Genomic DNA, 55,535 nt, shown 5'->3' on the forward strand with positions numbered 1-55,535 from the left:
ATCTGACCGCGCCTGCCGGGTCCGCGTTGACCCGCAGCCAAAGCACACCGCTGCGCCTAGTCGTGCAGGAACAGGGCGGAGACGGCCGCACCTCGGTCGAGACGGTGTTCCATGGAAGGAGCCAATAATATGATGCGTCGAGAACTGACCGGCCGCCACGTCCTGATCATCACCGTCGCCGCCTTCCTGGTCGTCATCGGCGTCAACCTGGTGCTGGCGGTCCGGGCGGTGGGCAGTTTTCCCGGCCTGGAAGTGCCCAATTCCTATGTCGCCTCGCAGGTCTTCGATGCCGACCGCGCGGCGCAGGACGCCCTGGGCTGGACCGTCACCCCCGGCTATGACGGGCGCGAACTGACCCTGGCGGTCCGCGACCGGGACGGGCTGCCGGCGCGGGTGCGAACGCTGTCGGCAACGGTCGGCCGCCCGACCCACACGCGCGCCGATATCGTGCCGGAATTCGTCTATACCGGCGGGCTGTTCCGCGCGCCGGTCACGCTGGAACCGGGGGCCTGGAACATCCACGTGCTCGCCACCGCCGCGGACGGAACCCAGTTCCGGCAGCGGCTGGACCATTTCGCGCGCGCAGCGGTGAAATAGATGAACCAGATCAGCGCCGCGAGGATCAGTGCCTGTCCGGCCTGCGACGCCGCGCCGCTGGCGCAGCGCCTTGCCGACCGCGCGCAGCCCGACGCGTCGGATGCCGCGCTGATCCTGTCCCTGCCCACGGCCCATTGCGCGGCCTGTATCGCGGATGTCGAACGCACCCTGTCCGCCCTGCCGGGCGTGCGCCACGCGCGGGTGAACCTGACCCTGCGCCGCGTGACCGTCGATGCGCCGGGCCTGACGGCGGACGATCTGATCCCCGTGCTGGACGGTATCGGATACGAGGCGCACGAGCTTGACCCCGAGGCGCTGGCGACCAGCACCGCCGACCGGCAGGGCCGCGATCTGCTGATGCGGATCGGCGTCGCCGGGTTCGCGATGATGAACATCATGATCCTGTCGGTGGCGGTCTGGTCGGGGGCCGAGGATGCCACCCGCGACCTGTTCCACTGGATCAGCGCGGCCATCGCCGTGCCGACCATCGTCTTCGCGGGCCAGCCGTTCTTTTCCAGCGCCATCGCCGCGCTGCGCGCAGGCAGGCTGGGGATGGATGTGCCGATTTCGCTGGCGCTGGTTCTGGCCACCGGCATCTCTCTTTATGAAACCGTGGAATCCGGGCACCACGCCTATTTCGATGCGGCGGTGATGCTGTCCTTCTTCCTGCTGGTGGGGCGCTATCTGGATCATCGCACCCGGTCGATCGCACGGTCGGCCGCGGCCGAACTGACCGCGCTGGAGGTGCCGCGCGCCACGCTGCTGCGCGACGGCGCGGAACAGGTGGTTCCGGTCGCCAGCCTGCGTGCGGGCGACCTGATCCGGGTCCGGCCCGGCGGCCGCGTCCCCGCCGATGGCGAGATCGTCGCCGGGCACAGCGAAATCGACCGCGCCCTTCTGACCGGCGAAACGCTGCCCGTCGCGGCAGGTCCCGGCCTTGGCCTGTCGGCGGGCGAGGTCAATCTGACCGGGCCGCTGGACATGCGGGTGACGGCGGCCGGTCGCGACAGTTCGCTTGCGCGCCTGACCGCGCTGGTCGAGGCGGCCGAATCGGCGCGCGGACGCTATACCTCACTGGCCGAACGCGCCTCGCGCGCCTATGCGCCGGTGGTGCATGTCATGGCCGCGCTCAGCTTTGCGGGCTGGTTCTGGGCGACGCGGGATCTGCGGCTGGCGGTCAATATCGCGGCGGCGGTGCTGATCATCACCTGCCCCTGCGCCCTGGGGCTGGCGGTGCCGGCGGTCGTGACCGCGGCCTCGGGCCGGCTGTTCCGGCGCGGCCTGCTGATCAAGGACGGCACCGCGCTGGAACGTCTGGCCCAGATCGATACGGTGGTGTTCGACAAGACCGGCACGCTGACGATGGGCCAGCCACGCCTGCTGTCGCCCGAGGCGTTGCCGCCCCGGCTGCGCCCGGTCGCGCTGGCGCTGGCGCAGGGTTCGGCGCATCCGCTGTCGCAGGCGCTGGCCGGTGCGCTGTCGGACGAGGTTCCCGCCACGCTGACCGACCACCGCGAAGATCCGGGTCACGGCGTGTCGGCCCTGTGGCAGGGCAGGCCGGTGCGGCTTGGGCGGGCGGACTGGATCGGGGTCAGCGATGACGAACGCGCCCGTCCGGGCAGCGCCACATGGCTGGCGGTGGCGGGCGAGGCGCCGGTGCGGCTGAATTTCACCGACAGGCTGCGGCCCGGCGCCGAAGACTGCGTCGCGCAGCTGCGCCGCCTTGGGCATCGCGTGATCCTGCTGTCGGGCGACCGGCAGGCGGCGGTGGCGGATCTGGCCGCGCATCTGGGCATTGCCGAATTTCGCGCCGAAACCGATCCGGTGGGCAAGGCCGATTTCATCGGCTCGCTTGCCGATGACGGCGCGCAGGTGCTGATGGTCGGCGACGGGCTGAACGACACGGCGGCGCTGGCGCGCGCCCATGCCTCGATCTCGCCCGCATCCGCGCTGGATGCGGCGCGGGTGGCCAGCGACATGGTGCTGACCGGCCAGAACCTTCTGCCGGTGGCCGATGCGGTGGTGACGGCACGGCGCGCGACGGCCCGCATCCGCGAGAATTTCGGCATCTCGTTCCTTTACAACATCGTCGCGGTGCCGGTGGCCATCGCCGGGTTCGCCACCCCGCTGATCGCGGCGCTGGCAATGTCGTCCAGCTCGATCACCGTGACGCTGAACGCGCTGCGGCTGCGGCGCTGAAAGGAGGATGGCTTGGAAATCCTGACGATCCTGATTCCGGTCTCTCTGGGTCTGGGGGCGCTTGGGCTTGGTGCGTTCGTGTGGGCGCTGCGGTCGCGGCAATACGAGGATCCCAGGGGCGATGCCGAACGCATCCTCAGCGATCAGTGGGACGACCGTCCCCGGCCGGACTGATCGTCACGGGATGGCCGGACGCGTTGCGCCGTTGGCTGGGAACAACGTCCAGTGCTGAAACGAAGAAGGGCGAGGGGTTTCCCCTCGCCCTTTGCAGTTTGTCCGCCCGTGCGGTGTGGGCCGTGTCCGATGTCAGGGACCGACGACGCGGCATTCCTGCGCGCGTGCCTTCAGCCGTTCGCAGGCAAGCAGCGCGTCAGACTTGCTGAGATTGACGAAATTCGCCTCGAACCCGCGCACCGTGTCGGCGACGCGCCGATTCGCGCTGTCCAGCAGGCTGCCATCCTGAAGGGCGGTCGTCAGCAGCAGCTTTTCCGCCTCGACCTGAGAGCGATAGCGGCCCAGATTGACGCCCCAGTAGCGACCGCTGTCGGCCGGGCGGGACACGATTTCCAGCGCCTCGGGCTCCGAGATGTCGCCTTCGCCCATCGCGGCCAGGATCACCGTGTCGGTGCGGCGCTTGGGCGCCGGCGATGCCAGCAGCGAGAGGGCGTTGCCGTCGGCGGCGGTCGCCTCGGCCACGGCTTTCGCCACGGCATCGGCCTGATCGTCGCCGGCCTGCGCGACGATGGCCGCCGTGCTGGCGCCGCCTGCGCGCGACCGTGGCGCCGGGGCAGGCCGCGCCGATGCCGCCAGAACCGGGGCCGCAAGGCTGGCCGTCTGCGGCGTCCGGGCGACCGAGGATGCGACCGCGGTGGCCACCGCATCCTCGACCGCGGTGCCACGGGCGGCGGGACGCAGGCGCGGGCGGCTGCTGGAGGCCAAGGTCAGCCGGCTGCGGGTGATCTCGGCCTTCTGCGCCGTGCGCATCGCCTCGGCCAGCGGATCGCGCATGGCGGCGGTCGAGCCCGCGGGACGGCTGGAACGCGCGGGCGGCGCGGACGCCTTCAGGACCAGTTGCTGGGGTTGCGGCTGCGTGGCGGCCGGTTTCGGGGCGACCTGCGCGCGGCGCACGACCTTCTGCGCCAGCAATTGCGGCGGCGCCGGCCGAACCTCGCGGACGCGGTTGGGAACGCGCGTAAAGCCCGAATCAAGCAGCTTGGCCATCACCTGATTGCGCTGCGCGGTCGAGGTGCCGCCGAAGACCGTGGCGATCAGGCGCTTGTTGCCGCGCTGTGCCGAAGCCGTCAGGTTGAACCCGGCTGCGCGGGTATAGCCGGTCTTGATGCCGTCCGCGCCGGAATAGGCGTCCAGAAACCTTTTGTTGGTCGATGAGACCTTGGCGATTCCCGCATCGGCCGAGCGGCGTGAGAACAGGTTGTAATACTGGGGAAAATCGTAGAACAGATGCCGGCCCAGAATGGTCATGTCATATGCCGAGGAATAATGACCTTCCTGCGTCAGGCCGTTGGCGTTGCGGAACTGCGTGTTCCGCATCCCCAGGGCGCGCGCCATCTGCGTCATCTGTTGGGCGAACGCGGCCTCGGACCCGGCCAGCCCCTCGCCGATGGCGGTGGCGGCGTCGTTGGCCGACTTGATCGCGGCCGCGCGGATCAGATAGCGCAGCTCGATCTTCTGCCCGGCCCGCAGCCCCAGCTTCGACGGCGGTTCGGCCGCCGCGTTCGAGGATACGGGGAACAGCGAATCCAGCCGAACCTGCCCACGCTCGATGGCGGTAAAGGCAAGATAAAGCGTCATCATCTTCGTCAGCGACGCGGGATGAAGCCTGGTGTCGGCGTTCTGCGTATAGATCGGTTTGCCCGAACGGGCGTCGATCACGTAGGCGGCGAAGGGTGCCGCCAAGACGTTTGCCGGTGCCAGCGCAGCCAGCAGCATAAAGGCCCAAAGACGGGCTGTCAGGGAAAATCGGGTCACTGTCGCGGTCTCTCTGCCTCATGCGGGCATGTCATTTGTTGCATGCCCGTCCTTAATGACTGGATGATAGCACGAGGATAATATCCTTGAAACCGGGCATTTGACTTATTTTGCCTGTCTTGCAGCCGCGCAGCGCCCGGCCCTGCGGGGCTTTCATCCACGCCACGATTGACTATATACCGGGTTCAGGAGGCCGCAGACGAACGCGGCCCGCCACTTCTTGGAAGGCCGTGCCGGCCGAATCAGGACGCGATGACGCACTGGATGACCGACAGCGACAAACCCGACGACCAGTCCGAACTGGCGGTGAAGCCGCGGACCAAACCGCAGCGGCCGCCGATGTACAAGGTCTTGATGCTGAACGACGATTTCACGCCGATGGAATTCGTTGTGCATGTGCTTGAACGGCTGTTCAACATGACCCACGCGCAGGCGATCGAGATCATGCTGACCGTGCATCGCAAGGGCGTGGCGGTGGTCGGCGTCTTCTCGCACGAGGTGGCCGAGACCAAGGTCGCGCAGGTCATGGAACTGGCCCGACGCCAGCAGCACCCGCTGCAATGCACCATGGAAAAAGAGTAGATCGTGTCGGCCCGGCTTGAACTGGCCTTTCCGGACGGCCCGCCGGAGGGTTCGGTGCTGGCCATCGGCGCGCGGGCGGGCGACGACCTGTCGCCGCTGACCCCCGCCGCAACAACGATCCAGCAGGGCCATGCCACCGATCACGCGGCGCTGTCCGCGCGCGGATGGACCGTCGCGCCGCAGGTCGAGCGGGACGGTTTCGACGCGGCGGTGGTGATGCTGCCGCGCGCGAAATCGCTGGCCCGTGCCCGGATCGCCCACGCCGCCGCGCGGCTGGCGCCGGACGCGCCGCTTTGGATCGACGGTCAGAAACACGACGGCGTCGATTCGATCCTGAAAGAGATGCGGCGTCTGGCCCCGGTGGACGAGGTTCACAGCAAGGCGCATGGCAAGATCTTTCGCGTCAGGGTGCCTGCGGGCGAATGGCTGCCGGATGACTGGGCCGCGCGTCCGGCGCAGGTGGCTCCGGGCTTCGTGACCCGGCCGGGGGTGTTTTCCGCCGACGGGATCGATCCGGGTTCGGCGCTGCTGGTCCGGCATCTGCCCGACCGGCTGCCGACGCGGCTGGTCGATCTGGGCGCGGGCTGGGGCTGGCTGGCGGCGCAGGCCCTGCGGCGTCCGGGCGTCGAGGTGATCCATTTGGTCGAGGCCGAACATGCCGCGCTGGAATCGGCGCGCGACAATATCGACGATGCCCGTGCCCGGTTCCACTGGGCCGACGGGCGCGATTTCACCCTGCCCGAGCCGGTGAACGGCGTCATCATGAACCCGCCCTTCCACGACGGACGCCGGGCCGATCCGGGTCTTGGGGCGGCTTTCATCGCCTCGGCCGCGCGATTGCTGACCGGGGCGGGGCATCTGTGGATGGTCGCGAATCGCCATCTGCCCTATGAGACCGAACTGTCCCGGCATTTCGCGACGGTCGCGGAAATCGGCGGCGATAACCGCTTCAAGATCATTCAGGCCAGCGGCGCAGGGCGCGCGGCCGGCCGCAAGGGAGCCCGGAAATGAGCCTGTCGATCCAGGGCAAGACCGCCATCGTGACCGGCGCCGCGCGCGGCATCGGGTTCGCCATCGCCCACCATCTGGCGGAGCGCGGCGCCAATGTCGTCTTCACGGACGGGGACGAGGCCGCGCTGGACAATGTCATGTCGGATTACGGCAGCGACAACGATCATGTCCTGCAATTCGCCGGCGATATCTCCGAAAAGCTGATGATGGCCAATTTGCTGTCGGCCACGCTGGATGCGTTCGACCGGGTCGATATTCTGGTCAACGCACATCGTTTCGTGAAGGGGTCCGATCCGCTGGACACCGATCCGGGCGTGCTGGAACAGATGCTGCGCCAGAACATGATCGCGGGTCTGCGCCTCAGCCAGATGGTCGCCAAGCGGATGATCCGGCAGGCCGAGGACCAGACCGATCTGGTGCAGGCCGGCGCCATCGTGAACGTCTCGACGCTGGCGGCGGCGCGGCCGGTGCCGGCGATGCTGGGCTATTCCATCGCCTGCGCGGCGCAGGAACAGGCGACGCGGGGGCTGGCGCTGGCGCTGGCACCGCATCTGATCCGCGTGAACGGTGTCCGCTTCAGCAGCGTCATGTCTTACGAGCTGAAATGCGCGCTGAAGGAAGATCCGCAGATGCGCGAGCAGATCGTGGCCGGCACGCCGTTGGGGCGCATCGCCTCGGCCGACGAGATCGCCGAGACGGTGCATTATCTGGCCAGCGAAGGCGCGCGCTTTGTCACCGGCCAGATCGTGACCGTCGATGGCGGCCGCAGCCTGGCCGATCCGGTGACGGCCCGCGATCTTTGAACGCTCAGGCCGCGGGTTCGGGAAACGCCTTGCGGCACTCCGCGACATAGGCCGCCGCGCGATCCGCCAGCGCCGCCCGGCGCGCGGCGAGATTGTCGCGCTTGCGCTGTTCGGCGGCCGGGTCGATGGGAACGCGATAGCGTTCGGTGTCGATGTAATCGCGCCAGCACGGCCGGTATCCGACGCCGACAACCTTGCCGTCCCTGTCGCGCCTCACGTCGCGGCACTGGGTCAGCCGGTCCCGCACGACCTGCCGTTCCTCCCACGCATAGCCGCGGGCCAGATTCCCCTCGACCTCGGCCAGCAGGCGGCTGACGGTCCGGAATTCGGACGTGTTCTGGCTGATGCAGCGTTCCTGCGGCGTCCCGCAGGCGGCAAGAACCAGGGGCAGGGCAAGCAGGGCAAGGGTGGTGTTGCGGGGCATGGGCTGACTCATTACAGCGGGATCAGGGAATGCTAACGGCCGGGCCGGGTGCTTGGCAATTCACGATTGAGGGTCAGATGGACGATCAACGCCAGCGCGCTGCGCTGTGGTTCCGCGAATTGCGCGACCGCATCGTTTCGGCCTTCGAGGGGCTTGAGGATCGCGGTCCCGGCGACGGGCCGGTCGGCCGGTTTGTCGTGACGCCGACGCAGCGCGGCGAGGATGGCGGCGGCGGGCTGATGTCGGTGATGCGCGGCGGGCGGGTCTTTGAAAAGGTCGGCGTGAACTGGTCCGAGGTTCACGGAACGCTGGCGCCCAAGGCGCAGGCGGCGATGGCCGCGCGCGGCGTGCCGGGCATGGACAGCGATCCGCGTTTCTGGGCATCCGGGATCAGCCTTGTGGCGCATATGCAGAACCCGCACGCGCCGGCGGTGCACATGAACACGCGCATGTTCTGGACGCCGGGGACGTGGTGGTTCGGCGGCGGGGCGGACCTGAATCCCTGCATCGAGTATCCCGCCGACATCGACCATTTCCACGCAACACTGCGCGACGCCTGCGCACGTCATGACGCGGATTATTACGACCGCTTCAAGGCATGGGCGGACGAATATTTCTTTGTCCCGCATCGCGGCCGCGCAAGGGGCGTGGGCGGCATCTTCTATGACGATCTGAACAGCGGCGACTGGAACGCGGATTTCGCCTTTACCCGCGAAGTCGGGCAGGCGTTCCTGCCCGCCTTCCTGCCGCTGGCCGAGGCGCGCATGGCGCAGGGCTGGACCGAGGAGGACCGCGATGTTCAGCTGGTGCATCGCGGGCTGTATGCGGAATACAACCTTGTCTATGACCGCGGCACGAAATTCGGGCTGGAAACCGGACATAACGCCGATGCGGTGCTGATGAGCCTGCCGCCGGTGGCGAAATGGCCCTGACCGGGAACGGGCGTTTGCGTTCGATGATGTAACGGGTGGGACGGTTTCAGACCGCCGACACCTGACCGCACGGCCGGGCGCGAAAACCGGCCGTCAGATTGCGCCTCTGACAGCCGGGTCTTTCGGTCACGCCGGTGCCGGATCGCCGCCCGGTGCGGGCTTGCCGGCCTTGGGGATCGCCGAGACGGCGGGTACGCCGCTGCCGGGCGTGTCGTCGTCGCCGCCCAGGGGCTCGCCCCGGATGATCTTGCCGATCTCTTCGCCGGTCAGCGTCTCGTATTCCAGCAGACCCTGTGCCAGCCGCTCGAATTCCTCGTTCTTCTCCAGCAGGATGCGCCTGGCCTCGTTATAGGCTTCCTCGATCAGGTCGCGGACCTCCTGTTCGATCAGCTCCTTGGTCGCGGCCGAGACCGAGAAGCCGCCGGTATTGCCCGAATACCCTTCATGCGCCTCGGCATAGTCGATATTGCCGACCTTGTCGGACATGCCCCACCGCATCACCATCGCGCGCGCCAGCTGGCTGGCCTGCTGGATGTCGCCGGCGGGACCGTTGCTTACCCCTTCCTCGCCGTATTTGATGATCTCGGCGGCCTTGCCGGCCATGGTCATGGCCAGCTTCTGCTTGACCTCGTCCTTGTGGAAGTTGAGGCGGTCCATCTCGGGCAGGCTGACCACCATCCCCAACGCGGCACCGCGCGGGATGATCGTCGCCTTGTAGACCGGGTCGCATTTCGGCAGCGACAGGCCCACGATGGCGTGACCGGCTTCGTGATAGGCGGTCTTTTCCTTCTGCTCGGGCGTCAGCACCATGCTGCGCCGTTCGACGCCCAGCATGACCTTGTCCTTGGCGTTCTCGAAATCCTCCATGCTGACGAATCGGCGGCCGATGCGGGCAGCCATCAGCGCGGCCTCGTTCACCAGGTTCATCAGGTCGGCGCCGGAAAAACCGGGCGTGCCGCGCGCGATGATGCGCAGATCGACATCGGGGCCGACCGGCACCTTGCGGGCATGGACGTTCAGGATCTTTTCGCGGCCCTTGATGTCGGGGTTCGGCACGTGGATTTGACGGTCGAAGCGGCCGGGGCGCAGCAGCGCCGGGTCCAGCACGTCCTTGCGGTTGGTGGCCGCGATGATGATGATGCCTTCGTTCGATTCAAATCCGTCCATCTCGACCAGAAGCTGGTTCAGCGTCTGTTCGCGTTCGTCGTTGCCGCCGCCGATGCCGACGCCGCGCGACCGGCCGACCGCGTCGATCTCGTCGATGAAGACGATGCAGGGCGCGCTTTTCTTGGCCTGTTCGAACATGTCGCGCACACGGCTGGCGCCGACGCCCACGAACATCTCGACAAAGTCGGACCCCGAGATGGTGAAGAACGGCACGCCCGCCTCGCCCGCGATGGCGCGCGCCAGCAGCGTCTTGCCGGTGCCCGGAGGGCCGACCAGCAGCGCGCCTTTCGGGATCTTGCCGCCCAGACGGCTGAATTTCTGCGGGTTGCGCAGGAATTCGACGATTTCTTCCAGTTCTTCCTTGGCCTCGTCGATGCCGGCCACGTCGTCAAAGGTCACGCGACCGTGCTTTTCGGTCAGCAGCTTGGCGCGCGATTTGCCAAAGCCCATCGCGCCGCCTTTGCCGCCGCCTTGCATGCGGTTCATGAAGAAGATCCAGACGCCGATCAGCAGGATGAAAGGCAGCCACACGCCCAGAAGCGACATGAAGCCCGATTGCTGCTGCTTGACGACCTTCACCTCGACATTCTTGTCGATCAGACGGGCGGCGATCTCTTCGCCCTGCGGGCGGACGGTCACGTATTGCTGACCGTCGGTGCCGGTGATCTGCAAATCTTCGCCGTCGATGGTGACGGCCGAGACCTGGTCGTTGTCCACCCGTTCGATGAAATCGGAATAGCTGATCTGCCGGCTGTTCATCGTCGCCGTTCCGTCGCTGAACAGATTGAACAGCGCCAGAATCATCAGGAACAGAACGACCCAGAAGGCCAGGTTGCGTGCGTTGCCCAAAACGGGTCCTCCGGCGGAAATCAGTTTGGATTGAAAATAGGCATTATCGGCGCAGGTTCAATGCGCCATCACCAGCTTGCGGAAATCCGCCGCGTCGCGCAGCGGCTCGACCCGGTGGCCCGACCCGCCGCGCAGCAGGGGCGCGGCGATCAGCCGCCCCGATTCGCGGATGGCCGGACTTGCCGCCGCATCGTCGCGCGACAGGCCGGCCCCGCGCCAGTTCACCTGCGCCAGCGCCTGCATCCCCAGGGCCGAGACCTGCTGGCCGGGCCGCAACCCGTCTACCCGCCAGCGATTGTCCCATTCGGGGCCGTCGCTGATCTGGGCGCGCATCGCGGCGGCGGGTTCACGGCCGATATGCAGCCGGTCGCCAATGGGTTCGATCAGCGCGCCGTCCAGCGTGACGCGGCTGCCCGCGCCGATCGCCTCAAGCGCGTGCAGCACCGTCGCCCGGCGGGGCGGATAGTCCGCGCCGGTGATCCAGCGACAGGACGCGACCAGCAGGCGGCGCCGGATCTCGGCCGGGGCATCGCGGAAATCGCGCCGGGGCAGGGTGATCGTGCCGTGCCGGATGACCGCGCGTTCGGCCGTGTCGGCAGCATAATGCGACAGGGCGCGCCGCGCCTCGCCGATATGTCTGGCCGAGCGGGCCAGCGCCGCCGTCTCAAGCCCCATCGCGGCGATGGCCTTGCGGATGCGGATTCGGTCAAAATCCACGTTTTCGTTGCCCGGATCGTCGATCCACGCGATGTCGCGCCCGCGCAGCCAGTCGCGCAGATCTTCGCGCCGCGCGCCCAGCATCGGCCGCAGCCAGCGCACGCCGAACGCATCGCGACATTCGGCCATCGCCGCCAGCCCGTCGATCCCCGAGCCGCGCGCCAGCCGCATCATCAGCGTCTCGGCCTGATCGTCGGCGGTGTGGCCCAAGGCGATGGCCGGCAGCCGGTTCGCCTGCGCCCATTCGGACAGCAGCCGAAACCGCGCCTCGCGCGCGGCGGCCATCAGGTTGCCGCTGCCGGTGTCGCGGTGCCAGTTCAGCGTGGTGTGGGGCAGATCAAGCGTTCGGGCGGCGCGGCCCACCTGTCGCGCCTCCTCCGCGCTTTCGGCGCGCAGATTGTGGTCCACCGTCGCCACCATCACCCGTCGTCCGTGCGACCAGTCGGCCACGATGTGCATCAGGGCCATCGAATCGCCGCCGCCCGACACCGCGATCCCCAGGGCCGGCAGATCGCCTGCCAGCCGGTCCAGCGCGGCCCGAACCGGACCTGCGACATGCGCGACCGGGTCGGTCACGACAGCAGGCTCATTGATATTCGGCCATGTCGGCTGCCGCCTCGGGGTCCAGATCGCCGAAATCGACCGGGCCGCCGTTCAGTGCCGGGTCGGGGTCCGCAAGGCCCAGATCGGCCCTGCCGCAATCCAGCACCGTCATCCGCCGTTCGGCCTCGGCAGCGGCGTCGTGGCCGGGAAAGCGGGCCGGGATCTCGGCCAGATACAGGCAGGCGGCGGTCGGATCGCCGTCGGCCGCGATCACGCGGGCGATGCCCAACAGGCTTGCCGGCGCGTGCGGTCCGTCCGGCGCGGCGGCAAAGCCTTCAAGCCATGCGGCCGCCGCCGCGCGCGGATCGCCGGCGCTGTCCAGCGCCGCACCGCGCAGATACAGCGCCTCGGCGGTCAGCGGTCCGCCGGCATGTCTTTCGGCGACCTGCCCGAACAGAGTTGCCGCGCGCTGAAACTCGCCCGCGTTCAGCGCCGCGTTGGCCAGATCGAAATCGGCCTGTTCGGCGGCGGTGGTGGCCGCGCCGTGGTCATCGGTGGCCACATTGGGCGCAGGCTGCGCCGGCGCCACCTGCGGCGATGCGGCCCCACCCGTGGCCAGCCCGCCCAACTCGGGCGTCGTCAGCGCGCCCAGATCGCAGGTCTCGTCCATCTCGCACAGGCGAAACTCGATATCGCCGATCCGGCGGGTGCCATCCTCGACGATGCGGTTGATGCGGTTCTGCAACTGTTCGATCTGGCCGGTCAGCCGCGCCAGCTGGCTTTCCATGCCGTTCATGCGGTCGATGGCGGTGTCGCCGCCCGCCGCCTCGAACCCGGCGGCGCCAGAGGCGATCAACTCGCCCCGCAGCGATTGCAGGTCGGTCCGCAGGGTCGACAACTGCGCGCGCAGATCGGCCAGTGTCGGCTCTTGCGCCGCGACCGGCAGCGCCAGTGCGGCAGACATCAGCAAGGCGGCGACTGTCCGGATCACGACCCCGCCCCGGTTTCGCTGACCACCGTGACGACGCGGCGGTTCTTGGCATAGCACGCCTCGTCCGAACAGGTCTCGACCGGGCGTTCCTTGCCAAAGCTCAGCGTGCGGACGCGATCGGCGGACACGCCCTGCGCGATCAGATATTCCTGCACCGCCCCCGCGCGCCGGGCGCCCAGGGCAAGGTTGTATTCGCGGGTCCCCGTCTCCTCTGCATGGCCTTGCAGCACGGCCGAGAAATTGCCGTGCCGGTTCAGCCATTCCGCCTGACGGCCAAGCGTCGCGCGGGCCTCGGGCGTCAGCGAGGTCTGGCCGGCCGGGAACAGCACCGTGTCGCCGACCTGCGTGCTGAAATACTGCGCCGAGGCTTCGGCCCCCAGTGTGCCGCCCGCCAGATCGCCCTGATACAGGGCGCCGGCGCCGGAACTGGCATAGGGATCGACGACCTGCGGGGCCTGCGGCGCGGGCTGGGCGCAGGCCCCCAGGGCAAGCAGGCAGACAGCAGAGACGGGCTTCATCCAGGCTTTCATCGGGGGCATCCTTCGGGCGCTTTTCGTCAATCGGCTTTCTTACGGCATCAGCGGACCCCAAGACGGGTCCGAAGCGGCAAAGTCAAGGTCAAGCGGCCGCATGTTGCGGCCGGTGATGTCCACGGAATGCAGGCGGGGCTGACCGTTTCCGCCCGGCGCCACGCGGGTGAACATCACGACGCGGCCATTGGGCGCCCAGGTCGGACCCTCGTCAAGGAAAGATTCCGTCAGGTCCTTTTCGTCCGAACCGTCGGTGCGCATGACCCCGATATGGAACTTGTCCCCGACCTGATGGGTATAGGCGATCATGTCCCCCTTGGGCGACCAGGCCGGCGATCCATAGCGACCCTGCCCGAAACTGATCCGCGTCGGCTCGCCGCCGTCAAGCCCCACGATATACAGCTGCGGCGTGCCCGACCGGTCGGATTCGAACACGATCCGCCGGCCATCGGGGCTGAAGCTGGGCGAGGTTTCGATCGAGGGCGAGGCGGTCAGGGCGCGTTGCGCGCCGGTGGCCGCATCCATCAGGTAAATGTCGGTATTGCCGCCCTTCTCAAGCGAATAGACGATCCAGCGCCCGTCCGGGGAATAGCGCGGCGCGAAGGCCATGCTGTCGCCCCCCTGCGTCAGCGGCCGAGAGGTCACGCTGGCCACATCCATCACCCTGATCTGCGGAAAGCCGCTGTCATAGCTGACATACAGCAGCGATTTGCCGTCGGGCGAGAATTGCGGCGCCAGCACCAGTGACGAGCTGTCGGTCATCCACAACGGATTGGCGCCATCGTAATCCATCACCCCGATCCGCTTGATCCGGGCGTTCTTGGGGCCGGTTTCCTGCACGAAGGCCACGCGGCTGTCGAAATACGGCCCCTCGCCGGTCAGCCGGGAATAGATCTGGTCGGCGATCTTGTGGGCGGCCCGGCGCCAGTCGCCGGCGCGCGCGTCGAACTGCATCCCGTCGCCCTGCGGCTGACCCGCAAAGACGTCGAACATGCGGAACTTGACGCTGATATTCTCGCCCTCCTGCATCACCTCGGCGGTGACCAGGGCCTGGGCGTTGATGGCGCGCCAGTCCTCATAGGCGATGGCGTCGGTGAAGGCATCGGGCCGGGCGATCTGCGCATCGGCCGGAATCTCGCGGAACAGCCCGGTGCCGGTCAGATCGGCGGCGACGACATCGCGCACCTTACGCGCCACCTCGTCATCGCCGAAGAATGGCGGGATCGCGATCGGCATCGGCTCGACCACGCCATCGGTGATCTCGATGCGCAGCGGCCCGTCCTGCGCCAGCGCGGGCGGGGCGGCAAAGGGGGCGGCGGTCAGCCCAAGCGTCAGGGCAATCGTCAGGGTGCGGAACATGTCAACCTCTCTAACCTTATCTGCGGCGGCGCGAAAGACGGGGATCAAGCCTGTGCGCCATCAGTCGAACCCGATGCCGTCGGGGCGGAAATCCACGATCACCTCGCGCCAGCGTCCGTATTTTCCGGGCGGCAGGTCGTAACCCGCGCGCCCGCAGATGATGATCGCGCGGCGCGCGACATCGAATGCATTGCGCGCGGCGGCTTGCGATCCGCCGCGCTGATCGACCAGGCGCAGGCTGGCCGGATCGGGCCGGCCATCCGGCATCATGCGGAACTCGACCGAAATATCCATCCGCGCCGCCTCCAGCGACAGCGAGCCCAGGTTCCAGCATTGCTGGATCGCGGATTTGAACCCCTCGCGTTCGGAAAGCGAAAGGGGCTGGCCAAGCGGCGCAGCCCCCATCGTGTCGGTCTCGGTCTGCGACCGCTGATCGGGGTCGGGCAGGGGGGTCGGCGTGATCGGCACCGGGTTCAGTTGCAGCGGCGTGGGTTCGGGTGCCGCCTCGGGTGCCGCGCCATCGCCGCCCTGCGAAGGTGCCCCCGACAGCGCCCCCGACAGCGCCGCGGCCAGCGGGTCCTGCGCCGCCGACGCGCCGTCGCCGCCTTCGATCTGCTGGCGGTTGCCGCCGGCCGTGTCGCCGGTCGAGGCCGTGTCCTGCCCCTGCGCGCCGGCATCTCCGTCCTGCGCCTCGCGCAGCGCGTCCTGCAAGGCCTGCTGATCGGCGGCGTCACGCTCGGCCGCCTCACGTTCTGCCGCTTCGCGTTCGGCTTCTGCCCGGCGTTCTTCTTCCTCGCGGGCGGCGCGTTCGGCCTGCTGGCGCTGTTCTTCCTCTTGCGCGGCCCGCTCTTCTGCGGCGCGACGCTCTTCCTCGGCCCGTGCTTCTGCCTCCGCCGCGCGGCGCTCTTCCTCGGCCCGCGCTTCCGCTTCGGCCGCGCGGCGTTCTTCCTCAGCCCGCGCTTCCGCTTCGGCGGCACGACGTTCTTCTTCGGCGCGCGCGGCGGCCTCGGCTTCCCGGCGCTGCTCCTCTTGCCGCGCCGCCTCCCGCGCCTGACGTTCTGCCTCTGCCTCTGCCTCTGCCTCTGCCTCTGCCTCGGCGCGGCGGGCGGCTTCGGCTTCGCGGTCGGCCCGTGCTGCCTCTGCGGCCTCTTGCCGGGCGCGCTCGGCTTGGGCCTGACGCTCGGCCTCGCGCTCGGCGGCCCGACGCGCGGCCTCGGCCGCCTGCCGTTCAGCCTCTTGCCGCGCGGCGTCCTCGACTGCCTGCCGCTGTTGCTCTGCCTCCTGCTCGGCGGCTTCGGCGGCGGCGCGGGCGGCGGCTGCGGCTGCCTGACGTGCGGCCTCCTCTTGTGCGGCGATGCGCGCCTCATACGCCTCGACCAGACCGTCGGGGCGGTCCAGCGGGCGCGGCGAGACGTCCAGCGCCAGCGCCGAACGTGGCGCAACCGGTTCGGCGGCGTCGTCCTGCACCGGCGCGGCGGGGCGCGAGGGCGGCAGGACGGCAGAGGGGGCGACCGTGGCGGCGGGCGTCTGCGGCGCGGCTTCGGGGGCCTGCGGTGCGGGCGCCGAATCGGGCAGGTCGCTTGCCACATCGACCGGTTGGCCGGCCTCGAAATCGCTCAGATCGGGGCGGGCCTCGGGCGCGGTGTCGGGCTGGGCCAGCGGCTGCGCCGCGTCCTCGGCATCGGGTGCGCTTGTGTCGGCGGGGGCCGCGCCCGCGCTGTCTTCGGTGGCGGGGGCGGGCATGGCCGGCACGGCGGTCGCCTCGTCCGCGACCGGTCCGGCCCCGCGCGAGGCGGCGGCATAGGCCTCGAACTCGGCCCCGCTCATCGTGGCGACTTCCGTCGTGCGCACGGGCATCGAGGGTTGCGGACGAAGCAGCACGCCGCCCAGAAGCGCCCACAGGATCAGCGCGACATGCGCGATCCCCGAGATCCAGTAACCGGTGCGCCCCTCGCGTTCCTCCATGGATCAGCCATCCATGCGGGGGCCGCCGGTGTCGGTGACCAGCACGATATCGGTGTATCCGGCGGCGTTCAGCGCACCCATGACCTGCACGACCCGCGCATAGGGGATGGTGCCGTCGGCGCGCAGGAAGATCTTGTCGCTTTGGCGTTCCTGCAACACGGCGCGCAGCCGTCCGACCACCTCGCCGTCGTCCACGGGTTCGTTCATCAGCGTGATCGCGCCTTCGGCCGGGATCGACAGCACCAGCGGTTCTTCGGGTTCGGACGGCACCGCGGTCGCGGCGGTTCTGGGCAGGTTCAGCGGCACACCGGCGGTCATCAGCGGCGCGGCGACCATGAAGATGATCAGCAGCACCAGCATGACATCAACGAAGGGCGTGACGTTGATTTCCGACATCGGCGCGTTGCGCCGCCTGCCGCGCCCCTTGCGCCTGACCCTCTGGACGACATCGGCCATCGGCTCAGCCCTCGCTGTCCAGCTGCCGCGACAGCAGGGTCGAGAATTCGTCGGCAAAGGCTTCCCAGTTACCGACCACGCGTTCCGCATCGCCCGACAGCTTGTTGTAGAAGATCACCGCCGGGATCGCGGCCAGCAGGCCAAGCGCGGTTGCCAGCAGCGCCTCGGCGATGCCCGGGGCGACGACGGCCAGGCTGGTGTTTTGCGACATCGCGATCCCCTCGAACGCGTTCTTGATGCCCCAGACGGTGCCGAAAAGCCCGATGAAGGGCGCGGTCGAGCCGACCGTGGCCAGAAAGGACAGGCCGCGAAACAGCCGCGTTTCCTCGCGCTGGATGGCCACGTTCATGGCGCGGTCGATGCGCGGCACGCCGCCGGGGATCAGCGCGCCGTCGCCGCGATGGCTGCGCCGCCATTCGGTCATGCCGGCGGCGAAGATGCGTTCGGACGCGCCGGTGGGGCGGTCGCCCAGACGGTCGTACAGATCGTCCAGCGGCTCGCCCGACCAGAAGGCGCGGTCGAACCGGGCGGCCTCGCGGCGGGCGGCGGCGAAGGTCAGGAATTTCTGGATGATGATGGCCCAGGACCAGAACGACGCGACGATCAGCAGGATCATCACGATCTTGACCGTCAACGAGGCGCGCACGAACAACGCCACAAGCGAGAAGTCGAGGGCCTGCGCGGCCTGAATGGGTTCCATCGTCACTGCCTCATCGTCCCGAGCGCCGTTTTCCGGGCTTCTAGCCTGTCTCTAGCAGGGGTTTTACCCCCCTTCGCAACACAATGCTGTCAGATAATCGCGCGAATTTCATTCATTCGATGCGCAATCTGTGCGCCGCGATCGCCTCGTAATCGGGGCGCAGGATGCGTGCCAGCCGCGCCAGATCGCCATCCAGTTCCGGCAACGGCCCTTCGGGGCCCGCAAACCCGGTCGAGGCGTTGACGGCGTCATACCAGACCGCGCCCCAGATCCCGTCCTCGGGCCTTGGGCCCTGCGGCCAGGACAGCATGCGCGGGGTCCACGCGATGCCGATGGCCTTGCACAATGCGCGCAGCGCGCGGGCCGGGTCGCGCCGGATATCGGCGCTGTCGATCACGACCGGCGCCGGGCCGCGCGCCGCCATCGCACGATACATCTGCCACTGACGCGCAAAGCCCAGCTCTTCGGGGTCGGGCAGCCCGCGCTTGGCCGCGAACGAGGCCGCGACGCGTTCGGGTTCGCGGATCAGGAAGACATTGGTGACCCGTTCGGTCCAGTCCAGATCCATGCAGGGCAGCATGTGCTGGACCATGTGTTTCTGATACTGGATCGGCCGGTCCACCGGATCGGTGGTCAGCGACGGCACCACCTGGCGCCAGTCGGCGGGCTGGCTTTCGATCACCGCGTCGCGCATCGGGTGGGGCAGGCCGGTCTGCCGCAGGTAATGGGCATAGAACGGCTCGTCCACGCAGGCGCAGTCGCCGCGCGCGGCAAAGCTGCGCATCATCGCGGTGGACAGGTTGCGCGGCCCCGACCACATGGCGATGCGGCGCGTCCCGCTCACGGGCGATCCCGCCGCAGCGCCGAGGCCACGGGCGCGGGCAACCGCACCGGACGTCCGCGACCGTCCAGGCAGGCGACCGTGACGCGAGCGGTGAACAGCGTCTCATCGCCCCGCAGCACCGCCTGATCCATCACCACCCGCGCGGCCGTCAGGGTCTGCAACCGAGTGACGATTTGCAGCAGATCGTCGAAACGGGCCGGACGCAGGTAATCGGCCTCGATCCGGCGGACGGCGAAGACATGGCCGGATTGGGCCTTCAGACGCATCTGATCGACGCCCATGTCCCGCAGCCATTCGGTGCGGCCGCGTTCGATGAATTTCAGATAGTTGGCGTAATAGACGATGCCCGCAAGATCGGTGTCTTCGTAATAGACGCGCAGTTCGATCGCATGGCTCATGGGCCGCATCCTAGGACGGTGGCGGGGCTGCCGCAATCGCCGGCCGGCTGCCGGGCCTCGCGCGCGCGGTCATTCGCGATCACTGCCGCGTCATGCGCGCCGCCAGCCGCAGCGCGTGGCTGGGATCGGTGGCCGCGACCGGCAGGACCGGGTCATAGGCGGCGCGAATCAGCGCCGCCAGATCGGCCGACGGCGTCACCTTGCGCGCGAAGGACAGGGCGCTGCCGGTCACAAGCGTCTCGGCCAGTTGCGCGGGATGCGCGTCGGCCAGGGCGCCGCCCATGCGCACGAAGACCAGACAGGCGCGGATGCCGCCATCCTCGTCGAAACGGAACAGCCGATACTGATCGGCCGAGCTTCCCCGCAGCCGCGCGGGCAGATCGGGCAGCCCCGTCAGCCGGTCCAGATCGGGGATGCCGGCCATCTCGTCCCAGTCGCGCATGAAGAACAGCAGCAGGTTGCTGCCCATCTCGGGGTCGGTGTCGGCGACCGGATGCCCGGCATGGGCAAAGCCCGCACGGATTGCGGCGCGGAAGATGGGCAGCGTCTCATCCGCCAGCCCGAAGATCACCGGCGCGGCCGGCCGGTTCCAGCGCGCGCACAGGAAAGAGCCGTCTGGACGGGTGAACAGGGCGGCGATCTGATCGGCGGTCATGCGGGCCTGCGTCCCTGAACTGAACTGCGACACCGACCGCACGAATACGCCCCGCCGGACCCTCCGGCCTTCGGCACCAAGCCGCGAAAGCGGCGACGACATGCCCCGCCGCCCTGTCGCCCGAGGATGCGGTCTAGTTGACGATGGTGGCCTCGGTTGCCTCGCGGATGTCGTCCTCGGTCACGCCATCGGCGGTCTCGACGATTTTCAGCCCGCCCTCGACCACGTCCAGAACGCCCAGATTGGTGATGATCCGGTTCACCACGCGCTTGCCGGTCAGCGGCAGCGTGCATTCCTTCAGCAGCTTGGATTCGCCGGCCTTGTTGGTGTGGTCCATGACCACGATGACGCGCGGCACGCCCGCCACCAGGTCCATGGCGCCGCCCATGCCCTTGACCAGCTTGCCCGGGATCATCCAGTTCGCCAGATCGCCATTCTCGGCCACCTCCATCGCGCCCAGGATCGCCGCCGCGATCTTGCCGCCCCGGATCATGCCAAAGCTGGTCGCGCTGTCGAAATAGGACGTGCGGTTCAGTTCGGTGATGGTCTGCTTGCCGGCATTGATCAGGTCGGGGTCTTCCTCGCCCTCATAGGGGAACGGCCCCATCCCCAGCATGCCGTTTTCGGATTGCAGGGTGATGTCCTTGTCGCCGACATAGTTGGCCACCAGCGTCGGGATGCCGATGCCCAGATTGACATACCAGCCGTCTTCCAGTTCCTCGGCCGCGCGCGCGGCCATCTGGTTGCGGTCCCAGCCTTTCAGTTCCGTCGCCATGTCAGGCCTCCTCGCGCTTGCGGGTGGTGCGCTGTTCGATACGCTTTTCATGCTCGCCCTGAACGATGCGATGCACATAGATGCCGGGCAGGTGGATGCAGTCCGGGTCCAACTCGCCGCGCGACACGATTTCCTCGACCTCGGCCACGCAGATCTTGCCCGACATGGCCGCGGGCGGGTTGAAGTTGCGGGCGGTCTTGCGGAACACCAGATTGCCGGTGTCGTCGGCCTTCCACGCCTTGACGATGGCCAGATCGGCGACGATGCCGCGTTCAAGGATGTATTCCTCGCCGTCGAAGACCTTGACCTCCTTGCCTTCGGCGATCTGCGTGCCGACGCCCGTCTTGGTATAGAAGCCCGGGATGCCGGAACCGCCGGCGCGCATCCGTTCGGCCAGCGTCCCCTGCGGGTTGAATTCCAGTTCAAGCTCGCCCGACAGATACTGGCGCATGAATTCGGCGTTCTCGCCGACATACGAGCTGATCATCTTGCTGATCTGGCGCGTGTCCAGCAGCTTGCCCAGCCCGAACCCGTCGACGCCGCAATTGTTGCTGGCGATGGTCAGATCCTTGACGCCGCTGTCCACGATCGCGTCGATCAGCAATTCGGGGATGCCGCAAAGACCAAACCCCCCGGCCGAGATGAACATTCCGTCATGCAACAGCCCGTCAAGGGCCTCGGTCGCATTGGCATAGACCTTTTTCATCGGTCCTCCCCTCATCGATGCTGGTTTGGCAGAAGTCTTGGCCCGCAGGGCCGACAGTGTCAATCGCAGGCCCGAGTGTTAGCGCCAAGAGTCGCCGCCGGCCCTGCGACGGCGCGCCTTGCCGGGCGACGCGGCGGCCTTCATTCAACCTTCTTCTTCGCCGCGGGTTTTTTCGCGGCGGTCTTTGCGGCCGTGGTTTTCCTGGCCGTCGTCTTCTTCGCGGCCGGCTTCTTCGCGGCCGTCTTCGACGCCGTCTTTCCCGTTGCGGTCTTGCTGGCAGCGGGTTTCCTTGCGGCCTTCTTCGGCGATTTCGCCGCCTTGGCCGCGATCAGTTCCAGCGCCTGTTCGCGGGTGATCTCATCGGCAGAGACGTCGCGCGGCAGGGTCGCGTTGATCTTGTCCCATTTCACATATGGGCCATAGCGGCCGTTCATCACCTGGATCGCGCCGCCATCGGGATGATCGCCCAGTTCTTTCAACGGCGCGGCCGTCGCGCCGCGTCCGCGTGTCTGCTTGGCCGCCAGAACCTCGACCGCGCGGTTCATGCCGATGGTGAAGACCTCGTCCACGTCGGACAGGTTGGCGTATTTGCGGTCATGTTTGACATAGGGGCCGTAACGCCCGATCCCCGCCTCGATCATCACGCCGTCTTCGGGGTGCGGGCCGACCGGGCGCGGCAGGGACAAAAGCTGCAACGCCTTGTCCAGATCCATCGCTGCCGGGTCCCAGCCCTTGGGGACCGAGGCGCGGGGCGGCTTCGGGACGTCTTCGGTTGCCTCGCCGCGCTGGACATAGGGGCCGAAGCGGCCGGATTTCAGGCTGATCTGATCGCCCGCGTCGTGGCCCAGCACCCGGTCGCCCACCGGCTCCTCTCCGTCGGGGGCCGACAGCGGGCGGGTATAGCGACATTCGGGATAGTTGGAACAGCCGATGAACGCGCCGCCGGATCGCGCGGTCTTCAGGTTCAGCCGGCCCTTGCCGCACAGCGGACATTCGCGCGGGTCGCCGCCATCGGCACGCGGCGGATACAGATGCGGGGCCAGCGCCTCGTCGATGGCGTCCAGCACCTCCGAGATGCGCAGTTCCGACGTGCCTTCCAGCGCCTTTGAAAAATCCTTCCAGAACCGGCCCAGCACATCGCGCCAGATCAGATCGCCGGCGCTGATCTCGTCCAGTTCGTTTTCCAGATCGGCGGTGAAGTCATAGCTGACATAGCGCGGAAAATACTTGACCAGGAACGTCGTCACCAGCCGTCCCTTGTCCTCGGGGATCAAACGGTTGCGGTCCTTGCGGACATATTCGCGGTCCTGGATCGTGGTGACGATGCTGGCATAGGTCGAGGGGCGGCCGATCCCCAGCTCCTCCATCCGCTTGACCAGCGTCGCCTCGGTATAGCGGGGCGGGGGCTGGGTGAAATGCTGCCGGGCCGCGGCGCTGGCGGCGTCGTTCATCAGTAATCCGGGGGCGGCGCGCTGGCCGGTGGGCGCTGCGGGGGCCTCGCCGTCCTTGTCGCGCGCCTTGCCGAACTCGGCCTCGAAGGCATGGGCGACCGGCGTTGCGGCCTCGCCCTCGCGGATGGCGGGCAGGCGGGCGCCGTCCTCACCCTCGTCATCGTCGCGGCCCTGGTCATAGACGCGCAGGAAGCCGTCGAACAGCATCACCTGGCCGGTTGCGCGCAGGCCCACCTGCCGATCAGGGCTTTCGATCTCGACCGTGGTCCGTTCCATCCGCGCCGCCTCCATCTGGCTGGCGATGGTGCGTTTCCAGATCAGGTCATACAGCTTGCGCTGATCCTCGGCGCCCAGCTTCAGCCGGTCGGGCGACTGCATCATGTCGGTCGGGCGGATGCATTCATGCGCCTCTTGCGCGTTCTTTGCCTTGTTCTTGTAGATGCGCGGGGATTTCGGCAGATAGCTGTCGCCGAATTTCGCCCGGATCGTGTCGCGCGCGGCCATCACCGCCTCGGGCGCCATGTCGATCCCGTCGGTCCGCATATAGGTGATCAGACCCGCCTCATACAGGCGCTGCGCGGTGGACATGCAGGCCTTGGCGCCCATGCCCAGCTTGCGGCTGGCCTCCTGTTGCAGGGTCGAGGTCATGAAGGGCGGCCACGGATTGCGGCTGGCCGGTTTCGCGGTGACGCCGGTGACGCGCAGATCGCGGCTGGACAGCGCGCTGACCGCCATTGCCGCCTTTTCCGCCGTCGGCAGATCGAAGCGTTCCAGCTTCGCCCCCGCCAGCGAGACAAGCTGGGCATCATATTCATCCCCGCCCGGCGTCGCCAGACGCGCGTGGACGGACCAGTATTCGCGGGCCTTGAACGCCTCGATCTCCATCTCGCGATCGACGATCAGGCGCAGGCAGACCGATTGCACCCGGCCCGCGGATTTCGCGCCCGGCAGCTTGCGCCACAGCACCGGCGACAGGTTGAAGCCGACCAGATAATCCAGCGCGCGCCGTGCCAGATAGGCATCGACCAGCGCCTGGTCGATCTTGCGCGGCTGCTTCATCGCCTCGCTGACCGCGGATTTGGTGATCGCGTTGAAGGTGACGCGGTTGACCTCGCTGCCCTTCTTCAGTGCGGGGGCCAGCGCCTCCAGCAGGTGCCAGGAAATCGCCTCGCCCTCGCGGTCGGGGTCGGTGGCCAGGATCAGGTTCGGATCGTCCTTCAGCGCGTCGCGGATCGCCTTGAGGTGTTTCTTGCTGTCGCTGGCCACCTCCCATTTCATGGCGAAATCGTCGTCGGGATCGACGCTGCCATCCTTGGGCGGCAGGTCCCGGACATGGCCGAAACTGGCCAGCACGCGGTAATCGCCGCCGAGATATTTCTCGATGGTCTTGGCCTTGGCCGGGGACTCGACGACGACGACGGGCATCTGCACCTCTGGGGAACGCTCAATGGGGCGGCAACATGGGTGCCGGGCGGCAGAGTGTCAACGGTCGGTCTCAAGGGGCGGCGTGGGGGGACGACGACAGGCGGAACGAATATGAGCGGGCCGTCGCCCACGCCACCGCCGCCCGCGCGTCAGGTCAGGGCGACGCGCCCGCCGGCAAGGCGGGTCAGCCGGCCTTCCAGTTCCAGCGACAGGATCGCCGCGCTGACACTGGCTGCGGGCACGCCCAGGTCGCGGATCAGGTCGTTCTCTTCGGTCGGGCTGGGGGTCAGGCGCGACAGGATCCGCGCCTCAAGCTGCACCGGACCTCCGGCATCGCGGGGGACGGCGTGTCGGGCGCGCGGCGTCGCCGCAGCCGGGCGCGGGGCCGGGGCAGCCGGGGCTGCGATCTCTCCCCGCTCGGCCAGCGATGCGATCACGTCGGCGGCATTGCGCACCAGCAGCGCGCCGTCGCGGATCAGGTGGTTGCAGCCGGCGGCCCGCGCATCCATCGGATGACCCGGCACCGCCATCACCTCGCGCCCCTGATCCAGCGCGTTCCGCGCGGTGATCAGCGTGCCCGAGCGGTGCGCGGCCTCGATCACCACGACGGCGCGCGACAGGCCCGAGATGATTCGATTGCGCGTCGGAAAGTGCCGCGCCGCGGGTTCGGTGCCCGGCGGCTGTTCCGAGATCAGCGCGCCCTGTTCGGCGATCTGCGCGGCCAGCACGACGTTTTCGGCCGGATAGATCACATCGACGCCGCCGGCCATCACCGCGATCGTGCCGGTCGGCAGGGCGGCGTTATGGGCGGCGGTATCGACGCCGCGCGCAAGCCCCGCGACGACGGTAATGCCGCCTTCGCCCAGCCCCGCCGACATGCCCCGCGCCATGCGCAGGCCAAGCGAGGAGGCGTTGCGCGCGCCGATGACCGCGACCGGGTTGCGCGACAGCCATGCCGGATCGCCCCGCAGCCAAAGCACCGGCGGCGCACCGTCGATCTGGCGCAGCGCGTCCGGATACAGCGCCGAATCGCAGCGGATCAGACGCGCCCCCAGCCTGTGGCCGGCCGCCAGTTCGGCCGCAGCGGTCTGTTCGGGACAGATCTCGTAATCGCGGACCCCGGCCTGCGCCGCAATCTCGGGCAGCGCGTCCAGCGCGGCACCGACGCTGCCATGTTCCGCCACCAGGCGATGGAACGTCGCCGGCCCCACCCGGCGCGAGCGGATGAGGCGAAGAAACGCCAGATCGTCCTCCTTCGCGGTGGCCGGGGAATCGGGGTTGTCGAAAGGAAAATGACCGGTATCCATGCTGCCTCCGCCTCATCCTGAAGACAGGATTAGCGCGGGACGGGTTAAGACAAGGTTACCGCCGGCGCGATTTCTAGGCCGCCGATCCGCCCACCGTCAGCCCGCCGATCATCAGCGTGGGCTGGCCGACGCCCACCGGCACCCATTGCCCCTGCTTGCCGCAATTGCCGATGCCGGGGTCCAGCGCCATGTCGTTTCCGACCGCGCGGACCTGCTGCAACGCGGTCGCGCCGTCGCCGATCAGCGTGGCGCCCCGGATCGGATCGCCCAGAACGCCGTTCTTCACGCGATAGGCCTCGGTGCAGGAAAAGACGAACTTGCCGTTGGTGATGTCCACCTGCCCACCGCCAAAGCCCACCGCATAGATCCCGTCCTTCAGATCGGCGAGGATCGCGGCCGGGTCGGCGTCGCCGCCGGGCATGTAGGTGTTGGTCATGCGCGGCATCGGCGCGTGGGCGAAGCTTTCGCGGCGGCCGTTGCCGGTCGGCTGCACGCCCATCAGCCGCGCATTCTGGCGGTCCTGCATATAGCCCACCAGAATCCCGTCCTCGATCAGCACGTTGCGCGCGGGCGGCGTGCCTTCGTCATCGACGCTGAGACTGCCGCGCCGGTCGGGGATGGTGCCGTCATCGACCACGGTGACGCCGGGGGCGGCGACGCGCTGACCCATCAGCCCGGCAAAGGCGCTGGCCTTCTTGCGGTTGAAATCGCCTTCCAGCCCGTGGCCCACCGCCTCGTGCAGCAGGATGCCGGGCCAGCCGGGGCCAAGCACCACGTCCATCACCCCCGCCGGCGCGGGAACCGAGCGCAGGTTCACCAGCGCGATCCGCAGCGCCTCGTCCACGGCTGCCTGCCAGTGCGCCGGCTGCATCAGCCCCTTTAAAGAGACGCGGCCGCCGCCGCCGTGACTGCCGGATTCGCGGCGGTCGTTGTTTTCCACGATCACTGCGACATTCAGTCGCGCCATCGGGCGCATGTCGGTGACTAGCCCGCCTTCCGGGCGCAAAATCGCGACCTCTTGCAGCGACGAGGAGATCGCGGCGGTGACCTGCACCACGCGCGGGTCAAGGCCGCGGGCATAGTCGTCGATCTGGCGCAGCAACTCGATCCGGCGGGCGACGGGGATGCCGTCGGCCGGGTCCAGCGCGGCGTAAAGCGGCGTCGCGCGCATCGGTGCGGGCTGGGCCATCGTGCCGCCGCCCGCGCCCACGGCCAGACGCGCGGTTTCGGCCGCGCGGTGCAGCGAAGGCTCGGAAATCTCGGTGGAATGGGCATAGCCGGTGACCTCGCCGCGCACGGCGCGCAGGCCGAAACCCTGCTCGGCGGTATAGCCGGAGTTGCGCAACCGGCCGTCATCGAAGACCAGCGTTTCCGCGACCGAGCGTTCCAGAAACAGCTCTCCGTCATCGGCGCCGGCGACCGCGTCGCGCAGGATGGCCAGCGTGCGGTCACGGTCCAGAAACCGGGTGAACGGGTCAAAGCGGTCGCGGTTCATGCGCAGGCTCCTGATTGCGGACCGGGCAGGGGCGGGGACGGGTCGGTGCCGAAAGTCGCGGCCATTTCCGAGGTATCACTTGCCCGAGAGGTTGTAATATGGTCATAGAACGGGCCATGTGAAAGGGAAAGGGGCGGCCTCGCGCGGCCCCCTCGGCCATGCAGGCCGGGCCAACGCTACGGGATGGAACGATGGCAAGAGCGATGATTCGACATGCGGTTGCGGCAGCGATGGGGTCCGCCGTGGCGGGCATGATGTCCGGGGCGGCACTGGCTCAGGATGTGTTGGGCGATTTGCCGACGATCGGCAAGCCGCACGCGAAGGGTATCGGGTTCCAGCCGGCGGCGACGGAACTGGCCCGCGATCAGCAATGGCTTGACCATTTCGTGCTGATCATCATCGCGGCGATCACCATCCTGGTCTGCGTGCTGCTGCTGGTCGTCATCGTCCGCTTCAACAGCCGCGTGAACCCGGTTCCGGCCAAGTTCACCCACAACACCCCGCTGGAAATCGCCTGGACGCTGGTGCCGGTGCTGATCCTGATCGCCATCGGGGCGTTTTCGCTGCCGGCGCTGTTCCGCAGCCAGGAAATGCCGCCCAACCCCGACATCGTCATCAAGGCCATCGGCAACCAGTGGTACTGGTCGTATGAATACCCGGATAACGATCTCAGCTTCGATTCGATCATGCTGGCCAAGGACGAGCTGGCCGAGTACGGCTACAGCGAGGATGAATATCTGCTGGCCACCGATACCGCGGTCGTCGTGCCGGTGGGCCAGACCGTCCTGTTGCAGGTGACCGCCAACGACGTGATCCACAGCTGGACCATTCCCGCCTTCGCCGTCAAGCAGGACGCGGTGCCCGGCCGCATCGCCCAGGCGTGGTTCAACGTCGAGCAAGAGGGCATCTATTTCGGCCAGTGCAGCGAATTGTGCGGCATCAACCACGCCTACATGCCGATCGTGGTCAAGGCCGTCTCGCCCGACATCTATGCCGCCTGGGTCGCCGAACAGGGCGGCACCCTGCCCGAGGCGCAGCAGGCAGCCCTTGGCCTGCCCGCGCCGAAGCTGGAACTGGCCCGGGCCGACTGAGGGGCCTGACATCAGGAACGCGCGATGACCGAGATCCATGCATATGAAGGCGCCCCCGAGGCCGAGTTCCGCGACTATGTCGCGCTGCTGAAGCCGCGGGTGATGTCGCTGGTGGTGTTCACGGCGTTCGTGGGCCTGCTGGTCGCGCCGGTCCCGGTGCATCCGTTCATCGCCGTCTGCTCGGTCCTGTTCATCGCGCTTGGCGGCGGGGCGTCGGGCGCGCTGAACATGTGGTACGATGCCGATATCGACGCGGTGATGAAGCGCACGCAATCGCGCCCGATTCCCGCCGGCCGGGTCGAGCCGGGCGAGGCCCTGGCCATCGGGATCGCGCTGTCGATCATTGCGGTGACGATGCTGGGACTTGCGGCGAACTGGTTCGCGGCGGCGTTTCTGGCCTTCACGATCTTCTTCTATGCCGTGGTCTACACGATCTGGCTGAAACGCTGGACGCCGCAGAACATCGTCATCGGCGGCGCGGCGGGTGCCTTTCCCCCGATGATCGGATGGGCCTGCGCCACCGGCGGCGTCAGCATCGAATCGCTGTTGATGTTCGCGCTGATCTTCTTCTGGACGCCGCCGCATTTCTGGGCCTTGGCGCTGTTCATGAAAGAGGATTATCACAAGGCGGGCGTGCCGATGCTGACGGTGACGCATGGCCGCGCCGTGACCCGCCGCCACATCTTTGCCTATACGCTGGTCCTTGCCCCGTTCGCGATCTGGCTGGGGCTGACGCCGGTTGGCGGGCCGATCTATCTGGCGACCGCGGTGGTCCTGAACGCGCTGTTCATCGCCGGCGGCTGGCGCATCATGCGCCGCGACGAGGGTCGCGCGGTGGCCGACGGATACAAGGTCGAAAAGCAGGTCTTCCGGCTGTCGCTGTATTACCTGTTCCTGCATTTCCTGGCCCTGCTGGTCCAGCACTGGGCGGGGGCGTGGTGATGGCGATGCAATCCGAACACGATCTTCACCGCCGCCGCCGATCCCGCAATGTCGGGCTGGGACTGGTTCTGGCCGCCTTCGTGGCGCTGGTCTTCGGGCTGACCATCGTCAAGGTCCGTCAGGGCGACATGCTTGAGGCGTATGACCATCAGCCGCGCGTGTCGGTCCTGCCCTCGCCCGCAGAACCCGCCACCCCAACCGTGCAGGAGGGTCAGCAGTGAGCAGGAATTCCAGAACCGTCCTTGGCCTTGTCGGCGTGGTGGTGACCATGGCCGCGCTGGCATGGGTCGCGGTGCCGTTCTACAGCTGGTTCTGCCGGGTGACGGGCTTTGCCGGCACCACGCAGATTTCCTCTGCCGCGCCCGATACGGTGCTGGACGAGGTCGTGCGGGTGCGTTTCGACGCCAATGTCGACAAGAACCTGGATTGGACCTTCCGGCCGATGCAGACCAAGATGGAGGTGCGGATCGGCGAGGATGCGATGGCCTTTTACGAGGCGGTCAACAACTCGGACGAGACGATCACCGGCACCGCCAGCTATAACGTCGCGCCCGAGGTGGTGGGATATTATTTCGACAAGATCCAGTGCTTCTGCTTTACCGAACAGACGCTGGAACCCGGCGAGCGTGTCGAGATGCCGGTAAATTTCTATGTCGATCCCGAGCTGGTCGATGATCGCGACGCGAACTGGGTCCGGGATATCACCTTGTCCTACACGTTCCACCGGACCGAGCCGAAGCAGGCGGCGCTTGACGTCGCCCCGGCCAAAAACGTCAACTGAGCTAGCACGAGGAGCCGACGGGGATCTGACCATGGCGCACGCTAAGAACCACGACTATCATATTCTTCCGCCGTCCATCTGGCCCTTCATCGGCGCGATTTCGGCGTTCCTGATGCTGTATGGCGCGGTGGGCTGGATGCATTCCGAAGAGGTGCATCTGTTCTGGATCCCGGTGTCCGGCCCGTGGCTGTTCCTGATCGGTCTGGTCGGTGTGTTCTACACGATGTACAGCTGGTGGTCCGACGTCATCCGGGAGGGCGAGGCCGGCGATCACACCCCGGTGGTGCGGATCGGGCTGCAATACGGGTTCATCCTGTTCATCATCTCCGAGGTGATGTTCTTCGTCGCGTGGTTCTGGAACTGGTTCAAGAACGTCCTGTATCCGATGGGCCCGATGAGCCCGATCAAGGACGGCGTCTGGCCGCCCGAGGGCATCGTGACCTTCGATCCGTGGCATCTGCCGCTGATCAACACGCTGATCCTGCTGCTTTCGGGCGTCGCCGTCACCTGGGCGCACCACGCATTGGTGCATGAAAACGACCGCAAGACCACGATCAACGGGCTGATCGTCGCCGTGTTCCTGGGGGTCTGCTTTACCATCCTTCAGGCGTACGAATACAGCCATGCGGCATTCGGTCTGTCCGACACCGCCTATGCCAGCGCGTTCTATCTTGCGACCGGGTTCCACGGCTTTCACGTCATCATCGGCACGATCTTCCTGACCGTCTGCCTGTACCGGATGCTGCGCGGCCAGATGAGTCAGGAACAGCATGTCGGCTTCGAGGCCGCTGCGTGGTACTGGCACTTTGTCGACGTGGTCTGGTTGTTCCTGTTCGGCGCCGTCTATATCTGGGGCAGTTGACGCCACTGAAGATCGTTTGCAGAACGCGCGGGGCAGGTCCCCGCGCGTTTTCGTCAGGAGGAACCATGTTGACAGGCGGATGCCAGTGCGGCGCGGTGCGGTATCGCGTCGATGCCGAACCGATCCGCGTCTATTGCTGTCACTGCACCGAATGTCGGGCGCAGTCCGCCTCGGCCTTCGGGATCTCGGTCATCGTTCCGGCCATGTCGCTGGCGCTGACGCAGGGTGCGGTGAAGAACTGGTCGCGGCAGACCGGATCGGGCAAGGTGCTGGATTGCGCCTTCTGCCCCGATTGCGGCACCCGCCTGTGGCATGTGAACGCCCCTGCGGGCGATCGGATGTCGGTCAAGGGCGGCAGCCTCGATGGCGGCGTCGATCTGTCGGAATCGTGGCATATCTGGACGTCCAGCAAGCTGGCGGGCGTCGTTATTCCCAAAGGCGCGCGGCAGTTTCCGCGCGATCACCCGTGATGAAGCGTTACCTGTTCCCCCTGATCCTCGGCATCGTCGGCTGCGCCATCCTGATCAATCTGGGGCTGTGGCAGCTGCGCCGGATGGAGTGGAAGGAAACCATGCTGGCCCGGATCGAGGACAGGATCGCGGCGCCGGCGGTGCCGCTGCCAGAGACGGTCGATCCGTCGATGAAATACATGCCGGTCGAGGTCAGCGGCACCACCACCGGGGACGAGATCGACGTGCTGTCGGGCACCAAGGAACAGGGCGGCGGCTATCAGATCGTGTCGCGTTTCGTCACCGATGACGGGCGCGCCATCCTGCTGGATCGCGGCTTCGTGCCGCAGCAGGATCGTCACGCCGAACGCGGCCCGACGCGGCTGTCCGTGCGCGGCAACCTGCACTGGCCCGACGAGAAGGCCGGCTCCACCCCCGCGCCGAATCTGGACGAGAATATCTGGTTTGCCCGCGACGTGCCGGCCATGGCCAAACATCTGGACACCGAACCGATCCTTGTCGTCGCCAGCGCCGTCGAGGGCGATGCGCAGGGGGTCCAGCCGATCCCCGTCGCGGTCGAGGGGATTCCCAACAATCACCTGTCCTACGCGCTGCAATGGTTCATGATCGCGGCGGTCTGGGCAGGGATGACAGTCGGCCTGATCTGGCGTATCAGGCAGCGGAAATACTGAGGGAACAGGCATGCGTTACGTCTCGACCCGGGGGCAGGCCTCGGTGCTGAACTTCGAACAGGCGATGCTGTCGGGACTGGCGCGCGACGGCGGTCTTTACCTGCCCGAAATCGTGCCGCCGTTCGACGGTCTGGATGGGCTGGACGGGCTGTCCTATGAACAGGTCGCGTTCCGCGTCATCCGCCCCTTCACCGGCGACAGCTTCAGCGACGATGAACTGCGCGGCGCCATCGACCGGGCCTATGCACGGATCGAGCACGCGGCCAGGGCGCCGCTGCATCAGCTGGCCCCCGGCCATCATCTGCTGGAACTGTTCCACGGCCCCACCCTGGCCTTCAAGGATTTCGCGATGCAGCTGATCGCGCAGCTGTTCCGGATCGCGCTGACGCGGTCGGGCCAGCGCATCACCATCGTCGGCGCGACCTCGGGCGATACCGGCAGCGCCGCGATCGAGGCGTTTCGCGGCATCGACAATGTGGACGTGTTCATCATGTTCCCCCATGGCCGCGTCAGCGAGGTGCAGCGCCGCCAGATGACCACGCCGGACGCCGAAAACGTCCACGCGCTGGCGCTGGACGGGCATTTCGACGATTGCCAGGCGCGGCTGAAGGATTTGTTCAACGACCACGATTTCCGCGACCGGGTTGGGCTGGCCGGGGTGAACAGCATCAACTGGGCGCGGGTGGTGGCGCAGATCGTCTATTACTTCACCGCGACCGCCAGCCTGGGGATGCGGCCCACCGATTTCTGCGTGCCGACCGGCAATTTCGGCGACATCTTCGCCGGCAGCGTCGCGCGCGCGATGGGCGTGCCGATCCGCCGGCTGATCGTGGCCACGAACCAGAACGACATCCTGCACCGGGCGCTGACGACCGGCGAATACCGGGTGGGCGAGGTGCATCCCTCGATCAGCCCGTCGATGGATATTCAGGTCAGCTCGAACTTCGAACGGGCGCTGTATCTGGCCTATGACGGCGATGCGGGCGCGGTCCGGCAACTGATGGACGAACTGAAACAGGGCGGCTTCACCATCAGCCAGGGCGCGTTGCAGGCGCTGCGCGACCAGTATCTGTCCGGTCATGTCAGCGAGGACGAGACGCTGGCCATGATCCGGACCGTGCGCGCGGAAACCCGCCAGATCCTGTGTCCGCACAGCGCCGTCGGCGTGGCCGTCGCGCGGCGGCATCTTGACCCCGGCGTGCCGATGGTGACGCTGGCCACCGCCCATCCCGCCAAGTTTCCCGACGCGGTCGAGCGCGCCGTAGGGGTGCGCCCGGACCTGCCGCCGCACATGGCGGGGCTGTTCGACCTTCCCGAACGCGTCACACGAATCGATAACGACGTGGACGCGCTGAAATCCCTGATCCTTGAACGGAGAACGTCTTGACCAGCGACCCGCATCTGCAACTGACCACCCTTGGCAACGGTCTGCGCATCGCCACCCGCGCCATGCCCGGCCTGCATTCGGCGGCGCTTGGCATCTGGGTGAACGCGGGCGGCCGGAACGAGCGGGCCGAGCAGAACGGGATCGCGCATTTCCTGGAACACATGGCGTTCAAGGGCACCGCGACCCGCAGCGCGTTGCAGATCGCCGAGGCGATCGAGGATGTGGGCGGGTTCATCAACGCCTATACCTCGCGCGATGCGACCGCCTATTACGTGCGGGTGCTGGAACAGGACGTCGATCTGGCCTTCGACGTGATTTCCGACATCGTGCTGAACCCGGTCTTCGACGAACGCGAGATCGAGGTCGAGCGCGGCGTCATCCTGCAAGAGATCGGGCAGGCGCTGGACACGCCCGACGACATCATCTTCGACTGGCTGCAAGAGGCCGCCTATCCCGATCAGGCCATCGGCCGCCCGATCCTGGGACCGGCCGAACGGGTCGCCAGCTTTGGCCGTGCCGATCTGGCCGGGTTCGTGGCCGAGAATTACGGCCCCGGCCAGATGATCGTCTCGGCCGCGGGATCGGTCGATCACGACCGCATCGTCCGTCTGGCCGAAACCGCCTTCGGGCATCTGGCCCCGGTGCAGCAGAACCCGCGCGAAGATGCAATCTGGCAGGGTCGCGAATTGCGGCGCGTGAAAAAGCTGGAACAGGCGCATTTCGCGCTGGCGCTGGAGGGGCCGGGCTATCTGGCGCCCGATTTCTATGCCGCGCAGATCTTTTCGGCGGCACTGGGCGGCGGCATGTCCTCGCGCCTGTTCCAGAAGATCCGCGAGGAACGGGGCCTGTGCTATACGATCTTCGCGCAGTCGGGGTTTCACGACGATACCGGCATGATGACCGTCTATGCCGGAACCGGCGGCGGCGACGTGGCCGAGCTTGCGAATCTGACTATCGACGAGATCCGGCGCGCGGCCGGCGACATGACCGAGGCCGAGATCGCGCGCGCCAAGGCGCAGCTGCGCGCGGGGCTGCTGATGGGGCTGGAAAGCCCCTCGGCCCAGGCCGAGCGGGTGGCGCGCGTGCTGGCCATCTGGGGCCGGGTGCTGGACCCGGCCGAGGTGGCCGAACGGATCGCCGATGTCAGCCTGACCGATGTGCGCGAACATGCCGAACGGCTGATCGGGCAGGCGCGTCCCGCGCTGGCGCTGTATGGGCCGGTGCGGTCGGCACCCTCGCGCGAGGTGCTGGCCGAAAGGCTTGCCGCCTGATGTTTTCACGGCGGCGCCCCGTCCGGCTGGAGACCGAGCGGATCGTCCTGCGCCTGCCGGCGCATTCCGATTTCAACGCCTGGACCGCGCTGCGGGTGGAAAGCCGCGATTTCCTGACCCCGTGGGAACCGGTATGGTCGCCCGACCATTTGTCGCGGAAAAGCTTTACCAACCGGGTCTACTGGGCCGCCCGCGCCAGTCGCGGCGGCACCGCGCTGCCGCTGTTCCTGCTGCGCCGCGACGGGGTGTTGCTGGGGGCGATCACGCTGGACAATATCCGCCGCGGGCCGGCCCAGTCGGGGACCATCGGCTATTGGATCGGCAAGCCCTTCATTCGGCAGGGATTCATGCGCGAGGCGATCGGGGCGCTGGTCCATCACGCCTTCAGCACGCTGGACCTCAGCCGGATCGAGGCCGCCTGCCTGCCTGAAAACGCCGCCTCGCGCGGGGTTCTGGAACGGTCCGGATTCAAGTATGAGGGCGTCGCCCAAAGCTATCTGCAGATCAACGGGCGCTGGCGCAACCACGTGCTTTACGCCAATCTGCGCAGCGACAGGCGCGGGCGCAGCGAGGCGCGATAGGCCGATCTGCGTACCGCCCGACGCGGTCGAAGGAAGGGCAACAGGATGGGGTTGGAACCCGCGGATCGACGGCTGACGGCGCGCTTGCCCCATGGCGTATTGCGCGAGATGGCGCCCGCCTATGTGGAAGAGCCGCGCGGACGGTTTCACGGTCAGGCCGGGCTGGTGGCGGCGCCCCGCGATGCCGAAGAGGCCGCAGCGGTGATCCGGGCCTGCGCCGCGGCGCGGGTGGCGGTGGTGCCGCGCGGCGGCGGCACCGGTCTGGTCGGCGGTCAGGTGATGTCCCAGGGGCCTGCGCCGCTGATCCTGTCGCTGGAACGGATGACGGCCATCCGCGACATCTTCGCCGACGAAGCGGTGATGGTGGTCGAGGCGGGCGTCACCCTACAGGCGGCGCGCGAGGCCGCGGCCGGCGTGGATCGGCAGTTTCCGCTGTCGCTGGCGTCGCAGGGCAGCGCCCAGATCGGCGGGGTGCTGGCGACCAATGCGGGCGGTGTGAACGTGCTGCGGCACGGCAACGCCCGCACCCTGTGTCTGGGGATCGAGGCGGTGCTGCCCTCGGGCCGGATCATGCACGATCTGAAACGGCTGCGGAAGGACAACACCGGCTATGACCTGCGCGACCTGCTGATCGGGGCCGAGGGCACGTTGGGCGTCATCACCGCCGCCTCGTTGGTGCTGGCACCGGTTCCGGCGGAAACGGGCGTGGCGATGCTGGTCGTCGAGGACCCGGCGGCGGCGCTGCGTCTGCTGGCCTTGGCGCAGGGGCGCATGGCGGGCGGCGTCTCGGCGTTCGAACTGATCGCGGGGCAGGGGCTGGACTTTCTGGCGCAGCATTTCCCGCAGATGCGCCAGCCCTTTGCGCCGATCCCGCCATGGCTGGTGCTGATCGAGATCGGGCTGCCCGCCGGGATGCGGGCCGACGATGCGCTTGAGGCGCTGTTCGTTCAGGCCGCCGAGGCCGGTCTGGTCAGCGACGGCGTGATCGCGCGGTCGGGTCAGCAGGCGGCCGATCTGTGGGCGCTGCGCGAACATATCCCGTTGGCCAACCGCGCCGTGGGCGCCATCGCCAGCCACGATATCAGCCTGCCCTTGTCCGAAATCGCGCGGTTCATCACCGAAGCCGAAGCGATGCTGGCCGGCGAAGGCGACATGCGGGTGAACTGTTTCGGCCATCTGGGCGACGGCAACCTGCATTTCAACCTCTTTCCCGCCCGGGGTCGGCGGCGCGAGGATTACGACGATATCCGCAGCGATCTGTCCCGGCGCATCCACCAGATGGTCGTATCGGCCGGCGGGTCCTTTTCCGCCGAACACGGAATCGGCCGTCTGAAGGTGGGCGATCTGGCGCGGTGGGGCGATCCGGCCCGGCTGGCCGCGATGCGCGCGATCAAGGACGCGCTGGACCCTGCGGGGATCATGAACCCCGGTGCGGTGCTGCCGGCATAGTCCGTTCCGGGCTCTGTTTTTTCTTACGGCATCCGTGTTAATCGGGCATGCTGCATTTCGAATTGACGGGAGAAGGCCATGCGCCTGCGCTTTACCCGCGTGTCCGAGCGCGCGCGACATTACGAACGCTATCTGCCGCTTGCCATCGTCGTCGCGATGATTCCCATCGGATACGCGCTGACCGGCGTGGCCCCGGTTCTGGGCGCGCTGATCGCGTTGCTGGGGCTGGCGGGGTCGGCGATGGGCATCTACGATCTGTTCCAGACCAACCACACGCTGATGCGGAACTATCCGCTGACGTCGCGGATGCGCTATCTGCTGGAATATTTCCGGCCCGAGATCCGGCAGTATTTCGTCGAGGACGATCACGCCGAAACGCCCTTTTCGCGCGAACAGCGCGCCGTCGTCTATCGCCGCGCCAAGGGGATCGAGGGCGTGCGCCCGTTCGGGACGCTGCGCGACGTCTACAGCGACGGATATGAATGGCTGAACCATTCGATGGCGACGACGCATCTGGACGACGACGATTTCCGCATCCGGATCGGCGGTCCGGACTGCACCCGGCCCTATGACAGTTCGGTCGTCAACATCTCGGGGATGTCGTATGGGGCGCTGTCGCCGAACGCGATCGAGGCGCTGAACCGGGCGGCGAAGAAGGGCGGGTTCGCGCATACGACGGGCGAGGGCTCGATCTCTCGCTATCACCGGATGGGGGGCGATCTGGTCTGGCAGATCGGGTCGGGCTATTTCGGCTGCCGCGACGAGAACGGCAATTTCAGCGCGGAGAAGTTCCGCCTGAACGCCGCCGACGATGCGGTGAAGATGGTCGAGATCAAGCTGAGCCAGGGCGCCAAGCCCGGTCATGGCGGCATCCTGCCGGGACCGAAAGTGACCGAGGCGATTTCCGAGGCGCGGGGCGTGCCCGAAGGCGTGGCCTGTGTCAGCCCGTCGTCGCATTCGGCGTTCTCAAGCCCGCGCGGGCTGTGCGAGTTCATCGCGGAATTGCGCGATCTGTGCGGCGGCAAGCCGGTGGGCGTCAAGCTGTGCGTGGGCCATCCGTGGGAATGGTTCGCCATGGCCAAGGCGTTCCAGCAGACCGGCATCGCGCCCGATTTCATCGTCGTCGACGGCGGCGAGGGGGGCACCGGCGCGGCCCCGGTCGAGTTCGCCGATCACAAGGGCGCGCCGCTGCGCGACGGGCTGATGCTGGTCCATAACACATTGGTGGGCCTAGGGATTCGCGACCGGATCAAGCTGATCGCATCGGCCAAGATCATCACCGCCTTTGACATCTGCCGCATCTCGGCCCTGGGCGCGGACGGGGTGAACATGGCGCGCGGGTTCATGTTCGCCATCGGCTGCATCCAGGCGCAGACCTGTCACACCGGCAAATGTCCGACCGGCATCACCACGCAGGACCCCGACCGCTATCGCGCGCTGGTCGTGCCCGACAAGGCCGAGCGGGCGGCGCGGTTTCATGCGGCGACGATCCATGCGCTGAAGGAGGCGTGCGAGAGTTCCGGGCTGCGGCACCCGGACGAGTTCACGCCGCATCACCTGATGATCCGCACCGGCCCGCGCGAGGTGCGCTCGGCCGCCAGCCTTTACGACTGGATCAAGCCCGGCGCGCTGCTGGAGGGCGGGTCGATGCATCCGGCCTTCGCGAAATACTGGGATCGCGCGGGCATCGAGGAATGGGGGATGACGCGCACCGGCGCCTGAGCCGGTGTTGCGCAACACCCCCGCGCAACGCAGCGCGCGGTGGTTGTGGCCGGGGCGGGGCGTATGGGCGGCGCAGGGCCTGCACATGCTGGGAAACTGGCCGCACAGGCGATGCACATTGCGCGCACCGGACGTGCACAGCGCGTACACCGCTTGCGGGCGTTGCGCGGTGGGTTGCCCCCGATCCCCCGTTAATCGCCGCCGAAGGCGCACAGCGTGTGGACCTGCATGTCCATCGCCTCGATGCGGGCGCGGCCGCCCAGATCGGGCAGGTCGATCACGAAGGCGCAGCCGACGACCTGCGTGCCCAGACGCCGGCACAGGGTGATACCGGCGCCGGCGGTGCCGCCGGTGGCCAGAAGATCGTCCACGATCAGCACCTGTTCGCCGGCGCGCAGGGCGTCGTCGTGAATCTCCATCACCGCCTCGCCGTATTCCAGCTTGTAGGCTTCGCGGATCACGGCGCCGGGCAGCTTGCCCTGCTTGCGGACGGGGACAAATCCGGCAGACAGGCGGTGCGCCACCGCCCCGCCCAGGATGAACCCGCGCGCCTCGAGCCCCACGACCTTGTCGATGCGATGCCCCGCATAGGGGTTGACCAGCTGGTCGATGGTCAGGCCGAAGCCGCGCGGATCGGCAAACAGCGTCGTCACGTCGCGGAACATGACCCCTTCGCGGGGAAAATCCGGGATCGTGCGGATATAGTCGCGCACCTGCGGGCCGGTCATGCGGGACGCTCCATCTCGAACAGATCGACGGTGGCGGCATAGTCGCGATAGCCAAGACGCGAGATCCAGCCGCCCGCCGGGCGCGGATCGAAGCGGCCCGCGACCACGCAATCGTCGCGGATATGGACGCCGGTGACGACGCCGAAGACGACGTAGTTCGATTTGCCTGCCAAAGGCACGATCTGCGTCATCCGACATTCCAGCGCGGCCACGGCATTCGCCACGCGCGGGCAGTCGATGGTGTCGCACGGGGCGGCGTCGATGCCGGCTGCGTCGAATTCGCTGGTGCCGGCCGGCAGGGGGGCGGAACTGGCATTGACCTGATGGCGCAGATCGCCGCTGGCGATATTGACGCAGAACACGCCGGTTTCGACGATCTGGGCCACACTGTCCTTGGTGTCGGCGCGGTCGCGCTTGGCGCTGACGGACGAGAACATGACCTGCGGCGGCACATAGGCTACGGCGTTGAAGAAGGAATAGGGGGCCAGATTGTCGCCCTGCCGGCCGCGGGTCGAGATCCAGCCGATGGGGCGGGGCGCGACGATGGCGTTGAAGGGGTTGTGGGGCAGGCCGTGTCCGGCTTCGGGGCGATAGAACAAGATGCGGCCTCCTGTAGGGTCGCGCCCAACCTGCCACCGGTTTTCGGGCTGTGCAATGTTCCGCTTGGGTCCGGCGCATGGTAAGGGGCGCGCCGGGACCGGAGAGGCGCGATGTACGAGATCTGCACCGAGACAGAGGCCGACGAATACGAGGTCGAGACGCTTTACGATCTGTGCTTTGCGCCGGGCCGCACGGCGCTGTCGTCGTATCGGCTGCGCGACGGCGTGCCGCGCGTGGCCGATCTGTGCCTGGTGCTGCGCGACCCGGGGGGCATCGTGGTGGCCGCGATAAGGTTCTGGCCGGCGCGGATCGAGCCGGCCGCGGTGCTGCTGCTGGGGCCGATCGCGGTGCATCCGACGGCGCAGGGCGAGGGGCTGGGCGGGCTGCTGATGCGCGACAGCCTGACCCGGGCGCGGGCGATGGGCTGGGACCGGGTGCTGCTGGTGGGCGATGCGCCCTATTATTCGCGCTTCGGATTTCAGCGGCTGGACGGGGTGGTGATGCCGCCGCCGACCAACCCCGACCGGGTGCTGGGGCTGGAACTTAGGCCCGGCGCGTGGGTTGGGATCGCGGGTCCGGTCACGCGCGAGGAGACGCCGGCCGCCGCGTCGGGACTGGCCGACGGCGCCGGGGCTTCCCATATCAGGTCGGACTGTAGCGAAATCGAACATCCCAGAGAGGCCGCGCATGGCGTCCAATCCGCAAATGGTTCTGCCGCCGATCACCGATCCCGGCGTGCATGAACAGATCGACCGTCTTGCCCGCCGCTATGTCGAGGCGGGCGGGCTGGGCATGGAGATCATGTCGATCATCGGCGACAGCGCCGAGAACCTGGTCGCGCGGCTGCCCGGGTTCGTGCGCGCGCGCATGGACGGGTTGACGCGCATGGCGCTGCGCCGGGCGTTCACGGCGGCGGCGGGCACGCGGCGCGTGGTCCGCGACCGGGGCGACTGGTTCAACCGGCTGGCCTCGACCGTCAGCGGGGCAGCGGGCGGCGCGGCCGGGTTCGCCGGCGCGATGGTCGAGATGCCGTTCACGGTGACGCTGCTGCTGCGATCCATGCTGGACATCGCCGCCGAACACGGGCTGGACCCCGAAAGCGAGGAGGTGCGGCTGGAATGTCTGCGCGTCTTTGCCGATGCCGGGCCGATGGATTATGACGACAACGCCGATCTGGGCCTGCTGGCCGCGCGGTTGTCGGTGACGGGGCAGACCGTGCAGGGGCTGATCAGCCGGGTGGCGCCGCGCCTGTCGGTGTCGCTGGGCCAGAAGATGGCCGCGCAGGCGGCGCCGGTCTTCGGCGCCTTCGTGGGCGCGTCGATCAACTATACCTTCGCGCGGTATTATCAGGAAGTGGCGCGGGTGCATTTCGGGATCATGCGGCTGTCGCACGAGACTGGCATCCCGAAAGAGGCGCTGATCGAACGGCTGCGCCTGTCGATCGAGCGGACACGCGAGCGGGGGCGTTCGCGCCGGGACTGAACCACTGGCCGGTGCCGGTGTCCGGGGGCGTCAGCCTTCTTCCGCGTCCAGCGCCAAGGCGGGGGCGGGGATGGCCAGATCGTCGGTCGACAGGCCCTGCGCCGGGCGCGCAAGGCGCGGGCGCGTCACCCAGTACAGCCGTTCCTGCGCGCGGGTGATGGCCACATAGGCCAGGCGTTTCCACAGCGCGATTCCGGCCTCGGTCCGGTTCGACCAGGCGGCGGCGCCGATATCGGGGCCGAAGACCTGCACGTCGGGCCACTGGCTGCCCTGCGATTTGTGGATCGTGACCGCCGCGCCGTGCAGGAACGCCGCGCCCATGCGGGCGGCGTAGGGGATGAAGGGTTCGGCGGCGTCCGGCATCTCGATCTTGACGATGCTGGCGGCGGACAGGCGCGGGTCCTCGGCCCCGATGACGTGCAGGCGCGAGAATCCGGGCTTGCGGCCGGGGCCCAGATAGACCACCTGCGCGCCCCTGATCAGGCCCCGCGCCTCGAGGTCGATGCGGCGTTTGCGGTGTTTCAGCGGCAGTTCCAGCCCGTCGCAGATCAGCGGCTCGCCCGGCAGCAGCGCGTCGCCGGGTGCGCCGAACGCCGCGCGAAAGGCGTGGATCAGGCGGATCCGGGTGGCGTTGCGCCAGACCAGCACCGGGCTGCGCGCCATCAGGTCGGATTCCACGCGTTCGGCCCAGATCACGCGGTCGTCGCGCGACGCCGCCTCGCGCAGCATGCGTTCGAACGCGTCGAAGGTCAGGCTGTCGTCGGACAGGGCGTGGGCCAGATCGAGGATCGGGCTGTCATCGGCCTGCCGGTGGACGCGGTGCAGGACCAGGCGCTGGCTTTCGGCAAGCCGGTCGAAGACCATTTCGCCCGACTGCCCGACCGGGGCAAGCTGGGCCGGGTCGCCGAACAGGACCAGCACCGGAAAGATCTCGCGCAGGTCGTCGAACTGCTTTTCGTCCAGCATCGAAGCTTCGTCGATCAGCCCGATATCCAGCCCGTCCTCGCGCCGTTTCCAGCCCTTGATGAAGTCCGAGCCGCGCAGCCCCGCCGCCGCCAGCGCGCCGGGAACCGAGGCGTGGATGTCATAGAACGCCCGCGCGCGGTCCAGCGCCTCGGGCGTCAGATCGCCTGCGTCGGGGCGCGTGCCTTCGCCCGCCAGCCATTCGGCGATGCGTTCGTATTCGGGATCGTAGACCGGCGTATATAGGATGCGGTGGATCGTGGTCGCGGGCACGCCGCGGGTGCGCAGCACGAAGGCGGCCTTGTTGGTGGGCGCGAGGATCGCGACGGTGCGGCGATCCTTGCGGCGGCGGCCTTCGTAATCGGCGCTGATCAGATCGACGCCGGCCTGCCGCAGGGCGCGGGTGATTTCGGATAAAAGCAGCGTCTTGCCGGAACCGGCCTTGCCGATCACCGCCATGACGCGGCCCTTGCCGGGCTGGGGTGGCGCGATTTCCTCGGCCACCAGATCGACGCCGGCGGATCGGAACGTCTCGGCCAGCGCGTCCCACGCATCGGCCTGATCGGGGGAAAGGGAGGGAACGGAGGTCATGGCCGGACCCTATCGCCGGCACCGGCGGCCCGCCAGCCGGAAAGCCGCTGCGGGCGACGCGGCGCCGGACCTTTCGGGCGGGGCCGGCGTTACCGCAGAAGATCGTAGCAAGGAGGCAGAGCGATGCAATCCAGATCGACACGGCGCGGCGCGATGTCCGCGACCGATCCGGTCGTGATCCTGTCGGCCATCGTCGTCGCCGGCGCGATGCTTGGCGCGCTGATGGCGCGGGGCGGGCGCAGCGGGCGCAGCCGCGACAGCCGCGGCTTTGAGGGGTGGCGGGGCCGCGACGAAGCCACCGGTGCCGGGCGAAGACGCTGGGGCACGCGCCTTGCGGCGGTGGCGCCGCAGGTCGCGGAGGATGCGGCCGGGACCGCCGAGCATGATTTCGTGCGGCCCGCCGGTCCCGAAGCGATGCGCGACGCGCCGCGGCGGGACTGGTCGCAGGCAGACGAGATCAGCGACGAATCCTTTCCGGCCAGCGATCCGCCGGCCACCTACTGACCCGCCCCGCGCGAACGCGCAGCGGGCGCCGCCGTTCCCGGCAGCGCCCGCGACGGGTCGGGTGGATCGGTCGGCTCAGCCGCGCGGGCCGGATTCCAGCGCGTCCTCGAACGTGCGCAGGCCGGTGGTGGGGGCCTGGACCAGCACCGACATGTTGCCGGGCTTGTGTTCGTTGCGATACATCTTCATGTGCGCCTGCGGGATTTCGGCCCACGGGAACACCTCGGACATGCAGGGGTCGAGGCGGCGTTCCAGCATCAGCCGGTTGGCGGCGCTGGCCTGTTTCAGATGCGCGAAATGGCTGCCTTGCAGGCGTTTCTGGTGCATCCACATATAGCGCACGTCGAAGGTGCAGTTGAAGCCCGTCGTGCCGGCGCAGATCACCACCATGCCGCCCTTCTTGCACACGAAGGTCGAGACGGGGAACGTCGCCTCGCCCGGATGTTCGAAGACGATATCGACATTGTTGCCCTTGCCGGTGATGTCCCAGATCGCCTTGCCGAACTTGCGGACCTCGGTGAACCATTCCTTGTATTCGGGCGTGTTCACGGTGGGCAGCTGGCCCCAGCAGCTGAAATCCTTGCGGTTGATGACGCCCTTGGCGCCCAGGGACATGACGAATTCGCGCTTGTCCTCTTCGCTGATGACGCCGATGGCGTTGCCGCCCGCCGCGTTGATCAGCTGGATCGCATAGGAACCCAGCCCGCCCGAGGCGCCCCAGACCAGCACGTTCATGCCCGGCTTCAGCTCGTGCGGTTCGTGCCCGAACAGCATCCGGTAGGCGGTGGCCAGGGTCAGCGTATAGCAGGCCGATTCCTCCCATGTCAGGTGGCGCGGGCGCGGCATCAGCTGTTGCGACTGCACGCGGGTGAACTGGGCAAAGCTGCCGTCCGGCGTCTCGTATCCCCAGATGCGCTGGGTGGGCGAATACATCGGATCGCCGCCGTTGCATTCCTCGTCGTCGCCGTCGTCCTGGTTGCAGTGGATCACGACCTCGTCGCCGACCTTCCAGCGCCGCACCTTGTCGCCCACGGCCCAGACGATGCCCGAGGCGTCCGAACCGGCGATGTGATAGGGCTGCTTGTGGACGTCGAACATGCTGACCGGGATGCCCAGCCCGGCCCAGATGCCGTTATAGTTGACGCCGGCCGCCATCACCATGACCAGCACCTCGTTGCTGTCGATGGTCGGTGTGTCCACCACCTCAAGCTGCATGGCCTGATCGGGTTCGCCCTGCCGTTCGCGGCGGATCGCCCAGGCATGCATCTGCCTGGGGACATGGCCAAGCGGGGGCATTTCGCCGATCTCGTACAGGTCCTTCTGGGGCGCCTCGTAGGGCGCGATCTGGGTCGGGGCGTCCAGGGCCATCGCGTTCTCCTTCGTCGTGCCGCGGCGCAGAATCGCCGGGGCGTATTGCAGTTGCGTAACCGCGCTCGCGCAACATTGCAACCGGTCGGGGCCGGGTTCGGGTAACAATATGTCCGAAAATTTTCGCGTGACGCTGCGGCATGGCTGCGGTGCAGCGTGGGTGCGCGGGGTGCGGCGGCAGCAGGGGCAGGGGCGGCGGGACGGGCGGCTGGGAAATCCCGGCTTCGCCGCGCTGCGGCGAATTGACGACGCAGCAATCTTTCGGTATCCGGTCGTGGACCGAAAGAATGTTACGGGGACACATGCGATGGCCGAGAAGGACAAACCCTGGCTGTTCCGCACCTATGCGGGCCATTCGACCGCCGAGAAATCGAACGCGCTGTATCGCGGCAATCTGGCCAAGGGGCAGACCGGCCTGTCGGTCGCCTTCGATCTGCCGACCCAGACCGGCTATGACAGCGATCACGTCCTGGCGCGCGGCGAGGTGGGCAAGGTCGGCGTGCCGGTCTGCCATCTGGGCGACATGCGGGCGCTGTTCGATGCGATCCCGCTGGAGCAGATGAACACCTCGATGACGATCAACGCGACGGCGCCGTGGCTGCTGTCGCTGTATATCGCGGTGGCCGAGGAACAGGGCGCGAACGTGTCGAAATTGCAGGGCACGGTGCAGAACGACCTGATCAAGGAATATCTGTCGCGCGGCACCTATATCTGCCCGCCCAAACCGTCACTGGCGATGATCACCGATGTGGCGGCCTATACGCGCGAGCACCTGCCGAAATGGAACCCGATGAATGTGTGTTCCTATCACCTGCAAGAGGCCGGGGCGACGCCGCAGCAGGAACTGGCCTATGCGCTGGCCACGGCCATCGCGGTGCTGGACGATCTGAAGGGCAAGGTGTCGCAGGCCGATTTCCCGGCCATGGTCGGGCGGATCAGTTTCTTCGTGAACGCCGGCATCCGCTTCGTGACCGAGTTGTGCAAGATGCGCGCCTTTACCGAGTTGTGGGACGAGATCACCCGCGACCGATACGGGATCGAGGACGCGAAATATCGCCGCTTTCGCTATGGCGTGCAGGTCAACAGCCTGGGCCTGACCGAGCAGCAGCCCGAAAACAACGTCTATCGCATCCTGCTGGAGACGCTGGCGGTCACGCTGTCAAAGAACGCGCGGGCGCGGGCGGTGCAGTTGCCGGCCTGGAACGAGGCGCTGGGCCTGCCCCGGCCCTGGGATCAGCAATGGTCGCTGCGGATGCAGCAGATCCTGGCCTATGAGACGGACCTGCTGGAATACGGCGATCTGTTCGACGGCAGCCCGGTGATCGCCGCCCGGGTCGAAGAGCTGAAACAGGGCGCGCGCGACGAATTGCGCCTGCTGGACGAGATGGGGGGCGCGATCGCGGCCATCGACTATATGAAGTCGCGGCTGGTCGAATCGAACGCGGAACGGCTGAACCGGGTCGAGGCGGGCGAGACGGTGGTGGTCGGCGTCAACCGCTGGCAACAGGGAGAGCCGTCGCCGCTGATGGCCCAGGGCGGCGGCATCATGGTCGTCGATCCGGCGGTCGAGCAGGACCAGATCGACCGTCTGCGCGCATGGCGCGAGACGCGCGACGAGGCGGCGGTGCGCCAGGCGCTGGACGCGCTGCGCGACGCGGCGCGGCGGGGCGACAACATCATGCCCGGCTCAATCGCGGCGGCGCGCGCCGGGGCCACGACCGGCGAATGGGCGGGCGTGATGCGGCAGGTGCACGGCGAATATCGCGGCCCCACCGGCGTGTCGGCCAGCCCGTCGAACCGGACCGAGGGGCTGGAGGAGATCCGCGAGGCGGTCGATGCGGTCAGCGCGCGGCTGGGACGGCGGCTGAAATTCGTGGTCGGCAAGCCGGGGCTGGACGGCCATTCCAACGGCGCCGAACAGATCGCCTTCCGCGCCCGCGATTGCGGCATGGACATCACCTATGACGGCATCCGCATGACCCCCGAACAGATCGTCGCCCGCGCGGCCGAGGACCGGGCCCATGTCATCGGCCTGTCGATCCTGTCGGGCAGCCACCTGCCGCTGATCGAGGAGGTGACGCGGCGCATGCGCGAGGCGGGCCTGGGCGACGTGCCGGTGATCGTGGGCGGCATCATCCCCGACGAGGACGCCCGCCGCCTGCTGGCAATGGGCGTCACCCGCGTCTACACGCCCAAAGATTTCCAGCTGAACACGATCATGATGGACATCGTGGCGCTGGTGCAGCCGGACGAGGCGGCGGCTTGATCCGCACCGGAAGCTGGGGGATCTTGCATCCCCCAGACCCCCTGCAAGCTATTTGAAAAGAGGGCGAGGGGGCAGGACGAAAACCCCGCCCCGGTGGGGCGGCGTTTCGGGGTCGTGCGGTGGGGCGGATCAGAAGCCCAGGCCGGCGTATTTGTTCTTGAAGCGCGACACGCGGCCGCCGGTGTCCATCAGGCGCGACGAGCCGCCGGTCCAGGCCGGGTGGGTGGTCGGGTCGATGTCCAGCGACAGCGTCTCGCCCTCGCCGCCCCAGGTCGAGCGGGTGCGATAGATCGTGCCGTCGGTCATCTTGACTTCGATCATGTGGTAATCGGGGTGGATGTCTTTTTTCATCGTGGCAACCTTTCTCAGGCCTTCGCGTCGGCTTTGGGCTTGTCGGCTTTGGGCTTGTAGTTCGACATTTCGGCGATGCGGGCCGATTTGCCGCGGCGGTCGCGCAGGTAATACAGCTTGGCCCGGCGGACCTTGCCGCGGCGGACCACGTCGATGGAATCGATATTGGTCGAATAGAGCGGGAACACGCGTTCCACGCCTTCGCCAAAGCTGATCTTGCGGACGGTGAAGCTGGCGCCGATGCCGCTGCCGCCCTTGCGCGAGATGCAGACGCCTTCATACATCTGCACGCGGGTGCGGGTGCCCTCGGTCACCTTGTAGCCGACGCGCAGGGTGTCGCCGGCCTTGAAATCGGGGATGGCCTTGCCGAGCTCGGCGATCTGCTCGGCTTCCAGTTCTGCGATCAGGTTCATCGCTTAGGTTCCTTGTGCTGCTCGCGGTGGTCCCGCGATTGGTCTGATGCGCCCGAGAGCTGTCGGTCCTTTGCCGGGTCCATGGCCGAGGCTTCGGTCCATGCCCGCCACAGGTCGGGGCGGCGTTGCTTGGTCAGCCTTTCGGCTTCGGTATTCCGCCATGCGTGAATGGCCGCGTGATTGCCCGAAAGAAGAACATCCGGGATCTGGCGGCCTTGCCACAGGGCGGGCTTCGTGTACTGGGGGGCTTCCAGCAGGCCCCGGTTGCCGATGGAAAAGGATTCCTCGGCCAGGGACGCCTGATTCCCCAGCACGCGGGGTATAAGCCGGACAGTGGCGTCGATCAAGACCTGAGCCGCGATCTCGCCCCCGGTCAGGACATAATCGCCGACGCTGATCTCTTGGACGCGGTGGGCCTCCAGAACGCGCTGGTCCACGCCCTCGAACCGGCCGCAGATCAGGGTGACGCCCGGACCTTCGGCCAGGTCGCGGACGCGGGATTGCGTCAGGGGACGGCCGCGCGGCGACATGTAGAGAACCGGGCCGGGATGCGCGGCGCTGTGCAGGGCCGCGTCCATCACGTCGGCGCGGATCACCATGCCGGCGCCGCCGCCCGCCGGCGTGTCGTCCACGTTGCGGTGCCGGCCGATGCCGAATTCGCGCAGCGGGATCGTGCGCAGGTTCCACAGCCCCTGCGCAAGCGCGCGTCCGGTCAGCGACAGGCCGAGGATGCCGGGAAACGCCTCGGGGAACAGGGTCACGACGCTGGCGGTCCAGACATCCGCGTCCTGCTGACCGGCGGTCATTCGTCGCTGTCCGGCGGGTCGGCCACGATCCGTCCCGCCGCCAGATCGACCGTCGGCACGACGGCGCGGGTGAAGGGCAGCAGGATCTGTTCGGTGCCGATCACCTCGAGAATGTCGCCCGCGCCGTGATCGAAGATCGCGCGGACGCGGCCCAGCGACGCGCCGCCGGTGTCGAACACCTCGAGCCCGATCAGGTCGGCGTGATAGAATTCGTCGTCAGGCAGCGAGGGCAGGGCGTCGCGGGGTGCCCAAAGCGTGGTGCCCTTCAGCGCCTCGGCATCCTCGCGCGTGGCGACGCCCGACAGGCGCGCGCCCAGCCCGCCGGTGACGGGGCGGGTCAGGGTGACGGCAAAGCTGCGCCTGCCGTCCTCGGTCGTCAGCGGACCGTATGCGGCGATGTCGCGGGGGTCGCTGCAAAAGCTTTTCAGCCGCACCTCGCCCCGGACCCCGAAGGCCCCGGCGATGGCACCCACGCAGATGCGATCACTGGACATGCGTTCCCCCGGCGTGCCGCGATGAGGACGGCGGCCGGCGGGGACGAACCGCCGGCCGCCGGCAGCCGATCACTCGGCCGCGGCCTCTTCGGCCGGGGCGGCGGCTTTCGCGGCCCGTTCCTCGGCGCGCTTTTTCGCCTTGTCGCCGGGTTCGCCCTTTTTCAGGTTCTTGCGCTCGGCCTTGTCGCGGACGCCCGCGGCTTCCAGAAAGCGGGCGATTCGGTCGGTGGGCTGGGCGCCCAAGCCAAGCCAGTGCTGCACACGTTCCACGTCCATCTTGACGCGGTCTTCGCTGTCTTTCGGCAGCAGCGGGTTATAGGTGCCCAGCTTTTCCAGAAAGCGGCCGTCGCGCGGCATGCGCGAATCGGATGCGACGATGGCATAATGGGGGCGCTTCTTGGAACCACCACGGGCGAGACGGATCTTGACGGCCATTCGAGTTTCTCCTTTGAAATGGCAGGTCGGGCGACGGATCGCCCTAGGATTGATAGCGTTCGTGATGCCGGATCACTTCGGCGATCACGAAATTCAGGAATTTGCGCGCGAATTCCGGGTCCAGTTCGGCCTCGCGCGCAAGGCGTTCCAACCGCTCGATCTGGTGCGCCTCGCGCGTGGGATCGGACGGAGGAAGGTCGTGGTCGGCCTTGAGGCGGCCGACGGATTGGGTGTGCTTGAACCGTTCGGCCAGCGTATAGACAAGGATCGCGTCCAGCCGGTCGATGCTGGCGCGGTGATCGGCCAGCAGGTCGGCGGCGCGGGTGGCGGCATCGGTCATGCGGCACCTTTGGCGTGGGCGGCGCTGTGGCGATAGACGAGGCAGGGCCGGTCGGAATGCGGCACCGGCGCGGCATCGTCGCGGATAGCGCCCATCCGTTCGGCCAGCGCGATCGACCGGGCGTTGCCGGGGTCGACATAGCTGACGGCGGTGGTCCAGCCAAGCGCGCCGAACGCATGGGCGCGGGCGGCCCCGGCAGCCTCGGCCGCCAGTCCCTTGCCCTCGGCCTCGGGCGGCCACAGCGACCAGCCGATCTCGCGTTCGGGCCAGCCTTCGGGGAACCATGGACCGGCCATGCCAAGCGGCGTGTCGTCGTCCCTGGCGGTAAAGACGAACATGCCCCAGCCGCGCATCGCCCAGTGGCCGATGGCGTGGCCAAAGGCGCGCCACGATGCGGCGTCGTCGAAATCGTCGGGGCGCACGAAGCGCAACCTGTCGCTGGCCATGAAGGCGCGCCAGGCGGGCCAGTCGCTGCCTTTGGGCGCGCGCAGGGTCAGCCGTTCCGTGGTCAGGATCGGGGTGGGCGACAGCAGGATCATGCCGCGACCCCGTCGGTCGGGATGGCATGGATGTCGCGGGCGACGCCGTCGGGAAAGACCGCGCGCCGCAGCCTGCGACCGCCAAGCGACCGGGTCAGGCGCAGGGCGGCGTCGTTGTCGTCGCGGAAATGCGTCTCGACCTCGGCGCTGGCCAGCGCATCGCGCGCCCATGCCAGCACCGCGACCGAGGCTTCGCGCGCCAGACCCTGGCCGCGGGCATCGGGCAGCAGCCACCAGGTCAGTTCGCGGCCCGGCCAGCCATCGGGATGGACGATGCCGCAGCCGCCGATGGTGGCGCCGTTCCGGGTGACCGCGAACTTGCCGTAACCGCGCAGCGACCAGTGGCCGATATCGCGGCACAGCACGCCGAACGCCTGATCGCGCCGCAGCGGACCGCCATAGAAATGCGATGCCTGCGCATCCGCGAAAAAGGCGGCATAGGCGTCGAGATCGCGCGCATCGGGCAGGCGCAGCGTCAGCCGCGCGGTCCGCAGAAGCGGTGCGGCCGTGTCCGGCTGCGCGGACCGGGGGAGGCGGGCGGTCACCGGGGTCATCGCGTCATTTCTTGCCGAACATGCCCGACAGCCCGCCGGGCAGGCCGGCGCGGCCCAGATCGCCGCCAAGACCCTTCGGGTCCTGCAGCATCCGCGTCGCCTCGGCCATCTTGGCGGGATCGACATTGTCCATCTCGGGCAGGCCGCCGCCCTTGCCGGTCATCGCGCGCATCGCCTGTTTCAGCATGCCGCCCTTGCCCATCTTGCCCAGCTTTTTCATCGTGTCGGCCATCTGCCGCTGCATCTTCAGCAGGCGGTTCAGCTCGGCCACATCCATGCCCGCGCCGGCGGCGATGCGTTTCTTGCGGCTGGCCTGAAGGATCGCGGGGTTGGCGCGTTCCTTTTTCGTCATCGAGTTGATCAGCGCGATCTGCCGGCGGATGGCGCTGTCGTCCATGCCCGCGGCCTCGGCCTGCTTGGCCATCTTGGCCATGCCGGGCATCATGCCCATGATCGACTGCATGCCGCCCATCTTCTGCATCTGTTCCAGCTGGCCCTTGAGGTCGTTCATGTTGAACAGCCCCTTCTGGAACCGCTTCATCATGCGTTCGGCCTGTTCGACCTCCAGCACTTCCTGCGCCTTTTCGACCAGAGCGACGATGTCGCCCATGCCCAGGATGCGGCCGGCGATTCGCTGCGCGTCGAAGCCTTCCAGCGCGTCCATCTTTTCGCCCAGACCCACGAAGCGGATCGGCTTGCCGGTGATGGCGCGCATCGACAAGGCCGCGCCGCCGCGCCCGTCGCCGTCCATCCGGGTCAGGACCACGCCGGTGACGCCCACCTTCTGGTCGAATTCGGTCGCGACATTGACCGCGTCCTGACCGGTCAGCCCGTCGACCACCAGCAGGGTTTCGCGCGGGCTGGCGATGTCGCGGACGGACTGCACCTCGTTCATCAGCGCGTCGTCGATATGCAGCCGGCCGGCGGTGTCGAGGATATAGACGTCATAGCCGCCCAGGGCGGCCTGCTGCCTGGCGCGCTGCGCGATCTGGGTGGCTGTCTGGCCGGGCACGATCGGCAGCGTATCGACGCCGATCTGCTGGCCCAGGATCGCCAGCTGTTCCATCGCCGCCGGGCGGTTGGTGTCCAGCGACGCCATCAGCACGCGCTTTTTCTCGCGGTCCTTCAGGCGCTTGGCCAGCTTGGCGCTGGTCGTGGTCTTGCCCGAGCCTTGCAGCCCGACCATCAGGATCGGGGCGGGCGGGTTGTCGATGCGCAGCGCCTCGGGCTCTTCGTCGCCCTGAAGGACGCGGATCAGCTCGTCATGGACGATCTTGACGACCTGCTGGCCGGGCGTGACCGATTTCGTGACCGCCGCACCCGTGGCCTTCTGCGTGACCGACTTGACGAAGCTGCGCGCGACCGGCAGCGAGACATCGGCCTCCAGCAGGGCCACGCGCACCTCGCGCATGGCGGCGGTGACGTCATCCTCGGACAGCGCACCCTGCTTGGTCAGCCGGTCGAAGACGCCGCCAAGCCGGTCGGACAGATTTTCGAACATCGCGGCCCTCCTGAAGGTCCAAAGCGGTTTTGCCCCCGTGGGCGCAACGCGCTGACGGAGGGCGATCCCCGCCATGCGGGGACCGGAAGGGGATCGCCTTCCGGGGATTGCGGCATCAGATAGGGAAAAACCGCCGCCGAGTCAACGCGGCTTGTCGCGGGCGCGGGCGGCAGGGGAAGGCGCGCGCAGCGGGTGGACGGAACAGCAGGGCCGGCCGCGGCGCAAGGCCGCGCAAGGCGGCGGCTGCGCGGGGTTCCATCCGTGCCGGACCTGACGCAAAGTGCCGGCCGAGGAGGACCCCATGACCGACACACAGCATCCGATCAGCCGCTTTGCGGTGCCCGACCTGGACCGCCTGCCGGACGACATCCGGCAGGCGATCCGCAAGGTGGCCGAGAAATCTGGCTTCGTGCCCAACGTGTTTCTGGCGCTGGCGCACCGGCCGGCCGAGTTCCGGGCCTTCTTCGCCTATCACGACGCGCTGATGGACAAGGACGACGGGCTGACCAAGGCCGAGCGTGAGTTGATCGTGGTCGCCACCAGCGGGCTGAACCAGTGCCAGTATTGCGTCGTCGCGCATGGCGCGATCCTGCGCATCCGGGCGAAGAACCCGCATATCGCCGATCAGGTCGCGGTGAACTGGCGCAAGGCGGATCTGAACGACCGGGAACGCGCGATGCTGGCCTATGCCGAAAAGGTCGCGCTGAACGCGCAGCAGATCGACGACGCCGATCACGAGGCGCTGGCGCAGGCGGGGTTTTCGGCCGACGAGATCTGGGACATCGGCGCCATCGCGGCGTTTTTCGGCATGTCGAACCGGCTGGTGAATGCGGGCGACATCCGCCCGAACGACGAATTCTACATGCTGGGCCGGGGGTGATGCCTGCGGCGCCCGTGCGGCGGGCGATGCTGCGCGTGACCGGCGATGTGCGTCGATGAGCGCGCCGGACGCGGCGATGGGCGCGGTCCCGCGGCGCGAGGCGTTGCGCGGACATGCGGCGATGCTGCTGTTTTCGGCGCTGGTGGCGGGGTCGTTCTCGCTGGGCTCGCGGGCGGCCAACCTGATCGACCCGGCGGCGATCACGGCGGCGCGGTTCGTGATCGCCGCTGGCGTGATCGGCGGGGTCGCGCTGGCCGGGCAGCGCATCCCGGTCGCGGCCTTCCGTGCGCCGTGGCGCTATCTGCTGCTGGGCGGGGTCTTTTCATGCTATTTCGTGCTGATGTTCGAGGGGCTGAAGACCGCCGCCCCGGTCAGCGCCTCGGCCGTCTTCACGCTGACGCCGCTGATGGCGGCGGGGTTCGGCTGGCTGCTGGTGCGCCAGCGGATGACCCGGCGGATGGCGGGCGCGCTGGCGCTGGGCGGGTTCGGGGCGCTGTGGGTGATCTTTCGCGGCGATCTGGCGGCGATGGCGCGGCTGCAACTGGGCCGGGGCGAGGCGATCTATCTTGTCGGTTGCGCCGCCCACGCGCTGTATATCCCCATGGTGCGCCGGCTGAACCGGGGCGAAGGCGCGCTGGTCTTCACGCTGGGCACGCTGATTGCGGGGGCCGCGCTGCTGCTGGTGTGGGGGCGGGACGCGATCGCGCAGACGGCGTGGCTGGAATTGCCCGCGATCGTCTGGGTGACGCTGCTTTACGTCGCCGTCATGGCCAGCGCCGTCACCTTCGTGCTGACCCAGTTCGCGACCCTGCGCCTGCCTGCGGCCAAGGTGATGGCCTATACCTATCTGACGCCGGTCTGGGTGATCCTGGCCGAGGCGGTGCTGGGCACCGGCCTGCCGGGCGCCATCGTGCTGCCGGGCGTGGCGATGACGATGCTTGCGCTGGTCCTGTTGCTGAAGGGCGACGAATAGGGCGGCTGCGGGCAAGGCGGCTGCGCGCGACAGCCGCTTTTCATCGCCGCACGCACTGGTTAGGGTCCGGCGGAACGCGGGGCAGAGACGAGGCGGACGGTGGCGCATATCATCGTTGTGGGCAACGAAAAGGGCGGTTCGGGCAAGTCCACGACCTCGATGCATGTCGCCACGGCGCTGGCGCGGATGGGCCATCGCGTCGGCGGTCTGGATCTGGACGTGCGTCAGCGCAGCTTTGGCCGGTACCTGGAAAACCGCGCGGCCTTTGTGGCGCGCGAGGGGCTGGACCTGCCGATCCCGGTCATCGGCACGCTGGGGCAGGGCAGCGATCCGCTGAGCGCGGCGCTGACCGAGCTTGAGGGCCGGTGCGATTTCATCCTGCTGGACTGTCCGGGGTCGCACACGCAGCTGAGCCAGATGGCGCACACGGTCGCGGACACGCTGCTGACGCCGATGAACGACAGTTTCGTGGATTTCGACCTGCTGGCGCGGATGTCGCCCGAGGGCAAGGTGCTGGGCCCGTCGATCTATGCCGAGATGGTCTGGGCGGCGCGGCAGATGCGGGGCGAGGCGGGGGCCGGACCCATCGACTGGCTGGTGCTGCGCAACCGGCTGGGCACGCAGGCCATGCACAACAAGCGCAAGGTCGGCAGCGCGCTGGCCACGCTGTCGCGGCGGATCGGGTTCCGCGTCGCGCCGGGATTCTCGGAACGGGTCATCTTTCGCGAATTGTTCCCGCGCGGTCTGACGCTGCTGGATCTGAAGGATATCGGCACCGAACAGCTGTCGATGTCGAACATCGCCGCGCGTCAGGAGCTGCGCGACCTGATCGCGGAACTGCGCCTGCCGGGGGTCGAGATCACGTTCTGATCCGCGCCGCCGGCGTCACGGTCGGGTGAGATGGCGCGACCCTGCGCGCCGATCCGGAACCGCGGGGCGCGGGGATGCATTGAGGCGGTGATTCCATCTTTGAAAGGAGGCCGGACATGGCCAGGATTCTGATCATGGCGACCGACGGGTTCGAGCAATCGGAACTGTTCGTGCCGCTGGAAAAGCTGAAAGCGTCGGGTCACGACGTTGATATCGCCGCGCCCGATACGGGCGAGATCCGCGCCTGGGACAAGGACGACTGGGGCAAGACGGTCGAGGCGGGCAAGAAGATCGCCGAGGTGTCGGCCGAAAGCTATGACGCGCTGGTGCTGCCGGGCGGCGTCATCAATCCCGACACGCTGCGGCAGGACCGCAAGGCGGTGGGGCTGATCTGCGCCTTCGCCGATGCCGGCAAGCCGGTGGCCGCGATCTGTCACGCGCCCTGGCTGCTGGTCGAGGCCGGGCTGACGTCGGGTCGCAGGATGACCGGCTATGGCTCGATCCGCACCGATCTGGCGAACGCGGGCGCCGAGGTCGTGGACGAATCGGTGGTGGTGGATCGCGGCATCATCACCAGCCGCAATCCCGACGACCTGGACGATTTCGTGCGCGAGATCGAGAAGGCGGTCACCTGACCGGCGGGCGTTCGGTTGCGTCCCGCGACGGCCGGGGGCGCTGCCCCCGGACCCCCGAGGTATTTGGAAAGAGTGCGAGGGGAAGGGCGGAACGCGCATTCGCGGGATTGAAAAAAGGGGCGCGCGGCCCCTTTTTTCCGGTTTG

General features: G+C 67.9%; 58 protein-coding genes and 1 pseudogene (1 of these 59 running past the window's edge). 28 read left to right on the forward strand and 31 right to left on the reverse strand.

Annotation, left to right across the window (positions count from 1 at the left end):
* The 4 genes in view from ccoG to ccoS are tightly spaced (at most 12 nt apart) and all read left to right on the forward strand, a layout consistent with a single transcriptional unit that may run on beyond the window.
* Positions 1-128: the 3' portion of a cytochrome c oxidase accessory protein CcoG gene (gene ccoG, locus JHW45_RS04440; RefSeq protein ID WP_272859741.1), read on the forward strand. 1,420 nt of this gene lie to the left of the window's left edge; 128 of the gene's 1,548 nt are visible here — the last part of the coding sequence; its start codon lies beyond the left edge, outside the window; its stop codon occupies positions 126-128.
* Position 129: 1 nt separating this feature from the next.
* Positions 130-597 (forward strand): FixH family protein, encoded by a 468-nt coding sequence (locus tag JHW45_RS04445; protein WP_336385803.1) that lies wholly within the window; start codon positions 130-132, stop codon positions 595-597.
* The gene (locus JHW45_RS04450) at positions 598-2,796 is read left to right on the forward strand and encodes a heavy metal translocating P-type ATPase (RefSeq protein ID WP_272859742.1); all 2,199 of its coding nucleotides are present in this window, start codon (positions 598-600) and stop codon (positions 2,794-2,796) included.
* Positions 2,797-2,808: 12 nt separating this feature from the next.
* Positions 2,809-2,970 carry a cbb3-type cytochrome oxidase assembly protein CcoS gene (gene ccoS, locus JHW45_RS04455; RefSeq protein WP_272859743.1) on the forward strand — a complete coding sequence of 54 codons (162 nt, stop codon included), beginning with the start codon at positions 2,809-2,811 and terminating at the stop codon, positions 2,968-2,970.
* Positions 2,971-3,102: 132 nt separating this feature from the next.
* Here ccoS and JHW45_RS04460 read toward each other — a convergent pair whose 3' ends face one another.
* On the reverse strand, positions 3,103-4,746 hold the full coding sequence (locus JHW45_RS04460; RefSeq protein ID WP_272860536.1) for a serine hydrolase: 1,644 nt from the start codon (positions 4,744-4,746) through the stop codon (positions 3,103-3,105).
* A 303-nt stretch (positions 4,747-5,049) separates the two neighbouring features.
* Here JHW45_RS04460 and clpS point away from each other — a divergent pair, with 303 nt between their 5' ends.
* The 3 genes from clpS to JHW45_RS04475 are packed head-to-tail and all read left to right on the forward strand — an operon-like array spanning position 5,050 to position 7,181.
* The gene (clpS, locus tag JHW45_RS04465) at positions 5,050-5,367 is read left to right on the forward strand and encodes an ATP-dependent Clp protease adapter ClpS (RefSeq protein ID WP_272859744.1); all 318 of its coding nucleotides are present in this window, start codon (positions 5,050-5,052) and stop codon (positions 5,365-5,367) included.
* A 3-nt stretch (positions 5,368-5,370) separates the two neighbouring features.
* Positions 5,371-6,378 (forward strand): class I SAM-dependent methyltransferase, encoded by a 1,008-nt coding sequence (locus tag JHW45_RS04470; RefSeq protein ID WP_272859745.1) that lies wholly within the window; start codon positions 5,371-5,373, stop codon positions 6,376-6,378.
* On the forward strand, positions 6,375-7,181 hold the full coding sequence (locus JHW45_RS04475; protein WP_272859746.1) for an SDR family NAD(P)-dependent oxidoreductase: 807 nt from the start codon (positions 6,375-6,377) through the stop codon (positions 7,179-7,181). Before JHW45_RS04470 ends, JHW45_RS04475 begins: the two co-directional genes overlap by 4 nt.
* 4 nt (positions 7,182-7,185) lie before the next feature.
* On the opposite strand, the gene JHW45_RS04480 is transcribed toward JHW45_RS04475, so the two are convergent.
* On the reverse strand, positions 7,186-7,605 hold the full coding sequence (locus JHW45_RS04480) for a hypothetical protein (protein WP_272859747.1): 420 nt from the start codon (positions 7,603-7,605) through the stop codon (positions 7,186-7,188).
* A gap of 77 nt (positions 7,606-7,682) precedes the next feature.
* On the opposite strand from JHW45_RS04480, the gene hemF reads away from it, so the two are divergent.
* On the forward strand, positions 7,683-8,537 hold the full coding sequence (gene hemF / locus JHW45_RS04485) for an oxygen-dependent coproporphyrinogen oxidase (RefSeq protein ID WP_419181829.1): 855 nt from the start codon (positions 7,683-7,685) through the stop codon (positions 8,535-8,537).
* Positions 8,538-8,663: 126 nt separating this feature from the next.
* On the opposite strand, the gene ftsH is transcribed toward hemF, so the two are convergent.
* From ftsH to tldD, 16 genes are all read right to left on the reverse strand, one after another.
* The gene (gene ftsH, locus JHW45_RS04490; protein ID WP_272859748.1) at positions 8,664-10,553 is read right to left on the reverse strand and encodes an ATP-dependent zinc metalloprotease FtsH; all 1,890 of its coding nucleotides are present in this window, start codon (positions 10,551-10,553) and stop codon (positions 8,664-8,666) included.
* Between the two features lie 57 nt (positions 10,554-10,610).
* On the reverse strand, positions 10,611-11,846 hold the full coding sequence (tilS, locus tag JHW45_RS04495) for a tRNA lysidine(34) synthetase TilS (protein ID WP_272859749.1): 1,236 nt from the start codon (positions 11,844-11,846) through the stop codon (positions 10,611-10,613).
* A gap of 10 nt (positions 11,847-11,856) precedes the next feature.
* The gene (locus JHW45_RS04500) at positions 11,857-12,804 is read right to left on the reverse strand and encodes a tetratricopeptide repeat protein (protein ID WP_272859750.1); all 948 of its coding nucleotides are present in this window, start codon (positions 12,802-12,804) and stop codon (positions 11,857-11,859) included.
* Positions 12,801-13,334 carry a peptidoglycan-associated lipoprotein Pal gene (pal, locus tag JHW45_RS04505; RefSeq protein ID WP_272859751.1) on the reverse strand — a complete coding sequence of 178 codons (534 nt, stop codon included), beginning with the start codon at positions 13,332-13,334 and terminating at the stop codon, positions 12,801-12,803. The genes JHW45_RS04500 and pal overlap by 4 nt, the downstream gene beginning before the upstream one ends.
* A 39-nt stretch (positions 13,335-13,373) precedes the next feature.
* Positions 13,374-14,693, reverse strand: a complete 1,320-nt coding sequence (tolB, locus tag JHW45_RS04510) for a Tol-Pal system beta propeller repeat protein TolB (RefSeq protein WP_272859752.1) — start codon at positions 14,691-14,693, stop codon at positions 13,374-13,376.
* Positions 14,694-14,753: 60 nt separating this feature from the next.
* Entirely contained in the window at positions 14,754-16,658 is a 1,905-nt protein-coding gene (locus JHW45_RS04515) for a hypothetical protein (RefSeq protein WP_272859753.1), read from the reverse strand.
* A gap of 3 nt (positions 16,659-16,661) precedes the next feature.
* A complete protein-coding gene (locus tag JHW45_RS04520) occupies positions 16,662-17,114 on the reverse strand; it encodes an ExbD/TolR family protein (RefSeq protein ID WP_272859754.1) in 453 nt (150 codons plus the stop codon).
* Positions 17,115-17,118: 4 nt separating this feature from the next.
* Positions 17,119-17,814, reverse strand: a complete 696-nt coding sequence (gene tolQ, locus JHW45_RS04525) for a protein TolQ (protein ID WP_272859755.1) — start codon at positions 17,812-17,814, stop codon at positions 17,119-17,121.
* Between the two features lie 112 nt (positions 17,815-17,926).
* Positions 17,927-18,634, reverse strand: coding sequence for a sulfotransferase-like domain-containing protein (locus JHW45_RS04530; RefSeq protein WP_473087556.1), 708 nt, complete (start codon positions 18,632-18,634; stop codon positions 17,927-17,929).
* 20 nt (positions 18,635-18,654) lie between these two features.
* Entirely contained in the window at positions 18,655-19,056 is a 402-nt protein-coding gene (gene ybgC / locus JHW45_RS04535; protein WP_272859757.1) for a tol-pal system-associated acyl-CoA thioesterase, read from the reverse strand.
* Positions 19,057-19,135: 79 nt separating this feature from the next.
* Positions 19,136-19,711 (reverse strand): hypothetical protein, encoded by a 576-nt coding sequence (locus JHW45_RS04540; RefSeq protein ID WP_272859758.1) that lies wholly within the window; start codon positions 19,709-19,711, stop codon positions 19,136-19,138.
* 133 nt (positions 19,712-19,844) lie between these two features.
* The gene (locus JHW45_RS04545; RefSeq protein WP_272859759.1) at positions 19,845-20,486 is read right to left on the reverse strand and encodes a CoA transferase subunit B; all 642 of its coding nucleotides are present in this window, start codon (positions 20,484-20,486) and stop codon (positions 19,845-19,847) included.
* 1 nt (position 20,487) lies between these two features.
* Positions 20,488-21,192 carry a CoA transferase subunit A gene (locus JHW45_RS04550; protein ID WP_272859760.1) on the reverse strand — a complete coding sequence of 235 codons (705 nt, stop codon included), beginning with the start codon at positions 21,190-21,192 and terminating at the stop codon, positions 20,488-20,490.
* A gap of 140 nt (positions 21,193-21,332) precedes the next feature.
* A complete protein-coding gene (topA, locus tag JHW45_RS04555; protein ID WP_272859761.1) occupies positions 21,333-24,068 on the reverse strand; it encodes a type I DNA topoisomerase in 2,736 nt (911 codons plus the stop codon).
* Between the two features lie 149 nt (positions 24,069-24,217).
* A complete protein-coding gene (gene dprA / locus JHW45_RS04560) occupies positions 24,218-25,375 on the reverse strand; it encodes a DNA-processing protein DprA (RefSeq protein ID WP_272859762.1) in 1,158 nt (385 codons plus the stop codon).
* A 73-nt stretch (positions 25,376-25,448) separates the two neighbouring features.
* Positions 25,449-26,870, reverse strand: coding sequence for a metalloprotease TldD (tldD, locus tag JHW45_RS04565; protein ID WP_272859763.1), 1,422 nt, complete (start codon positions 26,868-26,870; stop codon positions 25,449-25,451).
* Between the two features lie 191 nt (positions 26,871-27,061).
* On the opposite strand from tldD, the gene coxB reads away from it, so the two are divergent.
* From coxB to JHW45_RS04625, 12 genes are all read left to right on the forward strand, one after another.
* Complete coding sequence (gene coxB / locus JHW45_RS04570; RefSeq protein ID WP_419181830.1) at positions 27,062-27,961, forward strand: cytochrome c oxidase subunit II; 900 nt, start codon at positions 27,062-27,064, stop codon at positions 27,959-27,961.
* 24 nt (positions 27,962-27,985) lie between these two features.
* On the forward strand, positions 27,986-28,903 hold the full coding sequence (cyoE, locus tag JHW45_RS04575) for a heme o synthase (protein WP_272859764.1): 918 nt from the start codon (positions 27,986-27,988) through the stop codon (positions 28,901-28,903).
* A complete protein-coding gene (locus JHW45_RS04580; RefSeq protein WP_272859765.1) occupies positions 28,903-29,124 on the forward strand; it encodes a hypothetical protein in 222 nt (73 codons plus the stop codon). Before cyoE ends, JHW45_RS04580 begins: the two co-directional genes overlap by 1 nt.
* A gap of 47 nt (positions 29,125-29,171) precedes the next feature.
* Positions 29,172-29,684 (forward strand): cytochrome c oxidase assembly protein, encoded by a 513-nt coding sequence (locus tag JHW45_RS04585; protein ID WP_272860539.1) that lies wholly within the window; start codon positions 29,172-29,174, stop codon positions 29,682-29,684.
* Between the two features lie 31 nt (positions 29,685-29,715).
* Complete coding sequence (locus JHW45_RS04590) at positions 29,716-30,546, forward strand: cytochrome c oxidase subunit 3 (protein WP_272859766.1); 831 nt, start codon at positions 29,716-29,718, stop codon at positions 30,544-30,546.
* 65 nt (positions 30,547-30,611) lie between these two features.
* A complete protein-coding gene (locus JHW45_RS04595; RefSeq protein ID WP_272859767.1) occupies positions 30,612-31,016 on the forward strand; it encodes a GFA family protein in 405 nt (134 codons plus the stop codon).
* Positions 31,016-31,687 (forward strand): SURF1 family protein, encoded by a 672-nt coding sequence (locus JHW45_RS04600; RefSeq protein ID WP_272859768.1) that lies wholly within the window; start codon positions 31,016-31,018, stop codon positions 31,685-31,687. The genes JHW45_RS04595 and JHW45_RS04600 overlap by 1 nt, the downstream gene beginning before the upstream one ends.
* A gap of 10 nt (positions 31,688-31,697) precedes the next feature.
* Positions 31,698-33,074 (forward strand): threonine synthase, encoded by a 1,377-nt coding sequence (gene thrC, locus JHW45_RS04605; RefSeq protein ID WP_272859769.1) that lies wholly within the window; start codon positions 31,698-31,700, stop codon positions 33,072-33,074.
* A gap of 62 nt (positions 33,075-33,136) precedes the next feature.
* A complete protein-coding gene (locus tag JHW45_RS04610; protein ID WP_272860540.1) occupies positions 33,137-34,345 on the forward strand; it encodes a M16 family metallopeptidase in 1,209 nt (402 codons plus the stop codon).
* Complete coding sequence (locus JHW45_RS04615; RefSeq protein ID WP_272859770.1) at positions 34,345-34,926, forward strand: GNAT family N-acetyltransferase; 582 nt, start codon at positions 34,345-34,347, stop codon at positions 34,924-34,926. Before JHW45_RS04610 ends, JHW45_RS04615 begins: the two co-directional genes overlap by 1 nt.
* 45 nt (positions 34,927-34,971) lie before the next feature.
* Positions 34,972-36,375 (forward strand): FAD-binding oxidoreductase, encoded by a 1,404-nt coding sequence (locus JHW45_RS04620; RefSeq protein WP_272859771.1) that lies wholly within the window; start codon positions 34,972-34,974, stop codon positions 36,373-36,375.
* Between the two features lie 78 nt (positions 36,376-36,453).
* Positions 36,454-38,097 carry an FMN-binding glutamate synthase family protein gene (locus JHW45_RS04625; RefSeq protein WP_272859772.1) on the forward strand — a complete coding sequence of 548 codons (1,644 nt, stop codon included), beginning with the start codon at positions 36,454-36,456 and terminating at the stop codon, positions 38,095-38,097.
* A gap of 191 nt (positions 38,098-38,288) precedes the next feature.
* On the opposite strand, the gene JHW45_RS04630 is transcribed toward JHW45_RS04625, so the two are convergent.
* Entirely contained in the window at positions 38,289-38,825 is a 537-nt protein-coding gene (locus JHW45_RS04630) for an adenine phosphoribosyltransferase (RefSeq protein ID WP_272859773.1), read from the reverse strand.
* Positions 38,822-39,424, reverse strand: a complete 603-nt coding sequence (locus tag JHW45_RS04635; protein WP_272859774.1) for a flavin reductase family protein — start codon at positions 39,422-39,424, stop codon at positions 38,822-38,824. Before JHW45_RS04635 ends, JHW45_RS04630 begins: the two co-directional genes overlap by 4 nt.
* 111 nt (positions 39,425-39,535) lie before the next feature.
* On the opposite strand from JHW45_RS04635, the pseudogene JHW45_RS04640 reads away from it, so the two are divergent.
* Both JHW45_RS04640 and JHW45_RS04645 read left to right on the forward strand, forming a co-directional pair.
* A pseudogene (locus JHW45_RS04640) lies at positions 39,536-40,012 on the forward strand (GNAT family N-acetyltransferase); the annotation flags it as partial.
* Between the two features lie 100 nt (positions 40,013-40,112).
* A complete protein-coding gene (locus JHW45_RS04645; protein ID WP_272859775.1) occupies positions 40,113-40,907 on the forward strand; it encodes an EcsC family protein in 795 nt (264 codons plus the stop codon).
* Between the two features lie 30 nt (positions 40,908-40,937).
* On the opposite strand, the gene JHW45_RS04650 is transcribed toward JHW45_RS04645, so the two are convergent.
* The gene (locus JHW45_RS04650; protein ID WP_272859776.1) at positions 40,938-42,461 is read right to left on the reverse strand and encodes an ATP-dependent DNA helicase; all 1,524 of its coding nucleotides are present in this window, start codon (positions 42,459-42,461) and stop codon (positions 40,938-40,940) included.
* A 123-nt stretch (positions 42,462-42,584) separates the two neighbouring features.
* Between JHW45_RS04650 and JHW45_RS04655 the strand changes: the two genes are divergently transcribed.
* Positions 42,585-42,965, forward strand: coding sequence for a hypothetical protein (locus JHW45_RS04655; RefSeq protein WP_272859777.1), 381 nt, complete (start codon positions 42,585-42,587; stop codon positions 42,963-42,965).
* A gap of 75 nt (positions 42,966-43,040) precedes the next feature.
* Here the strand turns inward: JHW45_RS04655 and ccrA are convergent, their stop codons facing one another.
* On the reverse strand, positions 43,041-44,333 hold the full coding sequence (gene ccrA, locus JHW45_RS04660; RefSeq protein ID WP_272859778.1) for a crotonyl-CoA carboxylase/reductase: 1,293 nt from the start codon (positions 44,331-44,333) through the stop codon (positions 43,041-43,043).
* Between the two features lie 307 nt (positions 44,334-44,640).
* On the opposite strand from ccrA, the gene JHW45_RS04665 reads away from it, so the two are divergent.
* Positions 44,641-46,599, forward strand: coding sequence for a protein meaA (locus tag JHW45_RS04665; protein WP_272859779.1), 1,959 nt, complete (start codon positions 44,641-44,643; stop codon positions 46,597-46,599).
* A gap of 129 nt (positions 46,600-46,728) precedes the next feature.
* Here JHW45_RS04665 and rpmE read toward each other — a convergent pair whose 3' ends face one another.
* The 9 genes from rpmE to ffh all read right to left on the reverse strand — a co-directional run bounded on the left by rpmE (position 46,729) and on the right by ffh (position 52,032).
* On the reverse strand, positions 46,729-46,950 hold the full coding sequence (gene rpmE, locus JHW45_RS04670) for a 50S ribosomal protein L31 (protein ID WP_272859780.1): 222 nt from the start codon (positions 46,948-46,950) through the stop codon (positions 46,729-46,731).
* Between the two features lie 14 nt (positions 46,951-46,964).
* Positions 46,965-47,363 (reverse strand): 50S ribosomal protein L19, encoded by a 399-nt coding sequence (gene rplS, locus JHW45_RS04675; RefSeq protein ID WP_272859781.1) that lies wholly within the window; start codon positions 47,361-47,363, stop codon positions 46,965-46,967.
* On the reverse strand, positions 47,360-48,169 hold the full coding sequence (trmD, locus tag JHW45_RS04680) for a tRNA (guanosine(37)-N1)-methyltransferase TrmD (protein ID WP_272859782.1): 810 nt from the start codon (positions 48,167-48,169) through the stop codon (positions 47,360-47,362). The genes rplS and trmD overlap by 4 nt, the downstream gene beginning before the upstream one ends.
* Positions 48,166-48,663, reverse strand: coding sequence for a ribosome maturation factor RimM (rimM, locus tag JHW45_RS04685; RefSeq protein ID WP_272859783.1), 498 nt, complete (start codon positions 48,661-48,663; stop codon positions 48,166-48,168). Before rimM ends, trmD begins: the two co-directional genes overlap by 4 nt.
* Before the next feature lie 69 nt (positions 48,664-48,732).
* Complete coding sequence (gene rpsP / locus JHW45_RS04690; RefSeq protein ID WP_272859784.1) at positions 48,733-49,098, reverse strand: 30S ribosomal protein S16; 366 nt, start codon at positions 49,096-49,098, stop codon at positions 48,733-48,735.
* A 43-nt stretch (positions 49,099-49,141) separates the two neighbouring features.
* Positions 49,142-49,438, reverse strand: coding sequence for a chorismate mutase (locus JHW45_RS04695; protein WP_272859785.1), 297 nt, complete (start codon positions 49,436-49,438; stop codon positions 49,142-49,144).
* The gene (locus tag JHW45_RS04700) at positions 49,435-49,977 is read right to left on the reverse strand and encodes a GNAT family N-acetyltransferase (protein ID WP_272859786.1); all 543 of its coding nucleotides are present in this window, start codon (positions 49,975-49,977) and stop codon (positions 49,435-49,437) included. The genes JHW45_RS04695 and JHW45_RS04700 overlap by 4 nt, the downstream gene beginning before the upstream one ends.
* Entirely contained in the window at positions 49,974-50,531 is a 558-nt protein-coding gene (locus JHW45_RS04705) for a GNAT family N-acetyltransferase (RefSeq protein ID WP_272859787.1), read from the reverse strand. The genes JHW45_RS04700 and JHW45_RS04705 overlap by 4 nt, the downstream gene beginning before the upstream one ends.
* Before the next feature lie 4 nt (positions 50,532-50,535).
* Positions 50,536-52,032 (reverse strand): signal recognition particle protein, encoded by a 1,497-nt coding sequence (gene ffh, locus JHW45_RS04710; RefSeq protein WP_272859788.1) that lies wholly within the window; start codon positions 52,030-52,032, stop codon positions 50,536-50,538.
* 301 nt (positions 52,033-52,333) lie between these two features.
* On the opposite strand from ffh, the gene JHW45_RS04715 reads away from it, so the two are divergent.
* From JHW45_RS04715 to JHW45_RS04730, 4 genes are all read left to right on the forward strand, one after another.
* Complete coding sequence (locus tag JHW45_RS04715) at positions 52,334-52,912, forward strand: peroxidase-related enzyme (RefSeq protein ID WP_272859789.1); 579 nt, start codon at positions 52,334-52,336, stop codon at positions 52,910-52,912.
* Positions 52,913-52,967: 55 nt separating this feature from the next.
* Positions 52,968-53,885 (forward strand): DMT family transporter, encoded by a 918-nt coding sequence (locus tag JHW45_RS04720; RefSeq protein ID WP_272859790.1) that lies wholly within the window; start codon positions 52,968-52,970, stop codon positions 53,883-53,885.
* 99 nt (positions 53,886-53,984) lie between these two features.
* On the forward strand, positions 53,985-54,755 hold the full coding sequence (locus JHW45_RS04725; protein WP_272859791.1) for a division plane positioning ATPase MipZ: 771 nt from the start codon (positions 53,985-53,987) through the stop codon (positions 54,753-54,755).
* 116 nt (positions 54,756-54,871) lie between these two features.
* A complete protein-coding gene (locus JHW45_RS04730) occupies positions 54,872-55,390 on the forward strand; it encodes a type 1 glutamine amidotransferase domain-containing protein (protein ID WP_272859792.1) in 519 nt (172 codons plus the stop codon).
* Positions 55,391-55,535: the final 145 nt, after the last annotated feature.

This window comes from Paracoccus stylophorae, assembly GCF_028553765.1.
Taxonomy (GTDB): domain Bacteria; phylum Pseudomonadota; class Alphaproteobacteria; order Rhodobacterales; family Rhodobacteraceae; genus Paracoccus; species Paracoccus stylophorae.

Bases quoted from the DNA above. Each gene is read 5' to 3' on its own strand.
- JHW45_RS04695 (WP_272859785.1), bottom strand. From the start codon at position 49,438: ATGACCGATGCCGCCACCCGCGCCGCCGACCTGCTGGCCGATCACCGC.
- hemF (WP_419181829.1), top strand. From the start codon at position 7,683: ATGGACGATCAACGCCAGCGCGCTGCGCTGTGGTTCCGCGAATTGCGC.
- JHW45_RS04650 (WP_272859776.1), bottom strand. From the start codon at position 42,461: ATGACCTCCGTTCCCTCCCTTTCCCCCGATCAGGCCGATGCGTGGGAC.
- dprA (WP_272859762.1), bottom strand. From the start codon at position 25,375: ATGGATACCGGTCATTTTCCTTTCGACAACCCCGATTCCCCGGCCACC.
- thrC (WP_272859769.1), top strand. From the start codon at position 31,698: ATGCGTTACGTCTCGACCCGGGGGCAGGCCTCGGTGCTGAACTTCGAA.
- JHW45_RS04580 (WP_272859765.1), top strand. From the start codon at position 28,903: ATGGCGATGCAATCCGAACACGATCTTCACCGCCGCCGCCGATCCCGC.
- pal (WP_272859751.1), bottom strand. From the start codon at position 13,334: ATGAAAGCCTGGATGAAGCCCGTCTCTGCTGTCTGCCTGCTTGCCCTG.
- JHW45_RS04615 (WP_272859770.1), top strand. From the start codon at position 34,345: ATGTTTTCACGGCGGCGCCCCGTCCGGCTGGAGACCGAGCGGATCGTC.
- clpS (WP_272859744.1), top strand. From the start codon at position 5,050: ATGACCGACAGCGACAAACCCGACGACCAGTCCGAACTGGCGGTGAAG.
- trmD (WP_272859782.1), bottom strand. From the start codon at position 48,169: ATGACCGCCGGTCAGCAGGACGCGGATGTCTGGACCGCCAGCGTCGTG.
- JHW45_RS04515 (WP_272859753.1), bottom strand. From the start codon at position 16,658: ATGGAGGAACGCGAGGGGCGCACCGGTTACTGGATCTCGGGGATCGCG.
- rpmE (WP_272859780.1), bottom strand. From the start codon at position 46,950: ATGAAAAAAGACATCCACCCCGATTACCACATGATCGAAGTCAAGATG.
- rpsP (WP_272859784.1), bottom strand. From the start codon at position 49,098: ATGGCCGTCAAGATCCGTCTCGCCCGTGGTGGTTCCAAGAAGCGCCCC.
- JHW45_RS04530 (WP_473087556.1), bottom strand. From the start codon at position 18,634: ATGTGGTCGGGGCCGCGCAACCTGTCCACCGCGATGATGCGCAGCTTT.
- JHW45_RS04600 (WP_272859768.1), top strand. From the start codon at position 31,016: ATGAAGCGTTACCTGTTCCCCCTGATCCTCGGCATCGTCGGCTGCGCC.
- tolB (WP_272859752.1), bottom strand. From the start codon at position 14,693: ATGTTCCGCACCCTGACGATTGCCCTGACGCTTGGGCTGACCGCCGCC.
- JHW45_RS04715 (WP_272859789.1), top strand. From the start codon at position 52,334: ATGACCGACACACAGCATCCGATCAGCCGCTTTGCGGTGCCCGACCTG.
- topA (WP_272859761.1), bottom strand. From the start codon at position 24,068: ATGCCCGTCGTCGTCGTCGAGTCCCCGGCCAAGGCCAAGACCATCGAG.
- JHW45_RS04700 (WP_272859786.1), bottom strand. From the start codon at position 49,977: ATGATCCTGCTGTCGCCCACCCCGATCCTGACCACGGAACGGCTGACC.
- JHW45_RS04445 (WP_336385803.1), top strand. From the start codon at position 130: ATGATGCGTCGAGAACTGACCGGCCGCCACGTCCTGATCATCACCGTC.
- JHW45_RS04645 (WP_272859775.1), top strand. From the start codon at position 40,113: ATGGCGTCCAATCCGCAAATGGTTCTGCCGCCGATCACCGATCCCGGC.
- JHW45_RS04480 (WP_272859747.1), bottom strand. From the start codon at position 7,605: ATGCCCCGCAACACCACCCTTGCCCTGCTTGCCCTGCCCCTGGTTCTT.
- JHW45_RS04705 (WP_272859787.1), bottom strand. From the start codon at position 50,531: ATGACCCCGGTGACCGCCCGCCTCCCCCGGTCCGCGCAGCCGGACACG.
- JHW45_RS04545 (WP_272859759.1), bottom strand. From the start codon at position 20,486: ATGGCGACGGAACTGAAAGGCTGGGACCGCAACCAGATGGCCGCGCGC.
- tldD (WP_272859763.1), bottom strand. From the start codon at position 26,870: ATGAACCGCGACCGCTTTGACCCGTTCACCCGGTTTCTGGACCGTGAC.
- JHW45_RS04730 (WP_272859792.1), top strand. From the start codon at position 54,872: ATGGCCAGGATTCTGATCATGGCGACCGACGGGTTCGAGCAATCGGAA.
- JHW45_RS04620 (WP_272859771.1), top strand. From the start codon at position 34,972: ATGGGGTTGGAACCCGCGGATCGACGGCTGACGGCGCGCTTGCCCCAT.
- ffh (WP_272859788.1), bottom strand. From the start codon at position 52,032: ATGTTCGAAAATCTGTCCGACCGGCTTGGCGGCGTCTTCGACCGGCTG.
- JHW45_RS04585 (WP_272860539.1), top strand. From the start codon at position 29,172: ATGGCCGCGCTGGCATGGGTCGCGGTGCCGTTCTACAGCTGGTTCTGC.
- tolQ (WP_272859755.1), bottom strand. From the start codon at position 17,814: ATGGAACCCATTCAGGCCGCGCAGGCCCTCGACTTCTCGCTTGTGGCG.
- JHW45_RS04630 (WP_272859773.1), bottom strand. From the start codon at position 38,825: ATGACCGGCCCGCAGGTGCGCGACTATATCCGCACGATCCCGGATTTT.
- JHW45_RS04610 (WP_272860540.1), top strand. From the start codon at position 33,137: ATGCCCGGCCTGCATTCGGCGGCGCTTGGCATCTGGGTGAACGCGGGC.
- JHW45_RS04595 (WP_272859767.1), top strand. From the start codon at position 30,612: ATGTTGACAGGCGGATGCCAGTGCGGCGCGGTGCGGTATCGCGTCGAT.
- rimM (WP_272859783.1), bottom strand. From the start codon at position 48,663: ATGTCCAGTGATCGCATCTGCGTGGGTGCCATCGCCGGGGCCTTCGGG.
- JHW45_RS04665 (WP_272859779.1), top strand. From the start codon at position 44,641: ATGGCCGAGAAGGACAAACCCTGGCTGTTCCGCACCTATGCGGGCCAT.
- JHW45_RS04520 (WP_272859754.1), bottom strand. From the start codon at position 17,114: ATGGCCGATGTCGTCCAGAGGGTCAGGCGCAAGGGGCGCGGCAGGCGG.
- JHW45_RS04540 (WP_272859758.1), bottom strand. From the start codon at position 19,711: ATGACCGCCGATCAGATCGCCGCCCTGTTCACCCGTCCAGACGGCTCT.
- JHW45_RS04550 (WP_272859760.1), bottom strand. From the start codon at position 21,192: ATGAAAAAGGTCTATGCCAATGCGACCGAGGCCCTTGACGGGCTGTTG.
- JHW45_RS04460 (WP_272860536.1), bottom strand. From the start codon at position 4,746: ATGCTGCTGGCTGCGCTGGCACCGGCAAACGTCTTGGCGGCACCCTTC.
- coxB (WP_419181830.1), top strand. From the start codon at position 27,062: ATGGCAAGAGCGATGATTCGACATGCGGTTGCGGCAGCGATGGGGTCC.
- JHW45_RS04655 (WP_272859777.1), top strand. From the start codon at position 42,585: ATGCAATCCAGATCGACACGGCGCGGCGCGATGTCCGCGACCGATCCG.
- JHW45_RS04475 (WP_272859746.1), top strand. From the start codon at position 6,375: ATGAGCCTGTCGATCCAGGGCAAGACCGCCATCGTGACCGGCGCCGCG.
- ccrA (WP_272859778.1), bottom strand. From the start codon at position 44,333: ATGGCCCTGGACGCCCCGACCCAGATCGCGCCCTACGAGGCGCCCCAG.
- ybgC (WP_272859757.1), bottom strand. From the start codon at position 19,056: ATGAGCCATGCGATCGAACTGCGCGTCTATTACGAAGACACCGATCTT.
- rplS (WP_272859781.1), bottom strand. From the start codon at position 47,363: ATGAACCTGATCGCAGAACTGGAAGCCGAGCAGATCGCCGAGCTCGGC.
- JHW45_RS04590 (WP_272859766.1), top strand. From the start codon at position 29,716: ATGGCGCACGCTAAGAACCACGACTATCATATTCTTCCGCCGTCCATC.
- JHW45_RS04720 (WP_272859790.1), top strand. From the start codon at position 52,968: ATGAGCGCGCCGGACGCGGCGATGGGCGCGGTCCCGCGGCGCGAGGCG.
- JHW45_RS04450 (WP_272859742.1), top strand. From the start codon at position 598: ATGAACCAGATCAGCGCCGCGAGGATCAGTGCCTGTCCGGCCTGCGAC.
- cyoE (WP_272859764.1), top strand. From the start codon at position 27,986: ATGACCGAGATCCATGCATATGAAGGCGCCCCCGAGGCCGAGTTCCGC.
- JHW45_RS04625 (WP_272859772.1), top strand. From the start codon at position 36,454: ATGCGCCTGCGCTTTACCCGCGTGTCCGAGCGCGCGCGACATTACGAA.